The sequence below is a fragment of the Lysinibacillus sp. NPDC094403 genome (genome assembly GCF_050278745.1).
In the GTDB taxonomy this organism is placed as follows: Bacteria; Bacillota; Bacilli; order Bacillales_A; family Planococcaceae; genus Lysinibacillus.
In genome coordinates, this window is sequence record NZ_JBNNTL010000011.1 from 1 (window position 1) to 57,671 (window position 57,671).

Annotated in this window: 52 protein-coding genes and 1 pseudogene (1 of these 53 running past the window's edge); 20 read left to right on the forward strand and 33 right to left on the reverse strand. The window is 36.1% G+C overall.

Translation table 11 applies throughout. The features are described from left to right. On the forward strand, positions 1 to 171 hold a 171-nt coding region (locus tag ACQKMV_RS15780; protein ID WP_427505247.1), incomplete at its 5' end, for an IS3 family transposase. A 103-nt stretch (positions 172 to 274) separates the two neighbouring features. Here ACQKMV_RS15780 and ald read toward each other — a convergent pair. The 10 genes from ald to ACQKMV_RS15830 all read right to left on the reverse strand — a co-directional run bounded on the left by ald (position 275) and on the right by ACQKMV_RS15830 (position 13,659). Next, on the reverse strand, positions 275 to 1,420 hold the full coding sequence (gene ald, locus ACQKMV_RS15785) for an alanine dehydrogenase (RefSeq protein WP_427505100.1): 1,146 nt from the start codon (positions 1,418 to 1,420) through the stop codon (positions 275 to 277). A 26-nt stretch (positions 1,421 to 1,446) separates the two neighbouring features. Then, a complete protein-coding gene (locus ACQKMV_RS15790) occupies positions 1,447 to 2,868 on the reverse strand; it encodes an aldehyde dehydrogenase family protein (protein ID WP_427505101.1) in 1,422 nt (473 codons plus the stop codon). Positions 2,869 to 2,993: 125 nt separating this feature from the next. Continuing rightward, positions 2,994 to 4,247: an ArgE/DapE family deacylase gene (locus ACQKMV_RS15795; protein ID WP_427505102.1), complete on the reverse strand. Its 1,254-nt coding sequence runs from the start codon at positions 4,245 to 4,247 to the stop codon at positions 2,994 to 2,996. Between the two features lie 77 nt (positions 4,248 to 4,324). Further along, entirely contained in the window at positions 4,325 to 5,713 is a 1,389-nt protein-coding gene (locus ACQKMV_RS15800) for an APC family permease (RefSeq protein ID WP_427505103.1), read from the reverse strand. Between the two features lie 12 nt (positions 5,714 to 5,725). Continuing rightward, a complete protein-coding gene (locus ACQKMV_RS15805) occupies positions 5,726 to 7,030 on the reverse strand; it encodes an APC family permease (protein WP_427505105.1) in 1,305 nt (434 codons plus the stop codon). 308 nt (positions 7,031 to 7,338) lie between these two features. Then, a complete protein-coding gene (locus tag ACQKMV_RS15810; protein WP_427505107.1) occupies positions 7,339 to 8,973 on the reverse strand; it encodes an amidohydrolase in 1,635 nt (544 codons plus the stop codon). A gap of 157 nt (positions 8,974 to 9,130) precedes the next feature. Continuing rightward, positions 9,131 to 9,787 (reverse strand): GNAT family N-acetyltransferase, encoded by a 657-nt coding sequence (locus ACQKMV_RS15815; protein ID WP_427505108.1) that lies wholly within the window; start codon positions 9,785 to 9,787, stop codon positions 9,131 to 9,133. Positions 9,788 to 10,387: 600 nt separating this feature from the next. Beyond that, positions 10,388 to 11,809 (reverse strand): NAD-dependent succinate-semialdehyde dehydrogenase, encoded by a 1,422-nt coding sequence (locus tag ACQKMV_RS15820; protein ID WP_427505110.1) that lies wholly within the window; start codon positions 11,807 to 11,809, stop codon positions 10,388 to 10,390. Between the two features lie 61 nt (positions 11,810 to 11,870). After that, positions 11,871 to 13,247, reverse strand: a complete 1,377-nt coding sequence (locus tag ACQKMV_RS15825; RefSeq protein WP_427505112.1) for an aspartate aminotransferase family protein — start codon at positions 13,245 to 13,247, stop codon at positions 11,871 to 11,873. Between the two features lie 130 nt (positions 13,248 to 13,377). Next, positions 13,378 to 13,659 carry an oligopeptide/dipeptide ABC transporter ATP-binding protein gene (locus tag ACQKMV_RS15830; RefSeq protein WP_427505113.1) on the reverse strand — a complete coding sequence of 94 codons (282 nt, stop codon included), beginning with the start codon at positions 13,657 to 13,659 and terminating at the stop codon, positions 13,378 to 13,380. Between the two features lie 182 nt (positions 13,660 to 13,841). On the opposite strand from ACQKMV_RS15830, the gene ACQKMV_RS15835 reads away from it, so the two are divergent. Further along, entirely contained in the window at positions 13,842 to 14,753 is a 912-nt protein-coding gene (locus ACQKMV_RS15835) for a LysR family transcriptional regulator (protein WP_427505114.1), read from the forward strand. Positions 14,754 to 15,310: 557 nt separating this feature from the next. Here the strand turns inward: ACQKMV_RS15835 and ACQKMV_RS15840 are convergent. The 5 genes from ACQKMV_RS15840 to ACQKMV_RS15860 all read right to left on the reverse strand — a co-directional run bounded on the left by ACQKMV_RS15840 (position 15,311) and on the right by ACQKMV_RS15860 (position 19,062). Further along, a complete protein-coding gene (locus ACQKMV_RS15840) occupies positions 15,311 to 16,399 on the reverse strand; it encodes an erythromycin esterase family protein (protein WP_427505116.1) in 1,089 nt (362 codons plus the stop codon). A gap of 34 nt (positions 16,400 to 16,433) precedes the next feature. After that, positions 16,434 to 16,937 carry a DUF4135 domain-containing protein gene (locus ACQKMV_RS15845; protein ID WP_427505118.1) on the reverse strand — a complete coding sequence of 168 codons (504 nt, stop codon included), beginning with the start codon at positions 16,935 to 16,937 and terminating at the stop codon, positions 16,434 to 16,436. A gap of 413 nt (positions 16,938 to 17,350) precedes the next feature. Next, positions 17,351 to 17,530, reverse strand: a complete 180-nt coding sequence (locus ACQKMV_RS15850) for a class II lanthipeptide, LchA2/BrtA2 family (protein WP_427505119.1) — start codon at positions 17,528 to 17,530, stop codon at positions 17,351 to 17,353. Between the two features lie 635 nt (positions 17,531 to 18,165). Then, positions 18,166 to 18,561, reverse strand: coding sequence for an alpha/beta fold hydrolase (locus ACQKMV_RS15855; RefSeq protein ID WP_427505120.1), 396 nt, complete (start codon positions 18,559 to 18,561; stop codon positions 18,166 to 18,168). Positions 18,562 to 18,744: 183 nt separating this feature from the next. After that, complete coding sequence (locus ACQKMV_RS15860; protein ID WP_427505121.1) at positions 18,745 to 19,062, reverse strand: alpha/beta fold hydrolase; 318 nt, start codon at positions 19,060 to 19,062, stop codon at positions 18,745 to 18,747. A gap of 445 nt (positions 19,063 to 19,507) precedes the next feature. Between ACQKMV_RS15860 and ACQKMV_RS15865 the strand changes: the two genes are divergently transcribed. After that, entirely contained in the window at positions 19,508 to 21,601 is a 2,094-nt protein-coding gene (locus ACQKMV_RS15865) for a hypothetical protein (RefSeq protein WP_427505122.1), read from the forward strand. 236 nt (positions 21,602 to 21,837) lie between these two features. On the opposite strand, the gene ACQKMV_RS15870 is transcribed toward ACQKMV_RS15865, so the two are convergent. From ACQKMV_RS15870 to ACQKMV_RS15885, 4 genes and pseudogenes are all read right to left on the reverse strand, one after another. Further along, entirely contained in the window at positions 21,838 to 23,076 is a 1,239-nt protein-coding gene (locus tag ACQKMV_RS15870; RefSeq protein ID WP_427505124.1) for a DNA polymerase IV, read from the reverse strand. A 619-nt stretch (positions 23,077 to 23,695) separates the two neighbouring features. Then, positions 23,696 to 24,493, reverse strand: a complete 798-nt coding sequence (locus ACQKMV_RS15875; RefSeq protein ID WP_427505248.1) for a hypothetical protein — start codon at positions 24,491 to 24,493, stop codon at positions 23,696 to 23,698. A 506-nt stretch (positions 24,494 to 24,999) separates the two neighbouring features. Then, positions 25,000 to 25,809 (reverse strand): annotated as a pseudogene (locus tag ACQKMV_RS15880) (transposase); the annotation flags it as partial. A 398-nt stretch (positions 25,810 to 26,207) separates the two neighbouring features. After that, positions 26,208 to 27,605: a PLP-dependent aminotransferase family protein gene (locus ACQKMV_RS15885; protein WP_427505125.1), complete on the reverse strand. Its 1,398-nt coding sequence runs from the start codon at positions 27,603 to 27,605 to the stop codon at positions 26,208 to 26,210. Between the two features lie 133 nt (positions 27,606 to 27,738). Between ACQKMV_RS15885 and ACQKMV_RS15890 the strand changes: the two genes are divergently transcribed. Beyond that, a complete protein-coding gene (locus tag ACQKMV_RS15890; protein ID WP_427505126.1) occupies positions 27,739 to 28,902 on the forward strand; it encodes a PLP-dependent aminotransferase family protein in 1,164 nt (387 codons plus the stop codon). Positions 28,903 to 29,051: 149 nt separating this feature from the next. Here ACQKMV_RS15890 and ACQKMV_RS15895 read toward each other — a convergent pair whose 3' ends face one another. Further along, the gene (locus tag ACQKMV_RS15895; protein ID WP_277815945.1) at positions 29,052 to 29,174 is read right to left on the reverse strand and encodes a hypothetical protein; all 123 of its coding nucleotides are present in this window, start codon (positions 29,172 to 29,174) and stop codon (positions 29,052 to 29,054) included. 481 nt (positions 29,175 to 29,655) lie between these two features. Here ACQKMV_RS15895 and ACQKMV_RS15900 point away from each other — a divergent pair, with 481 nt between their 5' ends. Further along, positions 29,656 to 29,949: a transposase gene (locus ACQKMV_RS15900; protein ID WP_427505128.1), complete on the forward strand. Its 294-nt coding sequence runs from the start codon at positions 29,656 to 29,658 to the stop codon at positions 29,947 to 29,949. Then, positions 29,949 to 30,827, forward strand: a complete 879-nt coding sequence (locus tag ACQKMV_RS15905; protein ID WP_427505130.1) for an IS3 family transposase — start codon at positions 29,949 to 29,951, stop codon at positions 30,825 to 30,827. The genes ACQKMV_RS15900 and ACQKMV_RS15905 overlap by 1 nt, the downstream gene beginning before the upstream one ends. Positions 30,828 to 31,184: 357 nt before the next feature. Here ACQKMV_RS15905 and bioB read toward each other — a convergent pair whose 3' ends face one another. The 4 genes from bioB to bioD all read right to left on the reverse strand — a co-directional run bounded on the left by bioB (position 31,185) and on the right by bioD (position 35,081). Continuing rightward, positions 31,185 to 32,183 carry a biotin synthase BioB gene (gene bioB / locus ACQKMV_RS15910; protein ID WP_427505131.1) on the reverse strand — a complete coding sequence of 333 codons (999 nt, stop codon included), beginning with the start codon at positions 32,181 to 32,183 and terminating at the stop codon, positions 31,185 to 31,187. Positions 32,184 to 32,435: 252 nt separating this feature from the next. Further along, entirely contained in the window at positions 32,436 to 33,026 is a 591-nt protein-coding gene (locus tag ACQKMV_RS15915; RefSeq protein WP_427505133.1) for a biotin transporter BioY, read from the reverse strand. Continuing rightward, a complete protein-coding gene (bioA, locus tag ACQKMV_RS15920; protein WP_427505134.1) occupies positions 32,993 to 34,396 on the reverse strand; it encodes an adenosylmethionine--8-amino-7-oxononanoate transaminase in 1,404 nt (467 codons plus the stop codon). Before bioA ends, ACQKMV_RS15915 begins: the two co-directional genes overlap by 34 nt. Continuing rightward, on the reverse strand, positions 34,377 to 35,081 hold the full coding sequence (gene bioD / locus ACQKMV_RS15925) for a dethiobiotin synthase (RefSeq protein ID WP_427505135.1): 705 nt from the start codon (positions 35,079 to 35,081) through the stop codon (positions 34,377 to 34,379). Before bioD ends, bioA begins: the two co-directional genes overlap by 20 nt. Positions 35,082 to 35,665: 584 nt before the next feature. Here bioD and ACQKMV_RS15930 point away from each other — a divergent pair. The 5 genes from ACQKMV_RS15930 to ACQKMV_RS15950 all read left to right on the forward strand — a co-directional run bounded on the left by ACQKMV_RS15930 (position 35,666) and on the right by ACQKMV_RS15950 (position 39,768). After that, a complete protein-coding gene (locus ACQKMV_RS15930; protein WP_427505136.1) occupies positions 35,666 to 36,439 on the forward strand; it encodes a CPBP family glutamic-type intramembrane protease in 774 nt (257 codons plus the stop codon). Positions 36,440 to 36,668: 229 nt separating this feature from the next. After that, complete coding sequence (locus ACQKMV_RS15935) at positions 36,669 to 37,133, forward strand: hypothetical protein (protein ID WP_427505138.1); 465 nt, start codon at positions 36,669 to 36,671, stop codon at positions 37,131 to 37,133. A gap of 249 nt (positions 37,134 to 37,382) precedes the next feature. After that, on the forward strand, positions 37,383 to 37,904 hold the full coding sequence (locus ACQKMV_RS15940; protein ID WP_427505139.1) for a hypothetical protein: 522 nt from the start codon (positions 37,383 to 37,385) through the stop codon (positions 37,902 to 37,904). Positions 37,905 to 37,964: 60 nt separating this feature from the next. Continuing rightward, positions 37,965 to 38,663: an ABC transporter ATP-binding protein gene (locus ACQKMV_RS15945; RefSeq protein WP_427505141.1), complete on the forward strand. Its 699-nt coding sequence runs from the start codon at positions 37,965 to 37,967 to the stop codon at positions 38,661 to 38,663. Beyond that, positions 38,656 to 39,768 (forward strand): ABC transporter permease, encoded by a 1,113-nt coding sequence (locus tag ACQKMV_RS15950; protein WP_427505142.1) that lies wholly within the window; start codon positions 38,656 to 38,658, stop codon positions 39,766 to 39,768. Before ACQKMV_RS15945 ends, ACQKMV_RS15950 begins: the two co-directional genes overlap by 8 nt. A gap of 118 nt (positions 39,769 to 39,886) precedes the next feature. On the opposite strand, the gene ACQKMV_RS15955 is transcribed toward ACQKMV_RS15950, so the two are convergent. The 4 genes from ACQKMV_RS15955 to ACQKMV_RS15970 all read right to left on the reverse strand — a co-directional run bounded on the left by ACQKMV_RS15955 (position 39,887) and on the right by ACQKMV_RS15970 (position 43,188). After that, positions 39,887 to 40,927, reverse strand: a complete 1,041-nt coding sequence (locus ACQKMV_RS15955) for a beta-carotene 15,15'-monooxygenase (protein ID WP_427505143.1) — start codon at positions 40,925 to 40,927, stop codon at positions 39,887 to 39,889. 16 nt (positions 40,928 to 40,943) lie between these two features. Further along, positions 40,944 to 41,423, reverse strand: coding sequence for a MarR family winged helix-turn-helix transcriptional regulator (locus ACQKMV_RS15960; protein WP_427505144.1), 480 nt, complete (start codon positions 41,421 to 41,423; stop codon positions 40,944 to 40,946). 249 nt (positions 41,424 to 41,672) lie between these two features. Then, on the reverse strand, positions 41,673 to 42,071 hold the full coding sequence (locus ACQKMV_RS15965) for a hypothetical protein (RefSeq protein WP_427505146.1): 399 nt from the start codon (positions 42,069 to 42,071) through the stop codon (positions 41,673 to 41,675). 229 nt (positions 42,072 to 42,300) lie between these two features. Then, a complete protein-coding gene (locus tag ACQKMV_RS15970; RefSeq protein WP_427505148.1) occupies positions 42,301 to 43,188 on the reverse strand; it encodes an AraC family transcriptional regulator in 888 nt (295 codons plus the stop codon). Positions 43,189 to 43,299: 111 nt separating this feature from the next. Between ACQKMV_RS15970 and ACQKMV_RS15975 the strand changes: the two genes are divergently transcribed. Further along, positions 43,300 to 44,217 carry a DMT family transporter gene (locus ACQKMV_RS15975; protein ID WP_427505149.1) on the forward strand — a complete coding sequence of 306 codons (918 nt, stop codon included), beginning with the start codon at positions 43,300 to 43,302 and terminating at the stop codon, positions 44,215 to 44,217. Positions 44,218 to 44,380: 163 nt separating this feature from the next. After that, positions 44,381 to 45,427, forward strand: a complete 1,047-nt coding sequence (locus ACQKMV_RS15980) for a Cj0069 family protein (protein ID WP_427505150.1) — start codon at positions 44,381 to 44,383, stop codon at positions 45,425 to 45,427. Positions 45,428 to 45,509: 82 nt separating this feature from the next. Here the strand turns inward: ACQKMV_RS15980 and ACQKMV_RS15985 are convergent, their stop codons facing one another. From ACQKMV_RS15985 to ACQKMV_RS16000, 4 genes are all read right to left on the reverse strand, one after another. Then, on the reverse strand, positions 45,510 to 46,142 hold the full coding sequence (locus tag ACQKMV_RS15985) for a LysE family transporter (protein ID WP_427423497.1): 633 nt from the start codon (positions 46,140 to 46,142) through the stop codon (positions 45,510 to 45,512). Beyond that, a complete protein-coding gene (locus ACQKMV_RS15990) occupies positions 46,139 to 46,333 on the reverse strand; it encodes a hypothetical protein (RefSeq protein ID WP_427505151.1) in 195 nt (64 codons plus the stop codon). The genes ACQKMV_RS15985 and ACQKMV_RS15990 overlap by 4 nt, the downstream gene beginning before the upstream one ends. Before the next feature lie 555 nt (positions 46,334 to 46,888). Further along, a complete protein-coding gene (locus tag ACQKMV_RS15995; RefSeq protein WP_427505153.1) occupies positions 46,889 to 47,452 on the reverse strand; it encodes a lytic transglycosylase in 564 nt (187 codons plus the stop codon). A gap of 77 nt (positions 47,453 to 47,529) precedes the next feature. Continuing rightward, positions 47,530 to 48,138 (reverse strand): polysaccharide deacetylase family protein, encoded by a 609-nt coding sequence (locus ACQKMV_RS16000; RefSeq protein WP_427505154.1) that lies wholly within the window; start codon positions 48,136 to 48,138, stop codon positions 47,530 to 47,532. Positions 48,139 to 48,361: 223 nt separating this feature from the next. Between ACQKMV_RS16000 and ACQKMV_RS16005 the strand changes: the two genes are divergently transcribed. Genes ACQKMV_RS16005 through ACQKMV_RS16020 form a run of 4 tightly spaced genes read left to right on the forward strand, consistent with a single transcriptional unit; the run spans position 48,362 to position 53,806 of the window. Further along, the gene (locus tag ACQKMV_RS16005) at positions 48,362 to 49,348 is read left to right on the forward strand and encodes a polysaccharide deacetylase family protein (protein WP_427505155.1); all 987 of its coding nucleotides are present in this window, start codon (positions 48,362 to 48,364) and stop codon (positions 49,346 to 49,348) included. Positions 49,349 to 49,395: 47 nt separating this feature from the next. Beyond that, complete coding sequence (locus ACQKMV_RS16010) at positions 49,396 to 51,357, forward strand: polysaccharide deacetylase family protein (RefSeq protein WP_427505157.1); 1,962 nt, start codon at positions 49,396 to 49,398, stop codon at positions 51,355 to 51,357. Positions 51,358 to 51,385: 28 nt separating this feature from the next. After that, positions 51,386 to 52,573, forward strand: a complete 1,188-nt coding sequence (locus ACQKMV_RS16015) for a glycosyltransferase family protein (RefSeq protein WP_427505249.1) — start codon at positions 51,386 to 51,388, stop codon at positions 52,571 to 52,573. A gap of 42 nt (positions 52,574 to 52,615) precedes the next feature. Further along, on the forward strand, positions 52,616 to 53,806 hold the full coding sequence (locus ACQKMV_RS16020; protein ID WP_427505159.1) for a glycosyltransferase family protein: 1,191 nt from the start codon (positions 52,616 to 52,618) through the stop codon (positions 53,804 to 53,806). 309 nt (positions 53,807 to 54,115) lie between these two features. On the opposite strand, the gene ACQKMV_RS16025 is transcribed toward ACQKMV_RS16020, so the two are convergent. After that, positions 54,116 to 54,856 carry a tetratricopeptide repeat protein gene (locus tag ACQKMV_RS16025; protein WP_427505161.1) on the reverse strand — a complete coding sequence of 247 codons (741 nt, stop codon included), beginning with the start codon at positions 54,854 to 54,856 and terminating at the stop codon, positions 54,116 to 54,118. A gap of 542 nt (positions 54,857 to 55,398) precedes the next feature. On the opposite strand from ACQKMV_RS16025, the gene ACQKMV_RS16030 reads away from it, so the two are divergent. The 3 genes from ACQKMV_RS16030 to nspC all read left to right on the forward strand — a co-directional run. Further along, the gene (locus tag ACQKMV_RS16030; protein ID WP_427423057.1) at positions 55,399 to 55,605 is read left to right on the forward strand and encodes a hypothetical protein; all 207 of its coding nucleotides are present in this window, start codon (positions 55,399 to 55,401) and stop codon (positions 55,603 to 55,605) included. Between the two features lie 272 nt (positions 55,606 to 55,877). Beyond that, the gene (locus tag ACQKMV_RS16035; protein WP_427505163.1) at positions 55,878 to 57,107 is read left to right on the forward strand and encodes a saccharopine dehydrogenase family protein; all 1,230 of its coding nucleotides are present in this window, start codon (positions 55,878 to 55,880) and stop codon (positions 57,105 to 57,107) included. Further along, a protein-coding gene (gene nspC, locus ACQKMV_RS16040) for a carboxynorspermidine decarboxylase (RefSeq protein ID WP_427505164.1) crosses the window boundary here: on the forward strand, positions 57,104 to 57,671 show its 5' portion. Its footprint extends 572 nt past the window's final position; only the first 568 of its 1,140 coding nucleotides appear in the window; it begins with the start codon at positions 57,104 to 57,106; its stop codon lies off the right edge, out of view. The genes ACQKMV_RS16035 and nspC overlap by 4 nt, the downstream gene beginning before the upstream one ends.

A 57,671-nucleotide genomic window follows, 5' to 3' on the forward strand; every position in this document is an offset into this window, starting at 1 on the left:
TCATTTTTCGGTCATTTTAAAGACGAAGTAGACTTTAGCTCCTTGAAGACACTTGAGGAACTAAAAGCGAAAATCAATCACTATATGGTCTATTACAATAATTATCGTTATCAATGGAATCTAAAAAGGATGGCTCCTGTGCAATACAGAAACCATCTCTTAGCGACTTAATCTCTTTTTTTAGTTTTGTCCTTGACTTGGGTACCACATCAGATTTACGTTCCCTACCAATTTTCTCCTTCTTTTCATTTCAAATAACATTATTTCTCTTATTCTATTTAACTGCTAACGCCGAAGTTGAATCTGCTGCTAGTTCTACTTGTAGATCCGTATATGGTAATCCATGTGCATCAGCTACCGCTTTATATACTATTTTTCCATTTACTACGTTTATCCCCTTCGCTAAAACAGGATTATCTAAAGCAGCTTGGCGATAGCCTTTATTAGCTATTTGCAAACCGTATGGAACAGTTACATTTGATAAGCCCATTGTTGAGGTACGCGCGCAAGCACCTGGCATATTCGCAACTGCGTAATGCACAACACCGTATACTTCATAAGTAGGATTACTATGAGTAGTAATTCGATCAATTGTTTCAATAGAACCCCCTTGATCTACCGCTACATCCACTACAACAGACCCCTTTTGCATCGTTTGAATCATTTCTTTTGAAACCAATTGTGGTGCACGTGAACCTGGAATTAGCACAGCACCAATTAACAAATCTGCTGTTTTCACTGCTTCAGCGATATTGTAGGTATTTGATGCAAGTGTACGAACACGTCCTTGGAACATATCATCTATTTGACTTAAGCGTGTAATATTAACGTCTAAAATTGTTACGTTTGCACCTAATCCTACTGCCATTTTCGCAGCATTCGTCCCGACAACTCCAGCACCTACAATCACTACATTTCCAGGTGCAACACCAGGAATACCACCTAAGAGAACTCCTTTTCCTCCTTTAGAATTTTCTAAAAACTGTGCACCAATTTGTACAGACATTCGGCCTGCAACTTCACTCATTGGCGTTAATAACGGTAAGGCACCTGAATCTAATTGAATTGTTTCATAAGCAATTCCAGTAACTTTACTTTCAAGCAAAGCTTTCGTTAATTCTGGCTCTGGAGCTAAATGTAGGTATGTGTAGAGAATAAGATTCTCTTTAAAATATTTGTACTCCTCCTGAATCGGCTCCTTCACTTTAATCACCATATCAACATCCCAAGCTTCCTTAGTCGATTTAGTAATTTGAGCGCCTACATCTAAATAATCTTGGTTTGTAAATCCACTACCTAGCCCTGCACTCGATTCAATTATTACTTCATGACCACCTTTTTTGTAAGCCTCTACACCTGCTGGAGTAATTCCTACTCGATTTTCATTATTTTTTATTTCTTTAGGTACACCAATTATCATTATATTTCCTCCTACCTATTTTTTTATTAGTTTTGGTTTATAACTACAAGTTTCATTTCTGTCATTTCCTCAATTGCATACTTCAGCCCTTCTCTTCCCATACCACTTTCCTTTACGCCTCCATATGGTAGATGATCTAAACGGAATGTAGGAATATCATTTATAATGACACCACCTACATGGAGTTTTTGCGTTGCCTGTAAAGCAACATGGATATTATCTGTATAAATACCAGCTTGCAAACCATATTTGGAGTCATTTACTTGATCAAATGCCTCTTGAATAGATGTAAACTTCATAATAGATACGATTGGTGCGAATACCTCCTGACAGGAAACCTTCTGCTCCGGTTTTACATTTAATAGTACGGTAGGTTGTAAGATATTCCCTTCAGATTCTCCACCAGTTGCAATAATTGCCCCTTGCCCCTTTGCTTCTTCAATCCAACTTAATGTTCGTTTTACATCTTGTGGACTAATTAAGGCTGAAACATCCGTTGTAGGATCTAGGGGATCACCAAGTTTCAACTCTTTTGTAGCTGCTACAAATTTATCTACAAACAAATCATACATTTTTTCGTGAACATAGATTCGTTGAACTGAAATACATACCTGCCCTTGGAATGCAAATGCACCGGAAACGACACGTGGAATTAATTTATCAATATTAACATTTTCATCGATAATAACAGCCGCATTAGAACCCAATTCAAGCGTTACTTTCTTAAGACCTGCTTGATTGCGTATGCCAATACCTACAGCGGGGCTACCTGTAAAAGAAATCTTTTTCACGCGATTATCCGTGACTAATTTGTTACCAATTAAAGAACCTGCACCAGTAACGATATTTAACGCCCCCTTCGGTAATCCTGCCTCTGCTAATAATTCACCAATAAAATAGGAAGTTAATGGTGTTTGACTTGCAGGTTTTAATACAACCGTGTTACCTGATGCTATTGCTGGCCCTACTTTATGAGCTACTAGATTCATTGGGAAATTAAAAGGTGTAATGGCTGCCACGATGCCTAATGGTTCACGAACCGTATAGGCAATGCGCCCGTCTCCACCGGGGGCAGCATCCACAGGAATTGTTTCTCCGTGTATTCGCTTTGCTTCTTCAGCAGCAAATTTATACGTTTGAATTGTACGCTGAACTTCAGCTTTGGCGGTTGAAATAGGCTTGGCTGCTTCTAGTGCTATTAGCTCTGCTGCTTCTTCAGCACGCGCTTCTAATAAAGAAGCTAATTTTTCAAGAATAATCGCACGCTTATACAAAGGCATATTCGCCATCGTTTTACGTGCAGCATCGGCAGCTACTAAAGCTGCTTCTACTTCCTCGACATTTGCCTTCGGTATTTCTGCAATGACCTCGCTACTATATGGAGAGTATAATTCTGTATACTCTGCTGCTTCCACCCAATCCCCATTGATAAATAAATTTTTCCTCATTATAATTACCTCACCTTTCGGATTACAACTATTTGCCAATACTAATCATTCAGCTACCCAAGCTAGAAGCATTATGAGAGACACTATATTAGTTTGAGATGGATATTCCCAAAAGTTAACGATGATTAACTCTCGCTCCACTTAATAATATAATTTGCCAAAACATTAGTTACTTCTACTACGCTATCTAAATGAACACATTCATCTGGTCCATGCATATTTTCTCCAATTGGCCCAAAGCACAATCCTTGTTTTCCGTAATACTGAGTAAATCGTGCATCATTTCCTCCAGCTCTTCCAACCATTATTACTTTATGTCCCATAACATCTTCTGCATTTTCGATGAATAATTTTACAAAAGGGTTCTCAGGATCTTGGTACCATGGCTCCGTTGACCATCCAAACCACTCTATAACAGGTGGATTTTTATCCAGCCACTCATCGCCTAAGACAGATTTCATAATCGTGTCTTGTACTAGTTGCTTAATTTCTTCGCGAGTTTCCCCTGGGATAAAACCAATTCTTCCTTCGAGGATCGCTTCCCCTGGAACTGTCGATACCCAGTCCCCAGCTTTTAGTACACCTAAGTTTAAGTGAACGGACTGTCCAGACCCCTTTTCAAATAAATCAAACTTAACATTTTTAGCACGCCATTCACTTAATTCATCCAGCGCACTAAGGATTTTCATCATTTTTGAAATAGCATTTATGCCTTCATGCGCTAAACCTGCATGCGCTGTTCTTCCCTTTACGTACACTCGGAAATACATAATCCCCCCATGACTTATTGTCATATTCAAATTATGTGGCTCTGTCGAAATGTACCCATCTGTTACGAAGCCTTCCTCCAAACATGCTAAAGCTCCGCCTCCACCACCAGCTTCTTCTTCTATTACTGAATGTAGCTGAACATCTCCAGCAATTGGATAACCTAAATCAATTAATGTTTTCAATGCGAACCAATTTGAAATAAGTCCAGCTTTCATATCGGCAGAGCCTCGACCGTATAACTTGTTTCCAATAATATCTCCACTCCATGGGTCCATCGTCCAGTTTGAATATGGTTCTGGAGAAACAACATCTACATGCCCATGAATCGTTAATGACTTACCATTGGAGACACCTTTACGTATTCCGATAATATTTTTTCGGTCTTCAAACGGAATACCTGAATCAATAAACGCTTCATGAGCTGAAACCTTCTCATATTTTGGTTCAATCTCATGCAAAATCAAGTTAAGTTCTTCATATTTTTTTTTCATGTATAATTGCATCTCTTGTTCATTACCAACAACGCTTTTTATACGTACGACATCTTGAATTGTTTTAAATAATTCTTCTTTATTTTCTTCTATATACAGTCGAATTTTTTCTTTCAAAGCAATCACTCCTTTATTTACTTCTTGTGTCATTAAAAAGAGGAAGATTATCTAAGAGATTCTCATCCTCTAAATAGTTAATTCAAGACTTTAATCTTATCTTCATTAAAAATCTCTTTATCTAATGACTCCAAGTCATCAATAGAGTCCATGCTTCCAAGTTCTTTTTTAAAGAATCTTGTTATAAACAGCATGTAAATGATTCCGATTATAAGCCAAACGATTCCACCTATAAATGCATCAACGTGTAAATGATACCAAAGAACTCCAGTAGCTAATGCTCCGAAAGTTGGCATAATTAAGTACTTAAAGGTTTCACTGCCTGATCTCCTTTTCTGACGGATATAGAAATGAACAATAACAGATAGGTTAACGAATGTGAATGCAATTAATGCCCCAAAGTTAATGACTGAAGCAATTAATTCTAAATTTGGTCCTATTGCAAATAATGATACAATTCCCGTCAAGACAATCGTAAAAACAGGCGTTCTAAATTTAGGGTGTAAGTATCCGAAAGTTTTTTTAGGAAGTACACCATTTCTGCCCATAACAAACAGCAAACGAGATGCACTTGCATGAGATGCAAGTCCTGAAGCTACAGTAGCAGCGAAAGCTCCTGCAATGAAAAGTAGTTGGAATAACTTCCCTCCTACATATAAACCAATTTCCGGCAATGTATCATCTACATTTTCGAACACAGAAACATCCGGGAATAATGCTTGTGTAAAATAAGAAGCAATAAAGAAAATACCCCCACCGATTAAAACAGTTAGAAGGATTGCTCTAGGAACTGTTGATGTATCCTTTGCTTCTTCCGTATACATTGTTATTGCGTCGAAACCAATAAACGAGAAAGCTACTACTGTTGCCCCAGTTAAAACGGCTATTAATTTCACATTTTCATGTGATAGTGGATGAATCGTGAATAAAGTACCATTTCCCATACCGTGATAAAGTTGTACAGAAGCAAGTATTATGAAGATACTTATTAAACAAATCGTGAAAACAACGAGTATAAAGTTTAAGCTGGATGTTGATTCCATACTATAAGCATTAATTGCAGTAACTACAATGACATAAGCAATAACCCAAATCCAAACAGGTACATTCGGAAACAGAGATTCCATATATATTCGAATAATTAATGCATTAACTAAAGGTAATAATAAATAATCTAATAACGATGCCCATCCTACGAGGAATCCTAGGTGAGACCCCATTGTTTCCCGGGTGTATGTATATGCTGAACCAGCAGCCGGGAATACCTGTACCATCTTTCCATAACTAATCGCTGTCAATACCATTACTAACAAGGCGACAAAATAAGCCATTGGTACTACACCATTTGTTAATTTTGATACAATTCCAAACGTATCAAAGACCACTGTAGGCGTCATATATCCTAATCCCAGTGCAACAATTGACCAAACACCTAATGACCTTTTGAGCGTAGTGTTATCTGTCATTCATCCATCCCCTTACATATTTTTAGCTGCTTCATTAAACTGCGACGAATCAATCTCATCTGTTTTGAGCACTGGTGGTTTATGCTTAAGACCTTTTGTCATAAATAATAAATAAATAACACCAATTCCTAACCAAACACTACCAAGAGCAATCGAATAAACATCTAGGTTGAAAAGCAAACAAGTTGTAAGTACTGCTCCGATTAATGGAAAAATCAAATAGAAGATAATTCCCTTTAAGGAGCGTTCTTTTCGCTTACCGTAATATAAAAAAACAACGGATAGATTCACAGCAGTAAATGCAAGTAGGGCGCCAAAGTTAATGAAAGACGCGACAAAGGTTAGACTTAAAAACAATGCAGATAATGATAAAAGACCAATTAATAAAATGTTGTTAACCGGGGTTCTCGTTCTTTTATTTAGTTTTCCAAAAAAATTTTTAGGTAATTGTCCATCTCTTCCCATTGCGTATAATACACGTGCAGCACTTGCTTGAGATGCGGACGCGGAACCAAATACAACCACTGCAGTTTTTGCTAGGAATGCTGCTTGTAAGGCATTCCCGCCTACTAGGAAAACAATTTCATAGGAAGCAGAATCAGAATCTTTAAAACTCGTATAATCTGGCCAAACATTATGTGCAAAATAAGATACGACTACAAAACATAATCCACCAATTATTGTTACTAAAGATATTGCACGCGGTATGTTTTTCTCCGGATTTTTTACTTCTTCTGAAAAAGTAGAAACTGCATCAAAACCGAGGAAAGAGAAACATAATAGTGCAGCACCAGCAACTATATACTTAAATGACTCCTCGGTATTAATAAAGGGATCAAGGTTAAATAAAGTGCCAGTCCCGGTTCCAGTTACTATTGATTTAACTGATAAGATGCAAAAGACAATTATAAATAATACTGATAAGCCTATTACAATCATGTTGATATTTGCGCTTAACTTTACACCTCTAACATTTACAAACGTCACAAGAACTATTAATGTAAATATCCAAACATACTGTGGAACTTCAGGTATAGCAGCTGAGAAGAAAATACCAAATAGTAAAAAGTTAACCATTGGTATCAAGAGATAATCCATTAAAATTGCCCATCCCACTAAGAAACCAACATGAGAATTAATAGCTTTTTGCGCATAGGTATAGGCAGATCCCGCAATGGGGTACGCTTTTGCCATTTGACCATAACTATGAGCCGTAAACATCATCACAATTAATGCAATTACATACGATCCGGCGACCATACCATGAGATATTTTAGAGGCTATACCGTATGTGCTAAACACTGTAGTTAAAGCCATAAAGGCCATCCCAGTAACAACAACAGACGTTAAAGAAAGCGATCTAGACAAATTAACTGGATGTTTTATTTTTGTTCACTCCTCGAATAGTAATAAAAAAATCTTCCCGGTAAAATGATCAATTAACTAAAATAGTAGGATAGTAGACTGATTCACTATCAATTTCGCCTTGGCGTAATTGCGTCCGGATTTTGAATTGTGCCCGCACAATTCATTCCTTTCAAAATCCGTGACATCCGCCGGAGGCTTTATTTTCATTCAGTAGGTGTTTGGACATCCACTGAAAAGGAACCAAAACCGCATTCATCTCACCACCTGTAGAGGTGGGAGTTTTCTGCTGAATGAAGATATACAACTTCACCATCCATAATGGTTAACAAAACTTTCGTTTGAAGAATTTCTTTATTTTCTATTTCAAAGAGGTTTTTATCTAGTACAATAATATCTGCTAATTTTCCAACTTCTAATGTACCCAAATCTTTTTCTCTGAATGTGCTGTATGCTGAACCTTTTGTATACGCTTTCAACGCTTCTGCGAGTGTTATCTGCTCTTGACTATTCCACTCATAATCACCAGTAAAGTCTAATCTCGTAATCGCATGGAAAATTTCTTTAAAAGGATCTAATGTTGTTATTGGATAGTCTGTACCAAAAGCAATATACTCCACTGTGTCATATAACGTTTTACATAAATACGTATAAGGGTCTTTTTCTTTACCGACACGCAATGTATGACTTTCTTTTGGCATCAATGCTAGATGAGAAGGCTGTACAGATGGAACAACTCCCAATTCTTTAAATCTCTTAATATCTGTCGGATGAATCACTTCAATATGCTCTAGCGCATGTCGTGAATCTCTCACACCATTATCCATCCTTGCTGCTTCAAATATATCTAGAGCAAGCCTAACTGCGCCATCACCAATTGTATGGAAGCGAATTTGAAATCCTTCTTTGTCCGCTTTTGTCACCCAGTTTTTGATCGTTTCTACAGGAAAAGCAGTACTCCCCCGTGTTATAGGTTTGTCTAAGTAAGGATCTAACATGTATGCGGTATGTCCTGTTACAACGCCATCAATAAACTGCTTAAGGCCTGCAAGCTGTAATTTTTCGGAATTGTACTTTTCACGCAAGCTTATCGCTCTATCTATATCATCATTTAACTCAGGGTAAAGATGAATTCGAGTCGTAAGTTTTCCAGCTTCATCATATGCCTTATACATATCGAAACTATTTAACTTATCAAAACTACTTGCAAACAAATCATTTACTGATGTAATGCCTAATTGAGCTGATTTTTTTAAGAACTCTTCAAACAATTCTTCTTTCCGTTTATCCGGAAATGCGAGAGCAATATCCACAACTAAATTCATTGCTGTTTCAAGAAGAATTCCTGTGATTTCATTATTTTCATCTTTTTGAATCGTACCATTAGGAGGGTCTTCAGTTTCATTTGTAACCCTAGCATTTTCAAGTGCTAAACTATTAACCCACGAATAATGACCTTCTGCGTGGAAAAGAATAATCGGGCGATTAGGAACTACTTTGTCTAAAGAAAAACGTGTCGGCAAGCATTTCTCTGCCCAATTTGTATGATCCCATCCATAGCCTATAATCCACTCATCAGCATGCACGTTTTCCGAGAATTGCTTTACTAAACTAGCAACTTCTTCTTCCGAATGAGCATCCGATAAATTGATACTTGCATGCGAGAAAAGACTACCAAACATGAGATGAAGGTGCGCATCATGAAATCCTGGCATAATGAGTTGGTTGCCATAATGATATTCCTTCGTGTCTAAACCTATAAATGGTTTTATTTCCTCCATCGAACCTACCGCAATGATTTTGTTACCTTTAATCGCAATAGCAGCTGGCTTTGCTTCATTTTCTAAACCTGTAAATACTGCTTCACTCGAAATAACTTTATCAGCGATAACCATTTGTAACTCCTCTCTTTACCTCAGATTTACTTCTAATGGAACTCTTATAACAATAGATTGAAAGCGCTTACACAACTAAAGAAGTTAAATAATCGCTATAAACAATGGGCATCCACTGTTCGCCTATTAAAATAGGCGAACATAACGGACAAAAGACTCATACTAATTTAAGCTTGTAAACTAGATTTTTCCATTCCAAAAGTGTTGCATATTCTAATGACTCAACGTCCCCAGGTAAATAGCCAGGCATTATTTTATTTAGGACGAATCCGTTTTTCATTTGGAATGTTAATACAGGATCATATATTTTTCCTTTCATTACCTCAAGCGCATACTCATCTGCACTCATCTGCTCAGCATATTTATAGTAATTAGGTATACGACCACCAACTAAGATACTTTCTAAGTTAAGTTTTTCACATATCTTTCTTCGACCATCATAGAGATGATGCGCCAATCGTAACCCTCTATAATCTTCATGTATACCAACTTCAATACCATATAGATTTCGTCCATTAGGGTTATGATTTCGAATAAATCCTAAATCACAGATTTCAAAATAGGAGTGACTATCTCCGTAATCTTCAAAATTCACAATTAGACTTAAAGCGGTTCCTACAATTTTACCGTTATATTCTAGACAAATTTGACCTTCAGGAAACAACTCAATCTGACTTTCAAAATGCTCATATTTTAATGCCATATCAGGTCCAAAACACATCAAAGAAAGTGCGGCAACCTCAGCAAGATCCTCTTTTAAAATATTGCGGACAACTATTTCTTGTCCATTATTTTTTAAATGTACTTGAGACATATTAAATCCTCCCTCTTATTTTATTGAAATTAAATTAAAGTTTCAGGTGTGTTGATTAACTAATTTTATCTAATTCTAATAAAAGAAAAGGTTGATTTCCGCTACGGGATACTCGCTTTCCTGCGGGCGAGCGTCGAGCCGCTTCGCTACAATCGTAAAATTGGCATTATTTATACGGTAAATTTTTTTTAGGAAGCTGAGGAATAAGGGTGAAATTATTCAATAAACCCCTAATCAACACGCCTGTTAAAGTTCATTACATTATTAATTGTGTAGATTTAATCCACATCCTTTATAAACTAAGTATGCGGAAAGTAATCTTTGGGAGAATGCAGAAAAGTCTACCACAATATATTTAATTACCTAGATTGAGTCATAACCACAATATGCACTTGATTTAATGTAAATCTTATGCCATGTAAGCACATGGAACGAAAGGCGGCGACTCCTTGGGGATTAGCGAACAACTTTAGACCCCGCAGGAGCGTTAGCGACGAGGAGACTCAAGGTTCGCCCCCAGGAAAGCGTCCGCCTTTAGTGGAATGTGCTGTCAAGTACAGTCTTTGATGTAGAGCCCATAGATTAATAACAATTTTTTAATTAATTTATAAAGATCGATACAAACTTCTTCTCCAAGTACTCCTCAAGGCCGTACCAACCGCCTTCTTTCCCCATTCCACTTTCCTTCATACCACCAAACGGAGCTTGCACAACCACTGGAGCTGGATCATTAATACCAACAATTCCGAACTCTAAAGCACGCATCATTCGTAAGCCTCGACCAATGTCTCGCGTATAACAATAAGCTGCAAGACCATATTCAGGATGGTTCGCTCTTTCAACTACCTCTTGTTCCGTCTTAAATGTATAAATTGGTGCAACTGGTCCAAATGTTTCTTCTGTTGTAATCTTCATATTATCGCTTGCATATTGAATAACTGTGGGCTCAAAGAAGTAACCGCTACCATTATTTAATGTAAATACATTACCACCCGCAATTACTTTACCATCATGTTTCACAGCGTCTTCTACTTGACTTTTCACTTTTTCAAGAGCCACTTTATTAATTACTGGACCGACATTTACGCCATCTTCTAATCCATTTCCTACAACTAATTTAGATACCTTTTCAGCTAACTTTCCTGAGAATTCATCAGCTACAGTTTCTGCTACGTAAATCCGGTTGGTGCTGATGCAAGTTTGACCTGAGTTAATAAACTTAGACACTAAGATACCATTAACTGCTGCGTCAATATCAGCATCCTCAAACACAATATACGGTGCATGTCCACCAAGCTCCATTGATATTTTCTTCACTGTATCAGACGAATCACGGATAAGTTTTTTCCCCACACGCGTCGAGCCAGTAAATGTGATTTTACGAACGTCTGGGTTACTCGTCATCTCGTTCCCAATTTCTTCAGCTGGGCCAATTACCAGGTTTGCAACTCCAGCAGGTAGTCCAACTTCATGAAAGCATTCGAATACTTTTATCGCCGAAAGAGGAGTTAAGTCAGCCGGTTTTAAAACAATCGTACAACCTGCAGCAAGTGCAGGTGCAATTTTTCTTGTAATCATCGATAACGGGAAATTCCATGGTGTAATAGCTGCACATACCCCAACAGGTTCGCGAATTACCATTAAGTGTTTATCAGCTGCAGATGCAGGAATTGTTTCCCCATAAATTCTCTTAGCTTCCTCTGCATACCATTCTAGATAGCCGATCGCACCTGCTACTTCACGAGTAGCATCTGGTAAAGGCTTACCATTTTCAAGTGTAATTGTTTCAGCTAATTCTTTTGTTTTTTCTTTCATCAATTGAACCACTTGAAACAGGTAGTTGCTGCGCTCATTTCCAGTTGTCTTACCCCAGAATTCAAATGCTCTCTTCGCACTTTCGATTGCTTCTTTAGTTTCAGTTTTACCACCTGTAGCAACAGTTCTAATTATTTCTCCTGTCGCAGGATTTGTTACATCTAATTTATTTCCTGTATCTCGCCATTCACCATTTATATAAAGCACTAGAGAACCTCCCCTTTTTTAACTATAATCTCCACTACTCAACTTACTTTATAGGAATAGTTTAGTTGCGTGTATTTTTAAAAGCAGTAATCGAATCGTCTATAATTTGAATCATTTTTTCAATTTCTTCTTTGTTAATAATAAGCGGTGGCGCAATTGCCACAATTTGGTTATATGCTCCAAGCGCCCTTAATATTAATTGGCGATTGAAACATGCATCAACTATCGCATTTGCTGGAAAAACAGTTGGATCAAACAATTTTCCACTTGTTGGATCTTCATAAAGTTCAAATGCAGCCAACAAACCAATTACTCTGCAATTTGTTACAATACTATGTTTTTCAGCTAAATAATCTAAACCTTTTTTTAGTTCTTTCTCCATTTCGTTTACGTGGTCAATAATATTATCACGCTCTAGTATTTCAATGTTTTTCAGTCCAATCGCACAAGCAGTCGGATGGCCACTATATGTGAAACCATGTGGGATAACAGCATCGAAGTTAGCAATTGTTTCTCTAATTTCATCATTCATCATGACCCCGCCAAGTTGCGAATAACCACTCGTAATTCCTTTAGCAATTGACATCATATCCGGCACAACATTCCAGTTGTTTACACCAAACATTTTCCCAGTACGACCAAATCCACAAATAACTTCATCTGCCATAAAAAGGATGTTGTACTCGTCGCAGATTTTACGAACTGCTTCTAAGTAACCTTCTGGTGGAATATTAACTCCGCCCGCACCTTGCACAGGTTCAATAATAATTCCGGCAATCGTCTCCGCACCTTCTCTTTCAATTGTTCCACGGATAGAATCTGCATAGTTCGGATCACTTTTATCACCTAACTCGCTGTTTAATAGGTGGGCTGTTGCACGAACAACTCCGTCTATATTTGATGATGCGAACTTGTGGAATGCTGCAAGACCAGTAGCTGTTTGCGCTCCTATTGTTACACCGTGATAAGCATTTGTTAGCGCAATAATCTTTCTTTTTTCTGATTTTCCTTTAAGCTCCCAGTAGAAACGAGCTAATTTAATTGCTGTATCATTTGATTCAGACCCACCTGAAGTGTAGAATACACTATTTAAATCTCCTGGTGCTAACTCAGCTAATTTTTCAGCAAGTAGAATGGATGGTTCATTTGAGAATCCTTTAAATGATGATGCATACGCAAGAGTAGATAATTGACTATTACCAGCATCTGCAAGTTCTTGGTTCCCATGTCCTAAGTTCACGTTCCAAAGCATTGACATCCCGTCGATGTATTCCACATCATCCGTACTTGTAACTGTAACGCCTTTACCTTTAACAAAGATAATAGGCGGTCCATTGTCAATTAAAGCCTTCGGATTTGTAGCTGGATGTAGCAAGTGCTTTTTGTCCAGTTTAGCTAACTCTACAGTTTTTGATTGTTGAGTAATTTTAGTTGTCATTGATAAAACCTCCATTTATGTTTTTATATTGTTAAAAATCGAAACTATTGAACTAATTATATTTTTTGAGCTTTCCTGTAAAGTAAAAAGTTAAACTGGAAAGCTTCATAGTACCCAAGCTGAATTTTTTTCAATGTAGATGACAAGCAACAAAATGTCTTTTAGATACTTCTTTTTTTAAGGGTGTTACACTTTTATATTTATCTTTCATATACGGACATCGAGTATGAAAGACGCATCCCACTGGTAGATTTAATGGGGAAGGTATGTCACCCTTTAAAATAATCCTATTCTTCTTTATCTGTGGATTTGGAGTTGGAACTGCAGATAGTAATGCTTGAGTATACGGGTGAAGAGGTGTAGAAAACAAACTATCGGTTGGTCCTTCCTCAACAATTTTCCCTAAGTACATAACACCTATTCGATCAGAAAACTTTGGTACCAACTAACTTCAAAATAAAATTGAATTTAACTTTAATTTTCTAACTATTCTTAATTATGTAAATAGTATATCTTTACATTTTTATCATGTAAATTATAATATTTATATGACTTCCATATATTTTATGAATACTAAAAGGAGGAGTTATCAAAATGAACCTTCATCGTTTACATTGTTTTATTACAGTAGTTGAGGAAGGTAGCATTACAAAAGCTGCTACTGCACTGCAAATGACTCAACCCCCCTTAAGTATTTTAATTAGAAAATTTGAACAAGAATTAAATGTCACTTTGTTTAATCGTTTAGGTAGATCTCTTGAATTAACACCAAGTGGAGTATTTTTATATGAAAAAGGAAAAGAATTACTTGATTTATCTGAGAATACGGAGAAGAAATTAGTCGAGTTTCATGAAGGAATTAGAGGTACTGTGAAATTGGGTTGTACTACTTCAGCAAATCTATTTATTTTGCCAAATGTCTTAAAAAAAATTCAAAAGGAAACTCCTAACATAGTTACACATGTTCGCGAGGGTAATACATCATATATTTTAGAAGAACTAAGAAGTCATAAAATAGATATTGGAATTGTCCGAACTTCAGTGAGAGCGGAGGACATCCAGACTTCAACACTACTAACAGAACCTTTACTTTTAGCTCTTCCACCCAACCATCATCTATGTGAAAATGATTCTATTGATATTGCAGACTTGAAAAACGAACGATTTCTTTTAAATACAACATCTTATGGATCAGGTGTTGCTGATGATGTGATCGAGGCATGCCAAAAAAGTGGATTTACGCCTAATGTCGTTTACTGGGGGACAGAAACATTACCAACACTTATGATGGTAATGAAAGGCGCAGGAATTTGTTTTGTACCTAGCTGTTTCAAGCTACTTAATTCTCCTGATTTACCGGTACTTAGACCACTAGCAAATCCAGTGTTACAAACAAAACTTAATATAATTACACTTAAGGATCGTTACATGACATCAATTTCCAAACGATTTCTTGCGATTACCGAAGAGGTTGCAGAGAAAATGACAAGCATTTTCAATGATTAATGTGTTTGAAGTAATGGAGTTCAAGTTAAAACATTTGGTAGATAATGCATAATAAGTCGAAATAAGCATTCTCATTTTTCAGTCCTTCCGATTAGTTCTAGACTCAATCGTACTATGACCTCTGCTGACTTCTGATGGTCAGCTACCTGTCGCCAAGTAGTTATGAAGGGTACTTCACGTTTCCATCAGACCTCCCCGGGTAAGCGCATGCACTTTTACACCATCTATCCGCCTCATTTACTCGATATGACCTTCGACAGAATGGACTTTGTTTTGTTATGCAAACTCATCCAATCATACCTAGCCTTCTATGAGATTCGTGTTACTCGGATCGGTATTTTGCCTCCAGCTTCCTTCAGATTCCACGTCGGGACTTGCACCCTATAGTTCATGCGCATGCCGGGCGCACTCAAATTATAAAGGATAACAATTGCTATCCTTTATAATTTACTATACTACTTATGGGACTAGAAGGTTTTATTATTATTGCTCTGGTTTACTGGGGTTGAAAATTATAGGATTCACAGTTTGAAAGAAAAGGATTCCATCAAATTGTTCTACTGGAACATAAGACATACGTATCCTGCCTCCCTCAAATACTTTCCATTTTTTTGGCCCCAATTTAAATTACACTTTATAAAAAATTTTTCGTAAGGTGAATGACTTAATAGCCATTCTAAATTCTTTTTTCTTGATTTTTTTATCGGATAATCACTTCCGTTGTAATCCCCCATCCTCCCTTTATGAGCATACAGACCTAGCACTAAGCTGTCGTCTTTGATTGAATCGTGTAAATTTTCGAAAAAAGATGAGTATGAAGTAAATCGATTGATACTACTTTTTCTTTTAACATGAAGGTTATGAGCCCATATAATAATTTTTTCATTAGGATATAGTTCTTGAGCAATAAACTCAAAATTTCTCGCCATTTGCTTTTCCCTGTATTGAAATTCCTTTGAAAAACCTTTTTCAACTATGAAATTAAGATAATCGGTTCTATTTATCAAAGTTCTAATAAGTACCTTCTGCAAATTTCCGTTGTTTAAAGGTCTGATTTCAAGCTTATTAATTAAGATATTTATTGTTTCTTTTATCTCATTTACCTCTTCTAATAAGTTATGTTTTTTTATACGTTTGAGGTTTAAAATTTTATTCATGTTTTTATCAGCTTCTACAAAGAGCTTTTTGTAGTATTCGTCTTTAAAATGCTTTGTTAAAAAAGCAGAAAAATGCTTATTTTCACTCTGCTGTACATCTATCCCTGTTAAATACAATGGATTTTCTTTTTTATTTTCTTGAATGTAGTTAAATAACTCTAAGGTATACTCATTATGCCAAATACGACCGATTGAGCCATACATAAAGTTGAAAGCGTCAAGTTCTGTTGAAAGATAATCACCTACCATGCAATCACCTAATTCGCTCTCAAAAGCAATTATTTTAAAACCCATTTTTTGATGAAGAAATTTAATTAAATTTACTTTTGCAATAGTATATTCTTTAACACAATGACTACTCTCACCAATGAATATATATTTTTTATTTTCCAGCTCTGTCTTAATAAAATTATATGCGTTACTACGATTAAAGTCATTTAACTCAATGCTATTATGTTTTACCTCATTAATGAAATGGTCCATATTCATTCTAATCTCCTCCTAGACATCTACTAAATCGGAGTCATGCCCATGGATCAATAGAGAGTGATTTCGGTTTATACATTATCTTTTTACCTTTATTAAAGTTTAAGCACATAACTGCTTTCCCGTTATTATGTGAATCACCTAATTGAAGTGATAATGACAATAACTTACTGTCATCCTCCAAACCAAATGCTTGAATTAAGTATTCTCTGTCTCTTACGAAACAATCCAACAACTCAACTACACTATCAACATGCACTATAATTGTCTCAAATAAAACTCTTGATAAAATAGGATAGTCTCTAAGGAATTCGAATTTTTTCTTTTTTGATGCCAAGATTTCATGTGAGTAGTAGTTAAATCTCTCTACTGAGTCATTTCCATTTAGTTCACCATTTTCCCTCAGTTCGTGCAAATCCTGAATTAATGTTCTTATACTTATACTCTTTAATTCACTTAGTACACTATTAATTACGTTCTCTTTAATCTTATTTATATCCATCACTCCGCATAAATTTCCACGTTTTTTTTGCAATCTCACTATTTCATTCTCTAATTGAAACATAGCTATATCAAGATAATCTACATAGAATTCAAAAAAAACGTATTCTTGATCTGGATGCTTTGGTATGTATGATAATTTAGTATCCTGACCGTAAGTTACGTGTTTTTTATAAAGTTTTAATAATTTTTCCCATCTATTTGACCTGTTACTTGATACTATTTTTTTATGGGGGTCTCCCCGATTTTCTCATTCTGTTCAGAAGGATAAAATGATTTTCTATGAGAGAAAATGTTTATATTTATTGATTGAGTCATATTTCAGAATCCCTCCTAAAAAATAGAAAAGTACCCTTCGTATTACAGCATCTATGGTCATGGTCATATCTGGGAGGGAAGGGTACTATCGATTTTAATTATTCAACACTCAATATACTCAGAAAATTTAAATTGTTATTCATCCATTGGACATCTGAACCTTATGCTCGGACAAATTCTAATACTCCAACTTGGACACACTCTTAAACTAAGACACAGGACTGTGCTTTGTGGAGTAATTTCGTCACTTCCTCCCGCCAGTTTCATAAGCTCGTCTTCAGATACTTTTTCAACAAAAGACACTTTTTTGCTCATTAATTGACCTCCTTCTTTATTATTCCCGGGTATGCTTGTAGCTTAACATTAGCTATAAATTTTTCAAAATCAAGTTTTATTGAAGATTGAGCAAAGATTGAAAAAAATCAGAATTTATCAGTTATTCTAGTAGCAAATCATTAGCTATATGTGTTTCAAAATTAAGTTTTGTTAAAAAATGAGAAAAAATCGAAAAATCGGAAAATTGAAATTACTTATAGAAAAGTGAAATTTCCTAGGAAGTTACTAGTCAAAAAGTAATAAATATTTTTAGTATATTTGTTTCGGTCTGTGTTTTTTGATTTATACAAGATTTTGTACAAGATACAGCCTGAAAAACAGTCATAAAAATAACTAGTAAAAAGGCAGTAACAACCAAAATTTGTCCCTTGTCGTTACTGCCTAATTCTTTAAATTGCCGTCATAGTAAGGAGACTTTTTCTAACGTTTCCTTCACAAACTGATCATTGACAGTCTGATAACTATCAATTGGTTCCATCACTTCGTAAATGACTTCATTATAACGTAGAGAGTAATCATTTTTAGGCATACAAATAAGTTCATGCACTTAACTGGGGGCAAATAGATACGAAAAGTACACTTTGTAACCTACTTAGTGATAGGTAGCTGAACCATCAGAGCAGCGATGGCCATGGTACTATTAGGTTAATCCACTCTTCAACAAAACGGTTAAAAAACTCAGGGTTCGCTAATGAGACACCGTGACCAATATTAGATAACACAACACCTTGACAATGAGGATTGCTATTCACAAGATGGAGTGCAGATTTTTTCATGTTGCCCATCTCTTTTTTACCGACCGTTACTAAAATGTTACATTGGGCTTCTGAAAAATCATGCGGGATTGTAAAAGACATATTTTCTTGCAATATATTAATAAGGGTATCTAATTTTATCTTTGAACTATCTTCATAATATTGCTCAAAATATTCTTCATCTACATATAATGTTTTAGCTTGAAGCTTTGCGAATGATTTATTTTTTAGTAAGGGAAAAGTTAATTTTATCAATGGTCGAATCCATTTTTCTGCAATTGGGGAAGGTGTCACTAAAGCACTGTTGATGATGGCGAAATCTGTTAATTGCTTCTATCAATTATGCCTGGGCATAATTGTGTCCGGAATCGGCTTTGTGCTTGCACAAAGAACTCCTTTTCCGATTTCCGTGACATCCGCCGGAGGCTTTAACTTCATTCAGCGGTTGTTTGGACTTCCGCTGAATGAAGTTAAACTAACCATTTGAATAGCAATTTGAGCCCCTAATGAAAATCCCACTACTATGACATGTTTATTTTTTGCTTTTTCTTCTATTAAAGATAGAAGCTTTTTTGCACAATCTTCAATTGAAAAATCAGAGGTATTATTAGCTCCGTTATCTATTAATTCTGGTACAACGCAATGATAATCGGAAAAGTATTGGACTTGTTTATCCCACATCCATCCTCCAACACCACCTCCATGAATCAATAATATGATTGGCTTATGTAGATCACCATACTCCTTATAATGCATTACCACACCTTCTTTCTTTGTACTTGTATTTCTCGGGAAATAAACAGATTATTCTAACATATTTTCAAATCATCACCAAAAACAGTGGATAACTTTTGTTAAAGTGTATGCCATGTATATAAGTTGATTGGAGTGGAGACTGGGCGACTCCTCGGGGATCAGCGTCAAAGATGAGACCCTGGAGCGAGCAACGCGAGTGAAGCGGCTCATCGGACGCCCCCAGGAAAGCGCCCAGTAGGAACGGAAATCAACCACACGTTATGGTATGGGCTATATTTTTAAACATTGTATTTATTTTACCAATTTATAGTGTTTATGTGTCATATTTATAGTTTCTGCTGCATATATAATACTTGAAACACATTTTGCATTTTTTAACGTAGCATTGTGGCTCTTGGGATTGAGGAAGAAAGACAAAAAAATAATAAACATGGAGGTAATAAAGATGGATCAAAATAAAACTAACGAACCAAACGAATTATTAAAAGCCATTAGCCCTTCCAGTTTAGGAGAATTTCCCCTCTCACCAATTAGTGGCTTATATGCATGGAGGGAACAGCAAATCAGTGAGGAACTTCGCCTTGATGTAGACGGACTCTACCCTCAAATGGTAGCAAGCGGAACTATTATTTCAAGCCTGTCTTCTACTATTCATTGGATTGCCAAATTAACAGCTAATGGTCCAAATACTTGGACAGGCAATATTCGCAACAAATACCTAGACGACATACAATCATTTCCTTATACAAATGTAAAAATACAGGTAACACGCGGTTCATTGCCTGAACAGCATACTGTCGAAGTCACTTTTCTTATCGGAGGAGAGACAGACAGAACGAGAACCCTCCAGTTTCAATCTCCTTACTTCCACCCTGTGGAATTTGAATTCGATGCTGAAGAAGGTACAACGCCAGTCACAACCTACCAAACACACGCCCATCCAGACATGCCAACATCTTTGCCGGATGAAACTCTATCAATCGCAGAGGTTTTTAAACGTACTGGGTTTGATGTGAAAATATCAGACGGTAATAATATTGTTTCCAAAGATTATACAGGGACTGATAAAAAGTGGAACACTCAAGAGATGCATGATGCCATGCAAGTATATTGGTCACACTTTGATAATAAGCCACAATGGTCCATGTGGACATTCTTTGCAAATTCGGAAGCAGAAGAAGGCCATGGTCTGGGCGGTATTATGTTTGATAGCATAGGTCCAAATCATCGTCAAGGGACAGCAATTTTTAATAATTCATTCATTTCAGATCCACCTAAAGGTGACCCCGCTCCTGAAGCTTTTGTACAGCGATATCGTTTTTGGTGTGCTTGCCATGAGATGGGACATGCTTTCAATCTCCTACACTCTTGGCAAAAACACCTAGGTCATCCTTGGGAACCGTTGGAGCGCCCTCTTACCCCAGAACCAAAGGCTTTAAGCTTTATGAATTATCCTTACAAATATGATGGCAACAATCAGGAGTTCTTTAAAAACTTTGAGTATCGTTTTAGTGATCAAGAGCTTTTGTTTTTGCGGCACGCACCTGAGCGCTTCGTACAAATGGGTAATGCTGACTGGGCTGTTGATCATGGGTTTGAACAACCGATCGTTTCTATTCACCCTTCTTTTAATCTTGAATTGAGAGTTAACCGTAAAACACCTATATTCCAATGGTTAGAACCTACTGTTATAGAAATCAAACTAACTAATACTTCAAATCAACCTCAGTTAATAAATAAGCATATATTGTCCGATTTAGATAGAATGTCTGTCATTGTTAAAAAAGATGGCAAACAAGGGCGTCGTTTACTACCTTATGTTCAATATTTAAGGAACATAGAGAACAAGGTACTTATGCCTGGTGAATCACTGTATGAAACCATTTTCGCTTCCGTAGGGAAAAATGGCTGGTTAATTGATGATCCAGGATTCTATAACATTCAAGTAGCCCTACAAATAAACGGCAATAACATCGTATCTAACAACTTAAGGCTACGAGTTTTACCACCTACCGGGTACGATCAGGAGTTCCTTGCTCAAGACTTTTTCTCTGAAGAAGTCGGTCGGATTCTTGCATTTGACGGCAGTCATTTTTTTGAAAAAGGGAACGATATCCTACGTGAGGTAACCGAAAAACTTAGTGACCATGCTGTTGCTCTTCACGCTCATATCGCTCTTGCTAAACCATTGGCATTCGATTATCAATTCCTTGATTTCACAGGAGACTCAGATACAAGAGGTAAAATCAAAATAATACCTGCCCAACCAGACGAGGCACGTAAACAGTTTACTTCTGCTTTAACTAAGCACAATCAAATTGCTGCTAAGACACTTTCCAATATTGACTATCATGAATATATGGGAACATACAGTGAATTTCTAAGTAGCCAAGAAGAACACAAGGAAGCCGCAGAGGTACAGAATGTCCTTTATCAAACTCTATCTGAACGGAATGTTTTAGATAGTGTATTACAAAAAATTAAAAATCGCGGTGAAACCTATGGACAAAAGGAAAATGAACATTTTACAAATATATGAGATTTCTACCTTAAATGGAATCGCAGAAGGTATACAAGCATTGTAAAATGTGATGCCTTCAATCTACTATAACCCAAAATAAAAAACCGTTATTTCGAAAAAGTTTGATCGAAATAACGGTTTTCTGTTTGAACGGAATATTGTTTAATCATTGCACCTCCTTCGCCTTATTAAACTTACTCGTGTTTTATTTCATAAAGAAATAATTAAGAATCTAAATTCTTTAATGTTTCTTTTCACTTATGCTCATCCCAAAAGTCCTTACTAAAACTCGTATTTGCTTGATATTTTCCAACTGGTTTGGCAATATCTGACCCCCGCAAAATTGTTCCTTTTCCAAACTTATGCTCGATTTGATCAACAAGTTTAATGATCGGTTCCTCTTTAATATGCTCTTCAAAGTTAAATAACGTTAGCTGCTGTGTTGTTTCTTTAATATCACTAACATTCGATACGGTGACACCTAGTAATCGTACTGGCTCTTCGTCCCAATGCTTATTAAATAGATACCAGGCATGCTCAACTATATCCTCTTTTGAATGAATCGCGTTATTGATGGACTTACTTCGTGTACATGTTTCCCAATCAGCTGAACGAATCATGATACTTACAGTAACTCCAGCAAGTTTCTTGGCCTTTAATCTGTCCGCTACCTTTTCAGAAAGTGTTGCTATTACTTTATATAGTTCATCTCTATCTGTCGTATCATGAGAAAGTGTTGTTGAATTCCCTACACTTTTCGTATCGTATATTGCTTCAGGATCGACAGGTCTATCATCTTCGCCATTTGCCCTTTGCTTCATACGTAGACCATTTATGCCAAAGTTTTGTTTTAATAAATATTCATCCGCTACGGCTAGTTCTCCAATTGTTCGGATACCTAACTTCCCCAATTTCTCCGATGTACTTTTGCCAACCCCATGCATCTCAATTACATTCATCTGCCACAAAACTGTTGGCACATCACGCTTTCGGAGTATTGTAATCCCCATTGGCTTTTTCATATCACTTGCCATTTTCGCCAAAAATTTATTTGGCGCAATGCCTATTGAACAAGGAAGTTGCAGTTCGTTCCAGATTCTATCCTGTATATTTTGTACGTGTTGCAATACATTTTGGCCTTCAACTATAGGCAGTTGCAAATATCCTTCATCAATTGAAACCGGTTGAAGAATTTCGCTATACTCTTTTAACAAATTAAAAAAAGACTTAGACGCAGCTCTATATCGTTCAAAATTAGGAGGTAGTACAATAAGTTCCGGGCACTTTCGCCGCGCCTCCCCGACATTCATGGTTGTATAAACACCTTTTGCCCTTGCTTCATAACTACAAGTAATAATAATACCTCTACGCTCTTTAGGATTCCCTGCTATAGCTATGGCTTTGCCTTTTAAACTAGGGTCATAAATCTGTTCTACTGAAGCATAAAAACTGTTCATGTCAATATGGAGAATGATTCTTGATTTATTAGCCATAATATCCCCTCCATAAATAACTGCAACATCTAATCGTTTTGATAATGTGTATTTCTTGTTTAGATAGAGCGAAATGATAGGCTTTGTTGAATAACATAGATTCAACACTTCACAAAACAAGAATATTTGTTCTATTTTATCATCATAATAGATGTTTTGGCTATCACTAACCAACATTCCTCACCCATTTTCTCATTGGAAACTGTCTCTAAAGCCTGATGCTTTCATTTTTATGACATCTTTATTCCATTTCAAATCAGGCGGATATGTTAATTCATTCGCTTGTTTTATTGATATTTCTTGATTAACGAGCAGATACTTTCTCGACGGCACCAACTGATATTAACAAAACTAAGACAACAAAAATTATATTTTTCATTTTCTTGATTCCGCTTCGTTAATAAAATATAGGAATTCCTACTGAAAGCAAATAGGATTTCTTATCGTTGATTCAATTAAATCTGCTTAAGAAATTTTTCTAACTCTAAGACTTGCTAGTGATATTTTTGAAACAAACGTAAAAATTAAAAGGCTGGGAGTATTCAATTAAATGAAAAACTCTCAGCCTTTTGTATTATGGAAACTAGAGGAAAATATAGGTCTCTTTTCTACTATTCTTTTAGGTTTGTGATAAGATCGTATCTCTTTTTGTTTTAGTCAAATAAATGATTAAACTAAAAATTATAATAAGGAAGATTGCGCTCGTTCCAATAGTGCCAAGACCAAGACCACCTTCTTCGCGAGGCTGTGACAAGTAGTCGCCAAAAGATGCTCCAAGTGGACGTGTTAGGATGTAAGCAACCCAGAAAGCCAACACTGCATTCAACTTGAAAGCGTAATGGGCAATCGTAACTGCAGCAATCAAGCCAGCGAATATGAGACCTGACTTCCAGTAACCTAAGTCCATACCCTCAGATATAAGATCACCTGCTGCCGTACCCAAAGCAAAGGTAAAGAGGATGGTTAGCCAGTAGAAAGCTTCACGCTTTACTGTATAGATGGAATGAATAGACAATGTTTTTTCATTCATATACCAAACCACAAAGGTCACGAATAATGCAATAGAAAAGAAAATTGTAGTCGTCTCTAGAGCGACCCCGAAATTGTCTACGAGGTTGTCAGTGATTAATGTTCCGACAATACTAATTAGCACGACCACGAGCCAATAAATCCAAGGAACGTATTTTTTCGCTTTGAATTGGATGAACAATGTAATAAGCAAGAGACCACTCATTACTAAGGTCGTATTGGACAAACCCCAGTGTAAGTTAAAATTTAGGAAATCTGCTGCAGTCTCCCCTACCGTAGTTGCCATAATTTTGATGATCCAAAAGAAGATTGTAACTTCCGGAACCTTGCTCAATATTTGTTGTAATGTAGGAGTCTCGGTTTCTTCAGAGAAAATTGAATTTTTGATCACTTATTCCATCCCCTTACTATATTAACTATTTATACATACTCCTAAACAATTCCATGATACTGTTGCACGCTAACTAAAACTACATGAAATACTACTGAATAATCATATAGGAATCATTTGGAAATTATATATCTTGATTAATTTGGTGAAGCTTATTTACAACTTTCACTCTAACAGGTCGTTATGAAAAGTTAACGAAGCTTTTATAAGAAGTTGATGAAAGATTAATGAGTATTTTCTCATTTTCCAACCTTCCAATCCCCATTAATAACCAGCGCCGAAATATACAAAAAAATACACCCTCTAGAAGGTGGACACTGAAAAACTTACGTTTTCATAAAAGCGAACCTTTTTCAGATAAAAATAAGGCACTTCTTGTTCAATTTTGAACAGGAAGTGCCTTATTTCTGTCACTATTTCTTATTCATTTTCGTTTAGTAGCTTTAATATCCGTTTCAAATTGACAGCGAATATCGTTGTGTCACCCTGAATTTCCATAAACCCGCAGTCGATGCCGTATCGTACCCGTGTCCGTAAGCTGCGTCTCCAATAACTGTATTAATTTTCATACCTGCTTGTGTGCTTTTTTCAATTAACTCTTGAAGATATTTTCCATAGCTTTTTTCACCTGTTGTAATGACAGCCGCTGTAATAATACGTTCATCACTCAACGCGATATGTGTCTTATACCCAAAGAAAGAAGATTCCGACGTCTTATGCTCTTTTCGGGCATCCGCATCAGAAGAGTAATTTAGATGTTCTTGGAAATCTTCTGCGACTTCTTTTAAAACATTCAGCTTTTCTTTGACAGATGGCATTTGTGCAATTTGTGGTTCCTTTTCAATGACTGAAATAACTTCCTAACAGTAAGTTAATTCATCCTTTACTTCGTTAGAAGTGGTCTTTACGGGGAAATTGTCTTTCATCGATTCGTCAATTTTGTAGACAGCTTTTCGAACGTTTTTTGATTTCTCTTGTAAAAATTGTTTAGGCGTTTTTTGGTTGTAACGTGCTTTTGTATGTGTGGCATCCACAATAATCGTTTGACTGTTGATGATTTTTTTCTTCAATGCGATCTCAACTGTTTTCCCAATGAGCATGTATAATGTGCTTACGTCTTGAAGACGAAGCCGACGAAATTTTGTAAGAGAACTTGAATCAATGACTGGATCTTCTGGCGCCATATCCAAGAAATATTTGAATGACATATCATACTTTGAACGCTCCACAAGGTCGACGTCTGATACATCATAAATCGCTTTTAATAATAAGTACTTAAACATACGAATTGGAGGAATGGCATTACGTCCATTGTAGTGTGATACATTGCGTTGTTTGGAGAAGCATCGCTCGACTCCTGCGGGAAAGCGAGACAGACGAGACCCCGCACGAAGCGAAGCGTAGGAGGAGGCTCGGCGCTCGCCCGCGGAAAGCGAGCGGAATGCTTCGGAAAACAACAGTAGAGTCACTGTGCTAAATGAAAAAAGCGAGGTATTCAACGATTAAATCGTTGAATACCTCGCAATGTGAGAAGATATAGACTTTTTCAGTGCCCTCTCTAGAAGGTGTATTTTTATACCAATAATATTCAGACATTTTTTCCGCCTATCATCATTAAATATGGCTCTTCAGCAAAGGTACTTGACTGTACATGTCATACCTCGCTCCTGCGTGGTCTTAAATCTCACACTATTCATAAGACTTCCTTACTTTAATCAACAAATGTATAATCACCATCACTTTCAAGTAAATCCTTTAAAATGATTAGTGCTTGTTCTAGCTTATTTTCAGGTGCAGTGATTGCTAAACGAACTGCATTTACCAGCTTGGCATTGCCTACTGCAAAACGTTCAGCTGCATATACTTGCACACCAGCTTTAGATGCTAGCAATTCAAACTGAACACTGGTGAATTTTTCGGGGAGTATAAGCCATCTAAAAATACATTCTTCTTCACCTAAAATGTTATAGTCTCCTAAATATTGATCGACAAGGGCATTTTGTTGCTTTGCATATAACCGATGCTTTTCTAAAATTACTTGTGCAACACCATCATGAATCATCCTTGCTGTAAGCTCCACCATCATTGGAGATACTGAAATATTTATATTATACAGTGTCTCCATTATTTTTTTTCGCAGCGCTGGAGGTGTAACGATATAGGATAGTCGTAAGCCTGGTGAGATGGTTTTTGATACACTGGCAATATAAATAACCTTTTCGGGTGCATAGGAGGCTATCGGTGCAAGCGGTTTCTCCTTAAGAAAACTATATATCGCATCCTCAATGATGATTAAGCCTTTTTGCCTCGCAACTTCCGCAATCATTTTTCTTGTTTCCATCGACATTGTATGAGTAGTTGGATTATGAAAATCAGGAATAACATAAAGACCTTTTATATGCTCATTTTTACAAGCGTATAATAGCCCCTCTCTTGACATTTCACCGTTTCTTTGTTGGATTGCTACCAGTTGGATACCAAGCATATTTGCTGCTGTTTTTATACCTGCATACGTAATGGGATCTGTACCAATTCGATCTCCTGGTTGAAACAATGCCGCTAACGTTCCAACAATAGCATTTTGTCCCCCTGCCCCAAGCAATACTGGTTGATCCGTTTGAAAGTTGACCTTTTCCAAAAGCTTCAATGCTGCCTCTGTTTGCCACGCATTTGCTTCAGGTCGTCCATATTGAAATAATTTGCTAAAATTAGGATCATTCATCATCTTTTTCATATAACGTGTAATATCCTCATTAGCATGATTTTCTGGCAATACAGGACCCATTTCGATCATCTGAGAAGAAATACTTGTCGGTAGTAAAATTTTATTTGTCGCTGCATCAGATGAAACAAATGTTCCACTACCGATAGAAGCATAAATAAGCCCCTTCTGGCCACAAAGTTTAAACGCTCTTGTTATCGTGCTTAAATTAACATCTAAAAAATCAGCTAACTCACGCTGAGGAGGTAACTTGGTGCCTGGTGATAATTTTCCATCCTTTATATCTTGTTCCAGTTGTTCTGCTATTGCTATATATAACGGAGCCGAACTTTTGCTAATATTCGGCTTCCAACTCATCGGATATTCTTCAAACGAATTAACTGGCATATTCTAAGCTAAGCTCCTTCTCTCTAATTTTTTGCATACAATATTTAATTGTCTTGCATACAATGATAATATTGTATGCATATGATGACAATGATATAATTTTTAAAAAATCAGAAAAAAGGACCGATAAATTATGGAATTTTCAGAAAAGATTTTAAATACCCCATCTTCATTCATCCGAAATATTTTGAAAGTCACTGAATCAGATGATGTTATTTCTTTCGCAGGGGGGCTTCCGAACCCAATTTCTTTCCCAATCGAAGCGTTACAGGCATCTGCGAACCATGCCATTTCGGAAAACGGTAGTCGTCTATTCCAATACTCTTCTACACAAGGCTATGCTCCTTTACGTGAGTACATTGCTGCAAAATACCAACGTGTACACGGACTAGACGTACATGCAGACGATGTATTTATTACTACAGGATCACAGCAGGCTCTTGAATTAATTGGGAAAGTACTAATCAACAAAGGTGATGGTATCGTCATCGAGGAGCCTGGTTACTTAGGTGCTATTCAAGCCTTCACATTAAGTGAGCCAACATTCTATGGTGTAACACTCGAAAATGATGGATTAAACTTAGAAGAGTTAGAGAACGCATTACAACAACCAAATGTAAAATTCGTTTATACAGTTCCAAATTTCCAAAACCCAACAGGTCTTACGTATTCTCAAGAAAAACGTCAGCAAATTTGCGAAATCATTTCGAAATATGATGTAGCGTTAATTGAAGATGATCCATATGGAGAATTACGCTTCCAAGGTGAGCCACTACCATACATCGGTGCTGGTAAATTAGAAAATAGTATTTTACTAGGTTCTTTCTCTAAAACGGTCACACCAGGAATGCGTCTTGGCTTTATCATTACAAAGAATAAAGAATTATTGCAGCATATCGAAACAGCGAAGCAAGCAACTGACCTACACACAAATATTTTCTCTCAATATGTCATTTATGATTATCTAGCAAACAATGACTATATGGAGCACGTTCAGAAAATTATAGCGTTATATAAAAATCAAGCAGATGCCATGCTAAATGCGATGGAGGAGTTTTTCCCAGCACATGTGGACTACACACGACCAGAAGGTGGAATGTTCATTTGGGCTACAATGAACAATGGAGCTTCGTCATTAGATGTCTTCCAAAAAGCGATGGAGCAAAAAGTTGCTTTCGTACCTGGTGACCCATTCTACACAGCTAAAACTGGTGTTAATACGATGCGCCTAAATTATACGAATGCAACACCTGAAGTCATCCGAGAAGGTATTAAACGCTTAGCTAGCATTTTATAAAGGGAATCTTTAATCCGTGGGGTGTTCTTTCCCACGGATTATTAGTTTTAGTTTTTGAATATCAAATGCAAGATAATCATTACAACATAAAAAGCAACCCTCTTCGTGCGCTATAGCGTCGAAAAGGGTTGCTTCGTTCAAATCTGAAATTATTTTGTATATGTTAAAACTGCATTTTTTTTGAATTTGGCTAATGCTTGTGTTGCCTCATTTTTGTTTGTATACTCAAAAATTCGAACGTCCTTTTTATCAAATACTGTAATAACCCACATAATAAAATCTCCCTTCCAATTTTGTTTTTGTAATATAACAACCACCGAAAACTTTGATACTTTTTAAACTGTTTTATAACAATTCCTTACCTGATTCTTATTTTACGCCGATTTTTTTAAAAATAAAGTATTATGTGAAGCCCTTCACAAACTGTTCATTTTCAAAACGCTTTCATTGAACAATTTGTGAAAACCGAATTTTTCTAGGCATAAGAACAGTTCTTTTCATTTTAGCATCCGTCACTTTTTTTCATTTATTTGCCAATCGTAGAGTTTCAAATGTGCTGAGCACTTGGTCATTGCTACCTGAGCAGTTTTTCTTAATAACCCGAGCACTTTTCACTCCTACCTGAGCGTTTCTCCGTTGAACCCGAGCACTCTTCTCTTTTACCTGAGTGTTTCTGAGGTTAGTATAAAAAGTGGACACGGAAAACTGAGAGTAGCTATGATAGAAATAACTATTTTAAAGGACGTGTACCGAATGACTAAAAAAATAACGCAAGAATATCGTGATTATGTTGTGAAATTAGTAGTAGAAGAAAATCGAAAAGTAACAGAATTATCGTATGAATTAGGGATTGGGGAATCTTCTATTCATCGCTGGGTAAAAAAGTATCGTGATGGAAAAAAGCAAGAAAATGGCGACGTGAAATATATAACCCCTTCGGAGCTAAAGAAGTTAGAAGCGACTTATGAAAAGAAACTTCGTGACTTAGAAGAGGAGAATGCAATTCTAAAAAAGGCGATGCACATCTTTGCCAAAAACCCGCAGTAGTGTTTGAATTTATTGAAGCGCATAAACGGGAGTTTTCGATTGTAAAGATGTGCCGTGTTTTAAAAGTGTCGACGAGCGGCTATTATAAATGGTTGGCAAAACAGGCAGCACCGATAACAGAAAAAGAAGAATATAAAATGAAAGTCACACAAAAAATTAAACAATCGTTTCATGAAAGCTATGGTACGTATGGCAGCCCGCGAGTACATAAAGATCTGTTGGAATGGGGTTATCCGCTTTCACAAAAAACAGTGGCAAATATCATGCGAGTACTGGAACTGTGCGCAACACAGCCGAGAAGCTATGTGACGACAACAGATTCAAGTCATGACGCACTGGTGTATCCTAATATACTGAAACGCATGTTTTATGTGGAAGAACCAGATCAAGTATGGGTCGCTGATATTACCTATATCCGAACGCTGGAGGGATGGGTGTATCTAGCGAGTATTATGGATCTGTATTCTCGTAAAATTGTAGCGTGGGAAATAGCCGATCATATGAAAGTAGATTTAGTGTTAATAGCTTTGAAAAAAGCGTTCTTAATACGCCGACCAAAAAAAGGACTCATTCATCATTCAGACCGAGGGGCGCAATACTGTTCAACGGAATATATCGAACTTTTAAAAAAGCATGGTTGCCAAATTAGTATGAGTAAAAAAGGTGACCCGTATGACAATGCCTGCATTGAATCGTTTCATGCGACCATAAAAAAAGAAATGATTTATCGCCAAAAATTCCAAACAAAGAAAGCAGCCTTCAAAGCGATAAATGGCTATATTTCAAATTTTTATAATGAACGTAGAAGACATTCGACCCTTGGCTATCGTTCACCGAACCAATTTGAACGCTTGACGTTACAGAAACACGCAAGTTAATCTCAAAACCGTTTCAAGCGATGGAAATCAATTGTTCGAGCTCTTTGAACAATTGACTTCCATTGCCCACCAAACGCAGTGCGGTAGCTTTAAAGCTCTCACTTTTTTATGTCCACTTTCTTGACAGAAGACCATTTCTACGATTTTATCCGTCCAACAGAAAAAGCCGCATGTACGCCTTTTCCACGACGCACACACGGCTTTCCAAATTCGATGATAATTAAGTAGTAGTAGATTTTTATTTCATAAAGTGAAACTTTAATCAGTGGGGTTTCTTTATCCGCCACTGATTATTAGTCTTCACCAATCGGGCTTTTACGGGCAGTTCATTACTGCCCGTTAATGCGGGATAAGTTTTTATGAACAGAATGCTTCTTCTTGCTTCGCTGATAATTCAATTTCAAAGCCTAAATCCTCAAGCATACGATAATCACTGTTTGCTTCTTGGCCTTCTGTTGTTAAGTAATCCCCAACAAAGATGCTGTTTGCTGCATATAGACCTAGTGGCTGAAGTGACCCAAGATTGACTTCACGTCCACCAGAAATACGAATTTCTTTTGTTGGATTAATATAACGGAACAACGCTAAAACTTTTAAACAATAGCGTGGATTTAGTTCCTTTGTCCCTTCTAGTTTCGTACCGTCAATCGCATTTAAGAAGTTGACAGGGATAGAATCCGCATCTAATTGATGAAGTGCACGTGCAATATTCACGACATCCTCTTTTGTTTCCTTCATACCAATAATGGCACCTGAGCAAGGTGATATTCCATGCTTTTTCGCAATTTCAACCGTATTAACACGATCTTCATACGTATGGGACGTTGTAATATAGGAGTGATGTCGTTCAGATGTATTTAAGTTATGGTTGTAACGATCCACCCCCGCTTCTTTTAATTGCTGTGCCTGTTCTTCTTTTAATAAGCCTAGACAAGCACATACTTTTAAGCCGTACTTCTCTTTAATTTCTGTAACAGCTTCACTTACTACATTGACATCCTTTCGAGTTGGCCCACGACCACTTGCCACGATACAATACGTACCAATTTTATTGTCAAATGCTCGTTTAGCCCCCTCTAAAATTTCCTCTTTCGTAATGAATGGATATTTTTCAATCGGTGCTGTTGATTTAGATGACTGTGAACAATAGCCACAATCTTCAGGACAATAACCGCTCTTGGCATTCATAATCATATTTAATTTTACTTTTTTCCCATAGTAGTGCTTACGAATAGCAAAAGCACCGTCCATTATCTTCAATAGCTCATCATCATCACTATTTAAAATAGCAAGAGCCTCCTCATTGCTAATGATTTTCCCTTCAATAACTTCCTCTGCTAACTGTAACCAATTCATTAAACATTCTCCCTCTCTACTTGTATAATCTATCAATTATGCCTCGGCATAATTGCGTCCGGAATCGGCTTTGTGCTTAGGCCTGCACGATGCAGGTCAGTTAGCCGTTATCGCATGGATGCGATGATTTTAGGCTAACATCCTCAAAGCATTCCTTTCCGATTCCGTGACATCCGCCGGAGGCTATAACTTATTTCAGCTAATGTTGGATATCCGCTAAAAAATAACTTAAATCTGCTTTTATCTCTCCACCTATAGAGGTGGGAGACTTCTGCTGAAAGAAGTTATTGCCCTTGCTGAATTAAATACTTTGTAAAGTCGCTCAGCCAAAAATGCAGAAGCTAATGCTAAGCAAAAATCTGCAACAATGCTGTTTAAAAAGCCAACTACGAAAATATGTGACCAACTCGTTTTCATGTGCAACCAAAAATTCAAAGATACATATAAATACGGAACTGCCACAGCATAAATAATAATAAGCCCGACAATATTTGCACTGATAAAATGTTTTCTCGTTGGAGCATCCACTCTTTCAATCATGAAACCAATTACTAAAGCAGCTAGTGCAAAGCCGATTAGGAAGCCAAATGTTGGTTGCAATACATAGGTGATGCCCCCACCTTGTGTAAAAACTGGCAAGCCAACTAAACCAACTCCTATGTAGACAAGTTGACTTTGAAATCCATTACGACTGCCGAGCAAGCAACCTGCTAAAAAAACAAAAACAATTTGTAAAGTAAAAGGAACTACAGGTAGCGGTATTTTAATAAATGCTCCGATTGCGGTTAAAGCGGCAAACATCGCAATCATCACGAGTGACAATGTTGATTGTCGTTTGAACAACTTACTCCCTCCCACTCCTCAAAAAATTGCAGAACCGTCTCTTTTGTTGTATCAATCATAAAACTCATTTCATCATCAGATATGACGTATGGAGGCATGAAATATAATATATTGCCAAGAGGACGAATCAATAAGCCTTTTGCCAAGGCACGTTTATATATTTGATAGCCGATACGTGCCTCACTTGGAAGTGGCTCCTTTGTTTCACGATTGGCTACAAGTTCAATAGCGCCGACTAGTCCTACCTGTCGATATTCGCCAACAAACGGTATCTCTTCAAATGCCTTCATAGCTAGCTTTCGCATACGTTCACCTTTGTTTTGTATCATTTCGATAACACGTTCCTCTTCAAACATTGTCAAAACTTCTAGGGCTACACGACAAGCCAGTGTATTACCAGAATAGCTATGAGAGTGTAAAAACGCTTTCATCGTGCCATAATCATCATAAAAAGCGTTGTAGACATCATCAGTTGTTAAAACAGCTGATAGTGGCAAATACCCACCTGTTAAACCTTTTGACAAGCACATAAAATCTGGAGCAATTCCCGCTTGCTCACAGGCAAATAATGTACCTGTTCGTCCAAAACCAACTGCAATTTCATCTGCGATTAAATGAATATCGTATTTTGTACAAAGTTCTCGTAATCGCTTCAAATAGATTGCAGGATACATTTTCATGCCAGCTGCTGCTTGAATGAGTGGCTCAATAATAACAGCTGTAATTTCTTCATGGTGCTGACTAAGCTCTTCCTCAACAAATTGTATACATTGAGCTTGACAGCTTTCAGGATTCTCCTTAAAAGGACATCGGAAGCAATCTGGCCCTTGTGCACGTATGGTATCCAATAAAAGTGGCTGATACACTTCGTTATACAACCCTACTCCTCCAACAGATAGGGCACCAAGTGTTTCACCGTGATAAGCATCCGTTAAGGCTAAAAAACGCTTTTTCGTTGTTTTTCCAGTTTGCATATGATACTGAAAACTCATTTTTAGTGCGACTTCAATAGCTGATGAGCCGTTGTCTGCAAAAAATACTTTATTTAAACCGTCCGGCGTTAAGGCTACTAATTTTTCTGCCACCTTAATTGCAGGTTCATGTGTAAAATTCGCAAAAATCGCATGTTCTAATGTAAATGCTTGATCGCTTAATGCTTGACTAATACGAGGATTCGCATGTCCAAATAAATTTACCCACCAAGAAGATACGGCATCTAAATAGCGATGATCATTTTCATCGTAAAGCCATACACCTTGTCCTTTTTTAATCACAACAGGTGGAAATTGCTCATAGTCCTTCATTTGTGAGCAAGGATGCCAAACATGCTGTAAATCTCTCATCTGCAATTCAGTTAATGCTTGTTTCATATTTGACCAACCTTTCAAACAATGATGTGTGTGAAATAGAGTAGTCAACAATCTGCGAAATTTCCCCCAGCTTTGGAATCGTCGCAAATGGCAAATTATGAAACTGTAGAATCATTTTCACATTATCTTGTTCCATCTTACTTCCAATGTCTCCATTAAATACAATGCCAAGAACCTCAACATTTCGAGTATGTAAAGCTTCAAGAGTTAGCAATGTGTGGTTAATCGTTCCTAGTGTTGTTCGTGTGACAAGAACAACTGGAAGCTTACTTTGAACGATTACATCAAGGAGAGTTTTTTCTCCATATGTATCTAATGGAACAAAAAGTCCCCCTGCTCCCTCACAAATTACGACATCGTATGATTGCTGTAATTTCTGAATTTGCTTTAATAGATGCTCCACATTAATTTGCTGGCCCTCCAGTTGCGCAGCAAAATGTGGAGATGCGGCTTCCTTAAACGAATAGCCATTTAAATTTTCTGGTTCCAGTCTTTGTAATGAATACTTTTCATACATTGCTGTATCGTAGTAATAGCAATGCCCATTCTCACAAACTTCGCCAGTTTGCACAGGCTTATAAGGTGTTACTTGTAGATCCTGCTGTTGTAATTGGCGCATCAGTAATGTAGTGATAACCGTTTTACCGACATCTGTATCTGTCCCAACAACCCAAAAATGTTGCATCGTTAACCTACCCCCTCTTTTTAAGTTAACCGTTTACAAAATTTAAGTTAACACATTTAATTTTATTTTGTAAATGCTATTTCCACATTTCTTCATAAACAACCCTTTTCTTTGTAGAAAATAGAGAATTTTGTGATAACTCAATAATTTTTTTCAACAACAAAAAACACTAGATCCTTACCTTGAGGTAAAAACTAGTGTTGGTAAATGTTTATTTTTCAAAAATTAATTAATATTTTTGTCCATTAGCCTTCGTTCCTATATCACTGATCCCCAAAGAGTCACCCAGCCGGAACGAAGATCAACTTATACATCGCATATGTTTCACAAATATCATCTTCAATTTTTGGGTGATAGCCAATAAATAATAAACGTAAATTAACACTCGGATATTTTTGTATTCAGTTTGCTTTCTATGCACATATAAAAAGTAAAATTTGTACTTAAGACCAATTTATATGTTTTGATCCTATGGAACTTTAGTGAAGAAAAATGTAACAATGACAAAAAAATATAGAAAAAGATAATAGTTTATGTTTAGATATTATTAGTAAATATTTCCTTTATAGTAAGGGTGTTCCCTAATGTCCATTCTGGTGCAGTTACTCGTTTTCGGAATAACAGGTTCGTTAGTATATTATGGTGTTTTCTATGGAACACCCATGTTAATAAAAAAGGGTGTTCCATTAATTTATGCTTTTTGGTTCTTTCTGTGGTTTCCTGTAATGAGTTTATTTCCAGTATCATTACTGCTTTATCATTTAGAGGGAAATGCTTGGACATGGCAAAATTTTTTGGAAAGGCTTCGTTTCAATCCTTTAACGGAAAACGATTGGTATTGGGTTGTGGGAGCAATTGTTTTTACAATAATCTCTGACCAATTTCTTGAACCTATAGGTAAGTTTTTTGCGAGACTTCCAATACTTGCCCCACCAAGTTATCTTCCAGCTCCTTTTAATCCATTAAAAAGAATGGAATTGCCTCCATCTGAATTTTTTGGTGTTTCGCTTTACGGTAATTGGAAAATGATAACCATATTTATTCCCTTACACCTTTTTGCTATGCTCAGTGAGGAACTAATGTGGAGAGGTTTTTTCCTACCTATCCAACAAGAACTTTTTGGGGATTGGGCTTGGGTAATAAATGGATTACTTTGGGCTTGGGTTGTTCATGCTTGTCTGAAGTGGCATTTTATCAATATGCTTCCTAGCATGCTTATTGCTCCATGGATTGCCCAGTTTACTAATTCAACATGGGCTTCTTTTGCAACCCATGCAATTGGAAATAGTTTATTATGGATTTTGTTGTTAGTGGGAATAATAAAAAAATCTAAACCTCAAAATTTAAAATCAATATAATTTTATAAATCAACTTTAAAACGTCTAGTTACATAAGTATATGAGTAAGAATATTATATAATCTACCTATTTTCATACTAATCCTTTATCAACTATATAAATTTGTCTTTTAGCTAGATTTTCATCATTCTCTAGAATATCCATTAGTTTCATCTATTTTCCGAATATTATCAAAAATTAAAGGATTTTACTCTTCGTTCGTGGTATTAAACTAAACGGGGGTGGCTGAATGTTTGGTATTTTTAAAGAATCAGAAAAGATTATTGATTCTTATGAGCATGTTAGTTTTATTTTAAAATCCTTGCTTACATACGAGCTAAAAGACTTGCCTATTCGCTATGAATTTTGGTATCGAGTGGCTATTCGTCAGGAAGAATTGCGAACGTTAAATACCGAGCATCGAGCAAAGATCTCTATGACTACAGCAGTAGGACGCTTTCACCAAACACAATACGAAGGAACGAAACAAAAGTTAGCAAAGCTTGAGCGTCTAGCAGATATGTATAAATCGTTTTGTATTGAGGAAGAACGAGAGGCATTAAACCATAGACTCCATTTCCAAAAAGAAGCGATATCCGAGCTATACGAGCATGCTCAAAATAAAGAGCTATATGTGTATTGTGATGCTGTACAGCGACAATTTTGGGATGCAGTCAGTGAGGACATATTAAATGCCATTGCCCACCTAGATTAAGAGATGGGCAATGGTAAGATTTATTCTTTTTATCTAATTCCGGTCGATTTCATCTTAAAATATCAATTGAAATAATAGCGGATTGATCCTAAAATTGACCGTACTTTTAACCCATCCCTCACAGTAACCTTCTACGCTTTTGTGCTTTTCTTTCTTTAGGATTCACTATTTTAATACATTCGTATAAATTAAAAACTTATGGTATTTTAATTAACACAAATGTATTTGAATTTAATTTGGAGGTTTTTTATGATTGCCTGGATTATTACTGCGGAAATAGCCTTTTGGATTGTTATTCTTGTTGGGCTTATTTGCAGATATGGTTTAAAAATGCCGAAACTGAGCATTTTCTTTTTTGCACTTACACCTGTTATTGATTTGTTACTTGTCATCCTCACTACGATGGACTTAAAAGCAGGTACTCCCGCTTCTACATCTCACGGAATAGCAGCCATCTATATTGGTGTCTCCATAGCCTATGGTAAAACGATGATTACATGGGCTGATCAAAAATTTCAACAGTGGTTTTTAAAATCTGGTTATAAAAATGAGCCATTAACTGGAATGAAAAAAGGTATGTATGAAATGAAATTGCTTAGTCAGCATATTGTTGCCTTTTTAATTGGTGCTGGATTATTGTATGCCATGTCTCTTTTCGTTGGTTCAAATTCTGATACAACTTCCCTATTTCAAGTAATGAAAGTTTGGGGTATTGTACTTGCGATCGATGCCGCAATTAGCATCTCATATGTTATATTTCCGAAAAAGTAATATGTAAAAACTTGAAACATTTTCCTCTTCCGTTCGTAAATAAACAAAGAGAGGAAGTGAATGACAATAGATATTAATATACATAAAGGTGGCTATGTAGAAAATGAAGCCATTATTTCAAACATTCAATTTCAAGTAAACAGTGGTGAGCTTGTTGGATTAATCGGTTCCAATGGGGCAGGCAAAAGCACAACCTTACAAGCAATGATGGGTGTCCTACCAATAGTGGACGGTCAAGTGACCATAGGAACCTATGGCTACGTACCAGAAAGGCCCATTTTGTATGAGTATTTTACATTGTGGGAGCATATAGATTTCCATTTGCGTGTAGCTGGTAAAGAGAATTCTTTAACCAATCGTGCGAAAGAATTACTGAAAATTTTTCAATTGGACCATAAGCTACACGATTATCCAACAACGTTTTCCAAAGGGATGCAACAAAAAGTGATGCTTATTTTAGCGTTCCTAGACAAGCATTCTACCTACATCTTAGATGAACCGTTTATGGGGCTAGATCCACAGGCAATGCGTAAGCTCTTAACGATTTTAGAAGAATTAAAAGCGCAAGGTGCCGCCATTTTAATGAGTACACATGCACTCGATACGGCAGAAAAAATATGTGATCGTTTCATTTTGATTGATCATGGGCGAATTTTACAGCAAGGTACACTCGCATCATTACGCTTAGCGGTGGAACAAGACAAAGCATCACTTCTTGATATTTTCGACACACTGCTTGAGGAAAATCACCATGACTAATTTAGCGCAGCAACGAAGAAAATTAGAGCGCTCTCACAATTTTAAGCTACTGGCAAGCATTATCGATTGGACAGTCGCCTTATATATTGTTGTGCCAGCTCTAGTCATTGGCTTTTTTCTTTATAAAGACTTTATCTTAAATATAAGTACATCATGGGTCGTACATATTCCGCTAGCCCTCTTTATTGTACTGTTATTGATTATTACACATATTGAAACTATTCGTACTTATTTGCACCGAGCCGATCGTCTTTTTTTAATCCAGAACCGAAAACAAATGATACGGTTAAAACGCTCTGGTCTTTTTTGGACGTTAAGTAAGCACCTAATTTTTCTTGTTTCTGCCATTACTCTTTTAGCACCCATTTTTATAATCGTTCATCATGTAACGATAGTAGAATTACTTATTTTACTTCTGCTACTATTGACAACTAATTTTACAAACGCAGTTTTACAATTAAGGCTTCGTAAATGGCAACAGCTACTCAGTAAAATTTTTATGTGTATTCTCGGTACAGCTTCCTTTTTGTATGTACCTATTATTATCACTGCACTTATTTATCTAATTCTTCTTGTTTATTGCACAAGCTATTATAATAGACATTTCGTCAATAGCACTAAATATTTTGATCAGCAGGTGGAGCTCGATCAAGCAACTTTTTATAAATGGCAAAGTCTTTTATTCCAGATTGCTCCTGAGCTTCGAAGTCAGTTAGTACCGAAATTAAAAAAGCCCCGCCTACTATGGAAAAATTCAAAGCGCATGTTTCGTCGTTCCGATTATTTTATAGAGGAACTAGTATGCAAAACCATGCTTCGCCAAAAACAGTATCGCTTAGGATATCTTCGTTTTTTATTGATGGGTATCGGACTCATCTTTATTGTGCCATCATGGGCGAAAATTATCGTGCTCGGAATTCTTTATTTTACTTTACGCTCAGTTATGCAATCGGTAATCCAGCAAATTTTGGAGCATAAAATTTGGACAATCTTTCAAGTATCCAATGAACAAATTCAAGCAGCTAGCAGTCGATTGCTAAAAGGATTCGTAGATTTCCCATTGTTGTGTGTCCTTATGATCCTAGTTATTGTTTCAGTCTTGTAAATAAAGACTCATAATATGAGATTGATTTCTGTTCCGACTGTGCGCTTCCTAACATCCCGACTTATAGTTTGTCTAAATTAAACAGGTGCCAGCTTAGTTTGCTAGCACCTGTTGTTTATTAATATTTATTATCTTCCATTCCTTGTAGAAGCATTTTTCTAAATTCCTGTGCTTGGTCAGCTTTAATGGCTACATTGTTATATCGTTTTTTAAGCCCCAGCATGAAAGTCACTTCCACAGGCTCCTTCATTTTTAAAATAAACTGTGGATATGCCGTGCCAAAATCACGTGCTATAAAATCAATTGTATCCTTGGATAATTTTCTTTCCAACTGTTCTTTATCCTCAATAAGCTCTTCAATCTGATCAAAGCGAATTTCTGCTCGTTTCATCAATCCTAAAGACAAATACAATTTATCAGATGTTACATAGACAGGATTTAAACGAATTGCCTGCATATCCGCAATAAAAAATAAAACAGAGTATACATTAAAAATAAGCAATAAAATTGAAAGAACCATTGATTTCTCATGTAACCACCAATGAATCCCTATTGTTTCAATGGCTATTCCATGGATTAGCATAATGATAAAGGCAATATAGCTCGAATTTTTATGCAAGGTTAAACCAGGACGCTCTTTTCTCTTCCAGCTTGCAAGAGCATAGTAAAATACTAAAAAATCAGCGCAAAGCATTTGTATAATAGGATGCTTCGGTGCATGTTTTTCAACTGCTCTGGGAAATGAGAACAAATCGGGTAAAGTAGTTGATCGTACATCCGATAGAATTCTCGGTATGTAACGAACAAGCGTTGCAACTAGTAAAATTTCTAATAAAATAATCGTACCTTCAATCGCAAACCCAGCCCAAGTCACCGCAACAAATGGCTGTAGATGTTCTATTGGAATAATAAAACGTGCTGCCATACAACCAGCCGCTGCTAAAATAACCGCTTGTTTTAAAGAAAACTTTCCTTTATACAGCAGAAATAAAACAGGCATAATAAGAACAAAATCAATTAATGAGCCAATAACAACTCCATTTGTTTCAGATGGTAAAATTGATATACCTAGTCCAGTGTTATAAAGCGTGTAATTGCTGGCAAGTACGACTAACAAAAATGCTAACCATATATTTTGCTTTTTCTTTAGTGCAATCATGTTAAATCTCTCCCTTTTACAAATGAATATCATTTATTTCATTAATAACTCCTTCTTTTAATACAATTTGATTTAGCTTTTGAACGACCTCTTTTAATTGCACGATCTCACTTAACTCAAGTTTTGAATAATATCTTGAGATAATAAATCGTTTTATTTCTTCCTCTCGTTCAAAATACTTAATACCTGAAGTATCGAGACTTACAAATATTTCACGTCGATTTTCAGGATTAATGCTTCGTGATACATATTGCTGCTCTTCAAGTTTACTAACTAGCTGACCGACAGCACTAGAAGTTATATTCATATAACTTGCAATCTGTCCAATCGTCACTCGGCTATTTTTTTGAATATAATCTAATAAAATGATTTGTTTAGGGGATAATTCATCACTTAATAAATTTTGATGTAACTTTATGAAATGGCTATCCATCGAATAAATAGCTTCATTTATTTCCTCTACAAGCTTATATATAAGTTCTTCATCTTTTGTCATCACTCATTCAATCCTTTAAGTAAAGTTAATAGTAAAGGTATCTTTACTATTAACTTTACTTTATTTTATATGGTTATTATTGTCAACTGTTTCAGCGATAAAGTGCAGTATTTAATCCAATAAATTCAATAATTTTTCACATGTCTTAACGAAATCAGAGCAAATTCTAAAAAAGAAGTAATACTACTGTTGAGACATTGATAATGGCAAAATAAAAGACCTCAAAATTAAGAGGTCGTTAGTTGTTTATTACTCTTCTACAATATTTAACTGTTTGTAATAGTTCTCTACAATTGGATGAATATCTGGGTTTGAATCGTAATAGGTATTGTCAATTTTATTTAGAGTGAATTTAATTTCTTTTTCGCCATCAAAAAGAGCAATACCATATCGCCAGCCTACACGTTCTTCTTGATTATCTTGTGGTGTAAATTCAATATCTTTAATCAGATTTAGGAATTCACCAATTTGCTCTTGCTTCGTTATCGTTTTAGAATAGCCCGTTGAACCATCTTGAATGATTATTTTATCTACATTTATTATTTTTGCATCCTTGAAAAATTCTTCTAATGATTGTTTTTTTTCATTCGAACAAGCAGAAAGTAAAACTAGAAATACGAATAAAATCAGGAACATAGATTTTTTCATTCATCCACCTCCAAGTTTTTTCTACTACCCATTAAAAGGATTAAATTACAAAAGTTACACCATAGTAATAGATAGATTTTAGTATCAGAAAAATTCAATATTTGTAAATTGTACCAAAATAACATTAAGATAGTGCGATTCATTGCAAGCGCGGGTATTCCCCTCTCTTCAGCGGATATCCTCTTGCTTGCGCAGGCCGCTTCTGCTTCTTTTCCACTTCTAAATTCTGCTATGCTTTATAAAAAAACTGTTTACGATAAACATGTGGAGAGTATCCTGTATATTTTTTAAATTTTTCAATATAGTAACTTACTGTACTAAAGCCTGTTGTTGTTGCAATTGTAGTGATCGATTGCTCACTATCACGTAATAGCTCCATACTTTTGCGAAGTCGATAGTGTAATAAGTATGTGAATGGTGTCGTACCAACCATTTTTTTGAAAAAGCGACTACATTCTGCACGACTTAAAAATACATGTGCAGCTAAATTTTCTAAAGATATCTTCTCTTGATAATGAGCATGTAAATAATCAAGCATATCCTTTGCTCGTTCATGTTGGACAATAATTGCTGGATCTAGTATTTCTTCGGTTAGCATCGATTGTGACAAAATAGTTTCCCAAATGACTAATAGCTCTCTCCATACCTTTAGCTCATAAAAAATGGCTTGCTCTTGCAGTAATTTCGCCACGATTTCTACTTTTTGCGCCAATTGGCCAGAAAGCTTTACAAAGGGCAATCTATTGCTCGTTATATAAGGCAATACATATTTAGTAGCAAAAATACTGTCCTTAGGTCCGCCCAATAATAACGGATCCACGTTAATACAAAAAGTTGTAGCCCGCTCTATTTGAAAAGGCTTTGCTTCATGTAAACCTGATGCATTGATAAATAGTCCCTCTCCCTCCACTAGCACAAAGACATCTGCTCCTACTCGATATTCCACACGACCGCTTTTCACATAGACAAATTGAATTTCCTTATGCCAATGTAACGGTAAAAAATCCAAACTATCTAGTCGCAAAACCGTCTCATATAGGGCAACTGGAAATTCTTTCGTCCCATGTATCGTTAGTTCTTGTAAATCCTTCGCGATTTTAATGTGTGTTAACGCCACCGCTTAGTTCACCTCAATATGTTGATATTTTTAATCCTATAAATCGATATTTCTTGTGCTTAACATTCATTATAATTGCTTTATATTGATAGTTTAGGAGATGTTTTAAAAATGAATCAATCAGCACAGAAAAATCGTACTCTTGGTTTTATTCTTGTCATTTTAGGGGCAAGTTTTTGGGGTATTGGCGGTACCGTCGCACAAAAGCTGTTTCAGCAGGAAAATATTGAGGTTGGCTGGCTCGTTTCCAGTCGACTTCTTTTAGCTGGCCTATTACTCATTACTGCCTATAAAATTACACATCGTAAAGAGTCTATTTTTGTGATGTGGCGGACAAAGCAAAATGCTTTTAGACAAATTTTATTTAGTTTACTTGGAATGCTGGCGGTTCAATATACGTATATGATGTCGATTTCTATAGGCAACTCTGCTGTTGCGACATTATTACAATATTTAGCACCACTCTTCATTATGGCCTATTATTTAATAACAAAGCACAGTCAATTGTCAAAACAAGACGGGATAGCTGTGACTCTAACACTTGTTGGTACTTTTTTATTACTAACAAATGGCTCCTTGTCAACACTTTCTGTTCCTGCGATGGCAGTGTTTTGGGGGATATTATCGGGTCTTTCGGCTGCTTTTTATACGTTATATGCCGTCCCACTATTACAGCAGTTTCACTCATTGCTAGTTGTAGGCTGGTCAATGCTTATTGGCGGGATTGTGATGAGCTTTTTCCATCAGCCATGGCAAATAAACATGTCAAACTGGGCATTTTCGACAATTGCTTACTTTTTGTTTATCGTTATTTTTGGGACAATGCTAGCGTTTTGGTTTTATATTGCTAGTTTGCAGTATTTATCGCCAAAAGAGACTAGTTTACTTGGAAGCCTTGAACCTCTAACAGCCGTTATTACAAGTGTGCTTTGGCTTAAAATTGCCTTTGGTGGCTTTCAGTTTATTGGGACAATGCTTATTCTCTGTATGATTTTATATCTCACAGTTTTTCAGAAAAAGCACTCATAGGAAAGTTTAACTAAATTTAGATAATCCTAAAAATTTTAGTCTTAAATTCCTATATCAAATTATATAAATCATGAATCCATACATAAAATTTACATTATTTATATATCTTTTTTCCTTGTCTGTCCAGTATACTGAAAATACCATCATTCAAGGGGGAATATTTATGGATAAAAAGGTTATTTTTTTCGAGGTTCGTGGCGGCACAGATAAGGGCCCAGACGGCTATCGAAAAGATACCATGCCAATGGTGAATGCACTAAAAGAACGTGGACAGGATGCAGAAGTCATTTTCTTTGATGTGACGAAAAAAGAGGAAATTTTTAATTACGTCAAAGAGCATGGTATTGCCTATGTATCACGTATTAATCCAGGAAACTTACAGCATGAAAAAGAGTACTTTGAGATGTTGCGTGAGCTATGTAATGCGGGTGTCATTGGTATGCCTCATCCTGATGCAATGATTGGCTATGGATCTAAAGATGTATTATCAAAGCTATCATCTACAAATTTAGTGCCTGATGATACATTTGCTTATTATTCGATTGAAGCATTTAAAGCTCAATTCCCTACCTCTCTTGCAATTACTGAACGCGTCCTAAAGCAAAATCGTGGATCGACGGGCGAAGGTATATGGAGAGTTAAATTGGTTGAACCTCTTGCTGAGGGAATTACAGAAGTACCGCTTGATGCGGAAATTAAATGTACAGAAGCAAAGGATAATCATGTGGAATATTGGAAACTTAGCGACTTCATGACGTTCTGTGAGCAATACATTACAGGTCCAAATGGCATGCTAATAGATATGCGCTTCCTGCCTCGTATTACTGAAGGCGAAATCCGATTATTTATGTTACGTGATAAACCAGTTCAGGTAGTACATAAAAAACCAGCAGATTCCGAGGATGCATTTAGTGCAACACTGTTCTCAGGGGCGCAATATCGCTATGATGCTCCAGAAGACTGGGAAGAGCTTGTCCAAAACTTTTTAACTCAACTACCACTCGTAACTAGTTTACTAGGCAATTATGCTTTACCACTCATTTGGACAGCCGATTTCATGCTTGATACAAACGAAGCTGGCGAAGATTGCTATATTTTAGGGGAAATGAATTGTTCATGTGTAGGCTTTACTTCTGAACTCTCTTTAGCACATCAAGTAGCAGAGGAAATTCTCGCTTGTATCCATGAAAATGCCGAAGTCTCAGCGTAAAGTGGACTTTAAGCAATGGTGCTTTTACTGACCGTTAATACAGGATAAATGAAAAAAGTGCGATCTTTTGTGATCGCACTTTTCATATATAGATCTTAATAGCTTGTATAAATTCATAGATAAAATATCCAGCAAAGCAAATTAGTAATACACCCGCTACCATTGTAAGCGACTTAATGACCTTACGACTCATCGCTTTACGGGTAACTGAAACAATGGTCATCAAGCCAATATCATGCAACAATATGCCACTCAGAACCCCTGCAGCAATCACTAAAAAGTTTGCTGACTCTCCTTGCCCATAAGATTTAGCTAGTACAACACCGAAAACATTTACCCAAAATACTAGATTTCCTGGCGAAATGGCAACTAGTAAACCATTACGATAAGAAGTAAAAAACGATTTTGTCACTTTCTCTCCTGCAAGCGTAATATCATGATCAGCATTTTTGATAGAATCCAGCCCTAAAAGGAATAAAAAGCCAGCCCCTATAATCCACATAGGAATTTGAATGATAGGCATCGCTAAAATGGACGCTAGTCCCATATACAATGCAAAAACCAATACAATATCAATTGTCATACCACCAAGCCCGACAGCCCAACCATGCATAAAACCATTTTTTAGTCCTTGCTTTGTCATTTCTACTGTGATGGCCCCAACAGGCATGGCAATCGCAAGACCTACCAATACATACGCTACATATAAACTCAAATAAACACTTCTTTCATAATCAATTTCGCCTTGGCGTAATTGCCGCTGACGCTTTGCTTTCGCGCAGAAAACATTTGTAGCTGACTCTTTGCTTTCGCTACAGAAAACATTTGCCGCTGTCGCTTCGCTTTCGCGCAGATAAACAATGCGTCCGGATTTTGAATTGTGCCCGCACAATTCATTCCTTTCAAAATCCGTGACATCCGCCGGAGGCTTTATCTTCATTCAGTAGGCGTTAGAACACCCACTTAAAAGGAACCACCTCCGCATTCATTTCTTCAAATTTAGAGGGGGGAGTCTTCAACTGAATGAAGATAAGATAAGTTTCATACGTCCGTTTATAATTGTATTATAGCATAAAAATACACAAAATGTCATTTTTACTAATAAATATTCATTTTTTTATATGCTAACACTTTATTTATTTGTATGAAATTATTGGGAAACCTATTCTTATTGCTATTTAAGTTTTTTTGATGCTTATCTGAGCATTTTTGTCTACTAAAAAGATTTCATGTGAAAATTTTTCTTTTTCACTAACTCATTCATTTACTTATAACTCCGTTATCATATATACAATTAATGCAATGAAAAAAGAATGAAAGAAACCATTTCAATCCTTCAATTAAACCCCATTTTTCAAATAATCAAGCAAAAAGAAAAAGGCTTTATCAAAAGAACTATTTTACTTGCCTTTTGATAAAGCTTCAGTTGCTTAAAAATACAAAGGTGATCTGCCGTAATATTTATCGTTTTTCTAACTTTTTTACATAAGAAAATACCTTTTGGACATACTCACGAGTTTCATCAATTGGCGGAATACCAGAATGTTTTATCACTTTATCTGGTCCTGCATTATATGCCGCAACAACTAATTCCCAATCCTTAAACTGATCAAAAAGCTCTTTCAGAAATCGTGCAGCACCTTCAATCGATTGAATGGGGTCACAAGGATTGACAGATAACCAATTGGCGGTTTGTGGCAATAATTGCATTAATCCAATCGCCCCCTTTCTTGATACTTTATTTGGGTCACCACTGCTTTCAGCTAACATAATACCAAATAATACAGGAAAAGGAATTTCGTGTTTTATCGAATAATTTCTGATAGGTGTTACCCAATTTAAAATCCGTTCATCTTCTATTATTTCTGGAGAGAGAATTATATCATCTATTTTGGGGATTTCTTGCACTTTTAGTACTTGATCTATAAAAATGGTATCAGAAAAAAGTTGGTTGAACTCTTTCAGCTGACTGATTGTGACTCCAAATCTTTCTGATATGCCCCATAAAGTATCTCCTTTTTTCACAACGTAATGTTTATATTTTCGATTAGCATCATTCTGAATAGTCCCTCACCTCTCAAGTAAAAAATAATAATCTCACTTTAAAACATTAGCATTTCATTTATAGTTACAATTTTATAGTTCATATCCAAAGCTTTTTCAATCATATATGGAAGGGCCTTAAGGGACGATTCGGTTGGATGCATCAAAATGATGGAGCCATTCTTAATGTTAGGGACAATTATATCAATAATCTCATTTGGGTTATCAATTTTCCAATCAATCGTATCCAGTGACCATAAGACAGTAACCATCTCAAGTCGTGTGGCTATTTCAAGGATTCTCGAATCGAAATATCCATATGGTGGAGTAAAGTATTTAGGCTTAACCCCTAATAGCTCATTGATTATTTCATTGGTTTTAGTAATCTCCATTTGAATTTCATCTACTGATAATGTTTTCATATCCTTGTGAGAATATGAGTGATTCCCAATCTCATGATTTGAATCTTTAATCATAAGTGCCAATTCAGGATTCTGTTCAACCCACCTTCCTTCGAGAAAAAAAGTAAGGTTAATATCCCTTTTCTTTAGTAGTTCTAATAATTTTATTAGATACTCATTTCCCCAAGCTACATTTACGATAAAAGTAATGATTGGAATGATTTCGTTCCCATGATAGATAGGCATCAAGGATTTATTATTATTCATATAGTTTTCTCCTTGCTATTGTGATTCTTTAATGTATGTAAAAACAAATAAAAAGAATGTTTATATATCATACAATTACTCAAACAAATTTCTAATTATAAAACCTATTTATATCGCGCTGGGCCAACATCTTATACAGCCTTCTAAATTAGACATATGATATTTTTGAGGCACTTTTTATATCAATTTTTAAAATTCGACTAACAGTTGGTGAAAAAGAAGAATGAACGTACAGAAAATCGATATTTATGTTGATGGCCATCCAATCCAATGCAATTACTGTGAAAGTAAAGGATATATGATGGTTTCAGCCTTATTCTTTAAGCATACGAATGCCTTAGTAGACTATGACGGGGAAAAACGGTCAATAGAACTGGAAAAAAATGATATAAAAATAACCTTGTTTAAAGATCAATTTGTGGTCTTAATAGAAAAAGAAAATCAACTAAAAATAGAAACTTTGAAGGTTTCGCCAATTGAGATTAATGAAGTAATCTTCATACCGTTTCAATACGTTACTCAAATACTTAAAATGTCCATTTTGGAATGTTCAACGGGAGGAACAATCAATTTAAGGACCAATAATTCAGTAAAAAGTAATGAAACAGTTTTTTATAAAGGCCAGAAAAATAAAAAAATGGCTGCTCTAACCTTTGATGATGGGCCGGATGATATTTATACACCTCAAATTTTAGATATCCTTAAAGGAAAAAGAGTCAAAGCAACCTTCTTTGTGGTTGGTCAACAAGTTAGGTGGGAACCTGAAGTCTTTAAAAGAATTCTTCGAGAAGGTCATGAAATCGGTAATCATAGCTGGAGCCATCCAAACTTTATAGAGCTAACAACATCGGAGCTGAAAAATGAAATTAAATCCACCGAAACAGAAATTCGTTCACATACAGGAAAATCTACAACACTTCTTCGTCCCCCATATGGTTTTATTACGCATTCGGACATTCAAATCATTAATGAATTAGGTTATAAGATCATCATGTGGTCAGTAGATACACTTGATTGGTCGGGTTTAACAAATGAGGAGATTATGTCGATTGTAAATAGGGATTTAACAGAAGGGGCCATTATATTACAGCATTCCTTTAAAAATACAACTGGCAGGCTCGATGGAACTGTAAAGGCTTTGCCTGAAATTATTGATAAGTTAATAAGAGAAGGTTATGAAATTGTCACGATACCAAAGTTACTAGAATAATATTTAAATTGTTTTTTTCCAACTAAAGTGGAGCAAGGAGTGTACTAATGCGCATTTTATTCTTAGAAAGCCACTCAATGTGGATTCATGGATTACCAAATGGATTTATGGATGCGGGGCATGAAGTGAAAATTTCCGGTCCATTGGACGATCTGGATATTCCTAATCTTATTTCAGAATTCCGACCAGATTTAATCATTACAATGGGATGGGGTCCTGAAAACTCAACGACAGCAAAGCAAAAAAAAATATATGAAAGCACGATAAATGCTAATATTCCTCATGTATATTGGGCAACAGAAGATCCAACATCCACGGAAATATTTACAGTTCCTTATATTAGCAGAGCCCATCCGGATTTTGTATTCACGATTTGCAGGGATATGGTCGATTATTACAGAAGTTTAGGAATCCCTTCGGAGCATTTAGATTTTGGATATCACCCTAAAGTTCATTCTCCGGTAGAATATGATCCCCAATATTATTCACCAGTTGCTATTGTTGCGAATGGATATCCAAGAAAGCTTTCTTATTTTCCAAATCATTTTCGTTACCAATCTATGAAAAATTTAATTAAACCGTTGATTGAAAATAATATTCAAATAAATTTCTATGGGAATCATTGGGATAATATGGGGCCTCTTTTGGGGGTAGAAATCCCAAAAGAATGGATTCGTGGCTATATTGATTACACAATTGCAAATAAAATTTATAGTTCTGCTGATATCATCATCGGCTTGCAAAATCTGCCTACACAACTGACACAGCGAACATATGAAGTACTTGGATCAGGAGGATTTTTGTTAACTAACAGCACCCCTGAAGTCCTGCAACTCTTTAAATCTGGAAGAGAATTAATAACATCATCATCACCTGAAGAAACAATTGAATTAGTTAATTATTTCCTTCAACACCCTAAAGAAAGGGAGAAAATCCAGAAGTATGGCATTGAAACGGTAAACAAACACTCTTATAAAGCAAGAGCTCAATATATGCTAGAAGTTTTAGAGAAAAGTGGAATCTTTAACAAAAGGAAAAGTACCTACAGTTTAAAAATTGAAAGAAAAGTCTTCCAACAGGGTAATTTTGAGATCTATAAAGTTAAAAATGGGGATACTTTTTATCATATTTCAAAAGAGTTTGGGGTAACCATTGATCAGTTAAAGCATTTAAATGAATTAACCTCAGATATAATCGATACCGGTCTCCCTTTGAAAATAAGATTAGCAGAAAATAAAGTGAATAAATACGATTATTATACAATTTGTCATGGAGAATCATTGGGAAAGATCTCAAAGGAGTTTGGTATTTCAGTCGAAGAACTTAAAAAAGAAAATGAATTAGCATCAGATTTTATATATGCCGGCCAACTCTTAAAGATTGATAAGAAGTATATCAAATCAAAAAAGTTACCCTCTGTTCTCCTTTCTAAAGGTTTAAAAGATGACAAAATGGTTTCCTTAACATTTGATGCGGGCGATAGTGCAGAAAATACTGAAGCTATTTTAGACGTTTTAAAAAAACATAATATTCAAACAACCATGTTTTTAACCGGGGCCTGGGTAGAAAAATTTCCTCATTTTGCGAAAAGAATGGTATCAGATGGACACGAGATTGCAAATCATTCATATAGTCATCCAGATCTAACGAAGTATTCCAAAAATGAAATTCTAGCAGAATTAACACGCACATCTTCGTGTATTGAAAAAGTTCTTGGGATTAAGGGCAGCCCTTTATTCCGCCCACCATTTGGTTATTGGAATAAAACCCTTCTAGAAGCTGCAGGTCAAACTGATATTCCTTTTACAATTTATTGGAGCATAGATACTCTTGACTGGCAAGAACCAACTGCAGATACGATTTTTAGTCGTATTTTTTCAAAGCTTACAGGTAATGACATTGTACTTGCACATTTAAATGGAAAACCTACAGCAGCTGCAATGGATCTCGTCATACCAGAACTGAAAAAACAGGGATATCAGTTAGTAAAAGTAAGCGAAATGCTATGAAACTATGTTTTTACAGGAAGTGGATATTATGCGTGTATTGTTTCTAGAAAGTGATCCGATGTGGATTTACGGACTTCCAAACGGTTTTTGTGATGCTGGGCATACCGTCATGATTTCGGGTCCTCTGACTGAGGACAGCATGAAGGATATGATATCAAACTTTCACCCGGACTTAATTTTCACGATGGGACACACAGCAGAACATACAGAAGAAAAACAAAAGATGATTCGAGAATGTGTTACATCCACAAATATTCCTCATGTCTATTGGTCTACAGAAGATCCAGGGTATACATTCACCTTTTCCCTGCCTCTAATTCAGACCATTGAACCCGACTTTGTGTTCACCATTTGTCCTTCCAGAGTGGATTTCTATCGAGAGAAAAACATTCCTTCGGCACACTTGGATTTTGGATATCATTCAAGTGTTCATTCCCCTGCGGAAGTTGATGAAAAGCATAAGGCTCAGATTGCAATTGTTGCGAACGGTTATCCGATGCTATATACAAAAAGGCCTGACCACTACCGTTTTAAAGCGCTTAGGTCACTTCTAAGTCCATTTCTAGAGGAAAATATAAGAATTGATTTCTGGGGTCGCTACTGGGATCAAATGGAGCATATCCTTGGAAAGAAGATTCCCAATGACTGGATTCACGGGTTTCTTCCTTATACCGAGGCAAATAAAGTGTATAGTTCAGCAGAAATTATTTTAGGTATACAAAATCATGATACGCAATTAACACAGCGCACGTATGAAGTGCTGGGGTCAGGTGGTTTTTTGCTTACAAATGATACATCTGAAATTAGGAGATTATTTTCCACAGGTAAAGATCTTATCGTAAGTAATTCCTCTAAAGAAACGATTGAACTTGTAAAATACTATTTAAGTCATCCTGAAGAACGTAATAAAGTAAAGAAAGCAGGTATGGAAACCGTAAAAAAATACTCTTATGAGCAGCGGGCTAATTATATTATTGAAACACTCATCGGTGCAGGCATTCTTTCGAAAAGTGCGAAAAGCTCTGGAGAAGGAAAATTGGTTCATTATGTGGATACATTACGGGAAAACTACGAAATTTATATCATTGAGCCAAATGATACTTTATGGAGTATATCAAGAAAGTTTGGAGTAAGCATTGAAGAAATTAAGCATTTAAATTGCCTTAAATCAGATACAATTGAGGTTAATCATTTTTTAAAAATAAAAAAGAAATAATTAAATTGTAAGCTCTTTTTAGATAATAATAGAGGTGAAACAATGCGTATTCTCTTTTTAGAAAGCGGAGAAATCTGGACTAATAGTTTAGCAAGAGGGTTTCAAGCGGATGGGCATGATATTCTTATTTCAGGGTCTATAAATAATGAAGATCTATCCAAGATGATTGAAGATTTTAATCCTGATTTTGCTATTACTATCGGTTGGGGAAGTGAACATACAAAAGATAAGCAAAAGATAATTCGAAAACAAATGGTATCACACAAAATTCCGTTGGTTTATTGGGCTGTCGAAGACCCAGCTTATACAGATGTTTGGTCGATTCCTTTAGTAAATAATATTAAACCTGACTTTATTTTTACATTATGCCCCGATACTGTAGAAACCTATAAACAATTAGGAATACCTTCTGACCATTTAGATTTCGGTTACGAAGAAACGATACACCATCCAACTAATGTTCATCCTGAATATGAATCTGATATTGCTATAGTAGCAAATGCATACCCAGATATTTTACACAAATATCCAGAACATTACCGACATAGTTCTTTGGATATTTTAATTAAACCACTTCTTATGGAGAATATTCGTATTGATTTTTGGGGGAACAATTGGGACAAAATGGGTGATTATTTTGGCTTTGAAATACCCAATGAATGGATTCATGGTTTTCTAAATTATAATGATGCAAATAAAGTGTACAGTTCCGCGAAAATTTTATTAGGTTTACAAAATTATCCTGATTTACTGACACAGCGGACCTATGAAATTTTAGGATCCGGCGGCTTTCTAATAACAGTTGATACACCTGGAGTAAGAAAAAATTTTATACCAGGAAAAGATTTGGTTGTCTCTTTATCGCCAGAAGAAACCGTACAGAAAATTAAATACTTCCTTAATCATTCCCAAAAAAGATCACAAGTTCAGATACAAGGACGAAAAACTGTTCAAGACCACTCATATAAAACCAGAGCAAAGCAAATGATAAAAACATTAATTGACAATAACATTCTAAAAAATAGTTTTTATCCTACCAAAGAAAAAGGTGAAATTTTATATTATAGGCCACTGGATGATTACGAAACCTATAAGGTTAATAAGGGAGATACTTTGTATAGAATATCCAGTGAATGTAGTGTTTCAATTAAGGATTTAATATCTTTAAATGGGTTAACATCTGATTTGATTTTTGAGGATCAGATACTAAAAATAAGGAAAAGGATTGATTAAATCGCATTTAGAAGTAATTGAGGTACGTTCAAAAACTATTAAGACGTTGTTATAACAACGTTAATAGAATGTCGTATTTATCCGTAAACTAGCAAAAAGTAGGTACAAGAAAAATCTTTTACCTACTTTTTTTGTTGTTGCAAATTCCACAACTTCTGCACCCACATGTACTGCTGGTTTCGACCTTTCCACGGAGCAGATTCTTCTAATTGTTTCTCAATATAGTAAATACATCTAACAGGCCTGAATTTTACCTATACATTAGTAAATCTATCTTTAAGTAACTTTTAGGACAGCTTCCCATTCCTCTTAGAGCATTTGTTTTTTCCATTGTGACAGTACATCATTGGATTTCGCAATATCCACTTTTAATGCAACCTGTTTAGTAGAGCAACGTTTCTTAGCCTTTTCCCAGGCCTCTTCTAGAGCAGGTAAATAGCTTAAATTTTTTGTAGCTGCGACAAGCTGTAAAAAAATATTCCCTTGAATATAGTACCAACGAGGGTTCATGCTATCTAACTGAATAGCCTCTTCAATAAGACGTAGTGCTAAATACGGACTGCCTTCATTTCGACTCAAAAACTGTGCAAAGGCTGCCCAGTAAAGAGCTTTATTTGGCTGTAGTTTTATCGCTTCCGCAAATTGCACAAGTGCTTTATCATGCTTCTTTGCAAGAGCAAAAAATTCAGCCATTGTATAATATGCATTCGCTTGTGCCTCGACCGATCCAGCTAATAATTCATCTACTACTTTACCGAATTGCTGATCATCCTCACTTCCTATGTATGCAGCTAGTACATCACGCTCTGGATAGGAGCCATCTGTCCGTTCAACACTTTGCTTCACTATTTCAGCAGTAGGAACTGGCATATTTGCATAACCGTTCGCTTCCAACAATGCGACATGCTGTTGAATTGTTGGAAATGATTCTTGTTCTGTAAACGCACTATTAGCTAAAAGTGCTTTGGCTAATTGATAACTTTCTTTCACACGACCATTTAAAAATAATTCATTTATCTGTTGGACTTGCTCATCAAACTGTTTGATCACTATTTAAATCCTCACCTTCACTAAAAGAAAAGTATTATAGGTATTTTACCATCTTTAGAGAGAAAAAGAGCATTTATCATGCAAAACAATCTAAATAGCAATAATTTTTCTATAATTCTTTTATTTTAACAGTACCCTATGTCCTCCAATTGTCTAGCACTACCTTAATAGGAATGCACTAAACTAGAATCTTATTATTAAAACGATGATCAAAATGATTCATCACCACAAGGATGACATTTGTTAAACCTATGCTATGTAAATAAGTTGATTGGAGTGAAGAATGGGCGACTCCTTGGGGATTAGCGTCACAGATGAGACCATGAAGCAAGCAAATAGAGGAACGAAGGCTAAGAGCATCACATCCTGTGATAACGCTTTCGTGTGCAACATCGTGTTTGCCCAGTCGGAACGGAAATCAACCCCTACGTTATGACGATAATCCTAAATGAAAAAACATTGGACAATGTTCTGAATTATGAGATAATTGAAGTATGTTTTCATTTTTTGAGGGCATGTAAACTAAATTAGGAGGGCTTGCTATGAATAGACGATTTCATTTTGTATCGCTTATTATTGGAAATTTGTTAACACTAGGAGTTATTTTCATTTATGCTATGCAAAGTCAAGTGGATGTGGCCCTCAGCACATATGCCCTTGTAATGGGGTTTTTAAGCACATTACTACTGATCTTTTTTTATTTATGGGGGGATGAAAAACAACAAATTTCTAATCGTTTTTCTAAATAACTCGGTAGCTAAAAACTACATCACTAGTATTATGTGACCCATAATTTTTTGAACAAAAAAATAATTTCCCCCTTTTCTACTTACATGTAGTTAAGGGATTTTTTTTCACGAAAAGCTTCTTTTTTCGCGGTATTCCCCTCTGAATTAGACTTATTGTTGTAGAAAAATAAATTTTTTTGTAGAAAATTTAAAAACAATGATTGAGTAGTAAATCAATTTTCTGTATAATCAGCTTGTTTGACAATACTATTTATGAACCTGGGGGTAGACAATTGGGTAAAGCATTGATTATCGGAGCTGGCGGAGTAGCCAGTGTTGTGGTACACAAGTGTGTTCAAAATTCGGACGTATTTGAGGAGATTTGTATCGCAAGTAGAACTGTTTCAAAATGTGACGCTCTAAAAGAAAAACTAGATGGCGGAAAAACAAAGATTCATACTGCACAGGTAGACGCAGACAATACGGAAGAGGTTATTGAGCTGATTAAAGCCTTTGGACCGGAAGTTGTTATTAATGTAGCACTACCTTATCAAGACTTAACGATTATGGATGCTTGCTTAGCGACGGGTGTACACTATGTGGATACTGCAAACTACGAGCCACCTGAAACGGCAAAATTTGAATATAAATGGCAATGGGCTTATAAAGAGAAGTTCGAGAAAGCCGGCTTAACTGCTTTACTTGGTAGCGGTTTTGACCCAGGTGTAACGGGCGTTTTCACAGCTCATGCTCAAAAACATGAATTTGATGAAATCCACTACATTGATATCGTGGATGCAAATGCTGGTGATCACGGTTACCATTTCGCAACAAACTTCAACCCGGAAATCAACATTCGTGAAATTACTGCGAATGGTCGTTACTGGAAAGAAGGCAAGTGGATAGAAACTGCACCACTTGAGAAAAAAGAAGTGTATAACTTACCAGAAATTGGACCAAAAGATATTTACCTGTTATACCATGAAGAGTTAGAATCTCTTGCTAAAAACATTAAAGGCTTAAAGCAAATTCGTTTCTGGATGACATTCTCAGAAAAATACTTAACACACTTAAAAGTATTAGAAAATGTTGGTATGACTTCTATCGAGCCTATCGAGTTTGAAGGACAAATGATTCAACCAATCCACTTCCTTAAAGCTGTACTACCTGATCCAGCATCACTTGGACCACGTACAAAAGGGAAAACAAATATCGGTTGTATCGTTCGCGGTCTAAAAGATGGCAAAGAAAAAACTTATTATGTGTACAACGTATGTGACCACGAAGAATGTTATAACGAGGTTGGTTCACAGGCGATTTCTTACACAACTGGTGTGCCAGCAATGATTGGTGCAATGCTTGTGATGAACGGTGAATGGCGTAAACCAGGCGTTTGGAACGTCGAAGATTTCAATCCAGATCCATTCATGGATGCGTTAAATAAATGGGGTCTACCATGGCAAGAAAGCCATAATCCAGAATTACTTGACCTTGATTTAGAAGCGAAGGAATTAAGCCGATGAAACCAATTGATTTCTCAAAAGTTCCATCCCCTTCTTACGTAGTGGATGAACGATTATTAACAAAAAATCTAGAACTTTTAAAATCGATTCAAGATCGAACAGGCTGCCGTATTTTACTTGCCTTAAAAGGATTTTCAATGCATTCAACATTCCCATTAGTGGGTGAATATTTAGCAGGGATTACGTCCAGCTCATTATTTGAAGCACAATTAGGTTATGAAAAAATGGGCAAAGAAGTGCATGTCTATGCACCAGCTTACGTAGAGCATGAAATGGACGAGCTTCTTGGCTATGTTGATCATATTGTGTTTAATTCATTTAACCAATGGAATCAATATAAGGACAAAGTAAAATCTGCTGGTAAAACAATTGAATGTGGTATTCGTATCAATCCTGAGTACTCTGAAATTGAAACGGCCCTTTACGACCCTTGCTACACGAATTCTCGTCTTGGCACAACTTTAGCCAATTTCGACAAGTCACAGCTTGACGGTATTGATGGTTTACACTTCCATGCAATGTGTGAGCAAAACTCAGATACTTTAGAGCGTATTATAAAAGTTG

Coding starts and splice junctions, on each gene's coding strand:
- ACQKMV_RS16030 (WP_427423057.1), top strand. CDS start 55,399: ATGAATAGACGATTTCATTTTGTATCGCTTATTATTGGAAATTTGTTA.
- ACQKMV_RS15815 (WP_427505108.1), bottom strand. CDS start 9,787: ATGTCTCAAGTACATTTAAAAAATAATGGACAAGAAATAGTTGTCCGC.
- ACQKMV_RS15940 (WP_427505139.1), top strand. CDS start 37,383: ATGATTGCCTGGATTATTACTGCGGAAATAGCCTTTTGGATTGTTATT.
- bioD (WP_427505135.1), bottom strand. CDS start 35,081: ATGCAACATTTTTGGGTTGTTGGGACAGATACAGATGTCGGTAAAACG.
- ACQKMV_RS15930 (WP_427505136.1), top strand. CDS start 35,666: ATGTCCATTCTGGTGCAGTTACTCGTTTTCGGAATAACAGGTTCGTTA.
- ACQKMV_RS15885 (WP_427505125.1), bottom strand. CDS start 27,605: ATGCCAGTTAATTCGTTTGAAGAATATCCGATGAGTTGGAAGCCGAAT.
- ACQKMV_RS15850 (WP_427505119.1), bottom strand. CDS start 17,530: ATGAGCAAAAAAGTGTCTTTTGTTGAAAAAGTATCTGAAGACGAGCTT.
- ACQKMV_RS15900 (WP_427505128.1), top strand. CDS start 29,656: ATGACTAAAAAAATAACGCAAGAATATCGTGATTATGTTGTGAAATTA.
- ACQKMV_RS15825 (WP_427505112.1), bottom strand. CDS start 13,247: ATGACAACTAAAATTACTCAACAATCAAAAACTGTAGAGTTAGCTAAA.
- ACQKMV_RS15975 (WP_427505149.1), top strand. CDS start 43,300: ATGAATCAATCAGCACAGAAAAATCGTACTCTTGGTTTTATTCTTGTC.
- ACQKMV_RS16020 (WP_427505159.1), top strand. CDS start 52,616: ATGCGTATTCTCTTTTTAGAAAGCGGAGAAATCTGGACTAATAGTTTA.
- ACQKMV_RS15830 (WP_427505113.1), bottom strand. CDS start 13,659: ATGTACTTAGGGAAAATTGTTGAGGAAGGACCAACCGATAGTTTGTTT.
- ACQKMV_RS15800 (WP_427505103.1), bottom strand. CDS start 5,713: ATGACAGATAACACTACGCTCAAAAGGTCATTAGGTGTTTGGTCAATT.
- ald (WP_427505100.1), bottom strand. CDS start 1,420: ATGATAATTGGTGTACCTAAAGAAATAAAAAATAATGAAAATCGAGTA.
- ACQKMV_RS15890 (WP_427505126.1), top strand. CDS start 27,739: ATGGAATTTTCAGAAAAGATTTTAAATACCCCATCTTCATTCATCCGA.
- ACQKMV_RS15805 (WP_427505105.1), bottom strand. CDS start 7,030: ATGGCTTTAACTACAGTGTTTAGCACATACGGTATAGCCTCTAAAATA.
- ACQKMV_RS15945 (WP_427505141.1), top strand. CDS start 37,965: ATGACAATAGATATTAATATACATAAAGGTGGCTATGTAGAAAATGAA.
- ACQKMV_RS16015 (WP_427505249.1), top strand. CDS start 51,386: ATGCGTGTATTGTTTCTAGAAAGTGATCCGATGTGGATTTACGGACTT.
- ACQKMV_RS15950 (WP_427505142.1), top strand. CDS start 38,656: ATGACTAATTTAGCGCAGCAACGAAGAAAATTAGAGCGCTCTCACAAT.
- ACQKMV_RS15935 (WP_427505138.1), top strand. CDS start 36,669: ATGTTTGGTATTTTTAAAGAATCAGAAAAGATTATTGATTCTTATGAG.
- bioA (WP_427505134.1), bottom strand. CDS start 34,396: ATGAAACAAGCATTAACTGAATTGCAGATGAGAGATTTACAGCATGTT.
- ACQKMV_RS15870 (WP_427505124.1), bottom strand. CDS start 23,076: ATGGCTAATAAATCAAGAATCATTCTCCATATTGACATGAACAGTTTT.
- ACQKMV_RS15840 (WP_427505116.1), bottom strand. CDS start 16,399: ATGAATATGGACCATTTCATTAATGAGGTAAAACATAATAGCATTGAG.
- ACQKMV_RS15810 (WP_427505107.1), bottom strand. CDS start 8,973: ATGGTTATCGCTGATAAAGTTATTTCGAGTGAAGCAGTATTTACAGGT.
- ACQKMV_RS15835 (WP_427505114.1), top strand. CDS start 13,842: ATGAACCTTCATCGTTTACATTGTTTTATTACAGTAGTTGAGGAAGGT.
- ACQKMV_RS15790 (WP_427505101.1), bottom strand. CDS start 2,868: ATGAGGAAAAATTTATTTATCAATGGGGATTGGGTGGAAGCAGCAGAG.
- ACQKMV_RS15955 (WP_427505143.1), bottom strand. CDS start 40,927: ATGATTGCACTAAAGAAAAAGCAAAATATATGGTTAGCATTTTTGTTA.
- ACQKMV_RS15860 (WP_427505121.1), bottom strand. CDS start 19,062: ATGCATTATAAGGAGTATGGTGATCTACATAAGCCAATCATATTATTG.
- bioB (WP_427505131.1), bottom strand. CDS start 32,183: ATGAATTGGTTACAGTTAGCAGAGGAAGTTATTGAAGGGAAAATCATT.
- ACQKMV_RS15960 (WP_427505144.1), bottom strand. CDS start 41,423: ATGACAAAAGATGAAGAACTTATATATAAGCTTGTAGAGGAAATAAAT.
- ACQKMV_RS16010 (WP_427505157.1), top strand. CDS start 49,396: ATGCGCATTTTATTCTTAGAAAGCCACTCAATGTGGATTCATGGATTA.
- ACQKMV_RS16000 (WP_427505154.1), bottom strand. CDS start 48,138: ATGAATAATAATAAATCCTTGATGCCTATCTATCATGGGAACGAAATC.
- ACQKMV_RS15980 (WP_427505150.1), top strand. CDS start 44,381: ATGGATAAAAAGGTTATTTTTTTCGAGGTTCGTGGCGGCACAGATAAG.
- ACQKMV_RS15865 (WP_427505122.1), top strand. CDS start 19,508: ATGGATCAAAATAAAACTAACGAACCAAACGAATTATTAAAAGCCATT.
- ACQKMV_RS15965 (WP_427505146.1), bottom strand. CDS start 42,071: ATGAAAAAATCTATGTTCCTGATTTTATTCGTATTTCTAGTTTTACTT.
- ACQKMV_RS15895 (WP_277815945.1), bottom strand. CDS start 29,174: ATGTGGGTTATTACAGTATTTGATAAAAAGGACGTTCGAATTTTTGAG.
- ACQKMV_RS16005 (WP_427505155.1), top strand. CDS start 48,362: ATGAACGTACAGAAAATCGATATTTATGTTGATGGCCATCCAATCCAA.